Below are 55,404 nucleotides of genomic sequence, written 5' to 3' on the forward strand. Positions count from 1 at the left end.
CAGGCGCGGGCCAAGGCCGAAGCCGAGATCGAACGTCGACGCGCGGCGCGCCTCGCGGCCGGCCACGCGGAACAGCGCGGCGATGCCCGGGCACATCCGCCCCGCACGCATGCGCTTGAGACCCTGCGCGACCAGCAGACGATTGTTGGCGTCGAGTTTGACCACGTCGGCCACGGTGCCGAGTGCCACCAGATCGAGCAGCGCATCGAGGCGCGGCTGATCCTGCGGCGTGAACACGCCGCGCTTGCGCAGCTCCGCCCGCAGCGCCAGCAGCACGTAGAACATCACGCCCACGCCCGCCAGATTCTTGCTCGGGAAGCCGCAACCCGGCTGGTTCGGGTTGACGATCACGCGCGCCTCGGGCAATTGCGCGCCGGGCATGTGGTGGTCTGTCACGACAACGTCGATGCCCAGCGCGTTGGCGGCCGCCACGCCCGCCACGTCGGCGATGCCGTTGTCGACGGTGACCAGCACGTCGGGCTTCTCGCGCGCAGCGAGCGCCACGATTTCGGGCGACAGGCCGTAGCCGTACTCGAAGCGGTTTGGGACGATATAGCTGACCTGCGCGCCCAGCATGCGCAAGCCACGCACGCCCACGGCGCAGGCGGTGGCGCCGTCGCAGTCGTAGTCGGCAATGATCAGCAGGCGCTTGTTGGCGGCGATGGCGTCGGCGAGGTAGTGGGCTGCGTCGTCAATGCCCTTGAGTTGCGCGGGGGGCAGGAGGTCGGTCAGCTCGGTCGATAGTTCGTCGGGCCGGGCGACGCCCCGAGCGGCCAGGATGCGTGCGAGGACGGGATGGATGCCGTGGCCGGCCAGCGTTGTGGCGGCGTCTGCGGAATGCGAACGGACAGCGATGCGGGTCATGCAGGATCAGGCTCAAGCGGCCATGGAAAGCGGGGAGAGCGCATCACGCAAGGTGCGTGGACGACTGAAGCGGCGCAGCCAGCCGAACGGGCCGTTGGCGAGTTCGCGGCGGGTGACGCGGTAGTGGGCGTAGTGCGAGTCGCCGGTCAGCACGAGCGAGACGGCGTCGATTCGGCCGTCCGCCAGCGCATCGGCGGCGGGGGTAAACCAGTCGCGGTCGTAAGCGCGGAGGGTTTCGATCCAGTCGTACCAGTCGGCGGAAAGATATGGCTTGCCGGCGTCGCCCAGCAGCACGGCGGCGCTTGTGTCGTCGAACGGCACGGCGGCCAGCGTTTCCGCGCAGAGTTCGGTGGCGTTGCCGGCGTGACACAGTCCGGCGAAGAATGGATCAGCGCCGATCATGCGCTCCGCAATGGGGCGGGCATCGACCAGCGCGCCCTGGCCGAACAGCCAGACCGAGTTGACCGGCAGCAGGCCGCGCGCCTCGCGTGCCTGATTGACGGGGTGGTCGTACCACGTCATCTGGATCTCGTTCTGGAACTTGCGCCAGGCGCGCTCCTGCTCGCCCTTGTGCATCCAGATGTCGATGTTGTGGCCGGTGGCCCGCTGCGGCGCGGCGGCAATCAGGTCGCCAAATGGCGAATCGGCGACGTACCAGCGCGCGGCGTGCGTGGCATCGAGCGTGATGCCCATTTCGGCAACCAGCGGGGCGATGGCGGCGCGCAGGGCGTCGGCGTCGGCGGCTTCCAGGCGGAGCTGGGCCGGGTCGAGCATCACCAGATGGTCGCGGGCGGCGTGGATGTGGACCGGCTGCAGGCAGGCCCAGGTGCGCGTGTCGGCGGTGCCCCCGTCCGCCAGGCGCATGTACGGCGCCGACGGCAGCGGAGAAATGGGCAGCCCGGCGTGCTTGGCCAGCCAGCGCTCGTGCGGCAGCGTGGGCAGGTAGGCGTCGTCGTGGCGCTCGCGTTCTGCTTCGCGCGCACGAGCAAGCAACCTTTCCAGGCCCGGCAAGGTCAATTGACGATAAGCGTCGTCCGCCACCTCGGCAGCGGGCGCGCAAAACGGGACAATCAGGGTGAGTTCAGGAATCATGGCTCCGAGATTGTAAACTTCCGGCTCGTCGGCCAGTGAGCCGGACAAATCACACCCACGGGGAATCCCCTTTGAAACTTCCATACGAATGGCAGATCGGCTGGCGGTATACACGCGCAAGCAAGCGCGCCAGCCGCAACAGCTTCATCTCTTTCATTTCGCTCATCTCCATGCTCGGCATTGCGCTCGGGGTGGCGGCGCTGATCATCGTGCTCTCGGTCATGAACGGCTTCCAGAAGGAGGTGCGGGACCGCATGCTGTCGGTGCTGGCGCATATCGAAGTGATGGCGCCGAACAGTCTGCCGGACTGGCAGCGTACCGCCAATGAGGCGATGCAGAACAAGGAAGTCATCGGCGCGGCGCCGTACGTGGGCGCGCAGGCCATGATCACGCGTGACGAGGCGGTGCGCGGTGTGCTGCTGCGCGGCGTGTCGCCCGCCGACGAGCCGAAGGTGTCGGACATCGCCAAGGACTTCAAGACAGGCACGATCGACGACCTGAAACCGGGCGAATTCGGCATCGCCCTGGGCAGCCAACTCGCCAACGGCCTGGGCGTGCACCAGGGGGACAAGGTCACGCTGGTGGCGCCGCAGGGCACCATCACCCCGGCGGGCGTGTTGCCGCGCCTGAAGCAGTTCACCGTGACGGGGATCTTCGAATCGGGCCACTACGAGTTCGACAGCTCGCTGGCGCTGGTCAATATGGAAGACGCCGAGCGCCTGTTCCGCCTGGATGGCCCGACCGGCGTGCGCCTGAAGCTGGTCGACATGGACCGCGCCCCGCAGGTGGCCGAAGCCCTGTCGCGCACGCTGACCGGCGAGCTGTACATCCGCGACTGGTCGCGCCAGAACCGCAACTGGTTTGCCGCCGTGAAGACCGAGAAAAAGATGATGTTCATCATCCTCACGCTGATCATCGCCGTGGCGGCGTTCAACCTGGTTTCCACGCTGGTGATGACGGTGACGGACAAGCAGGCTGACATTGCCATCCTGCGCACCATGGGCGCACAACCGGCATCAATCATGAAGATCTTCATCGTGCAGGGCGTGGCGATCGGTTTTATCGGCACATTGCTGGGCGTCGGCTTCGGCACGCTCATCGCGTACAACATCGACGTGATCGTGCCGTTCATCGAGCGTCTCTTCCACGTGCAATTCCTGCCGCGTGACATCTATTTCATTAGCGAACTGCCCTCGGACCCCCGCGTGAACGACATTGCGACCATTGGCATCATTTCCTTCATCCTCGCCTCGGTGGCGACGCTGTATCCGAGCTGGCACGCCTCGCGCGTGAATCCGGCGGAGGCACTGCGCTATGAGTGAGGCCGTCATGACTTCCATGGAAGCGCCGGCCGCGGCGCCGCAGGGCGTGGTGGTGCAGGCCGAAGGGCTGTCCAAGTCGTTCCGCCAGGGCGGCCTGAACGTCGACGTGCTCAAGGGCGTGGACATCCGCATCGGCGTGGGTGAGAAGGTCGCCATCGTCGGCGCCTCGGGCTCGGGCAAGAGCACGTTGCTGCATGTGCTGGGCGGGCTGGATGAGCCGACGTCGGGCCGCGTCTCGCTGCTCGGCAAGCCTTTCACCGCAATGAAAGAGCGCGAACGCAATACGCTGCGCAACCGGGCGCTGGGCTTCGTCTATCAGTTCCACCATCTGCTGCCGGAATTCACGGCGCTGGATAACGTCGCGATGCCGCTGCGCATTCGCGGCGTGGAAGAGGCGCAAGCGCGCCACACCGCACAGGCGATGCTCGAACGCGTGGGTCTGGGCCCGCGCACGGCACACCGTCCGGGCGAGCTGTCCGGCGGCGAACGCCAACGGGTGGCGATTGCGCGTGCGCTGGTCGGGTCTCCGGCTTGCGTGCTGGCTGACGAGCCCACCGGCAACCTGGACGACCACACGGCCGGTGAAGTGTTCGACCTGATGCTGGAACTCACGCGCACGCTTGGCACCAGCTTTGTCATCGTCACGCACGATATCGAGTTGGCAGGCCGTTGCGATCGCATTTTCCGCCTGCGGGAAGGCCATTTGCACCAGGAGCGCTGAGCTGGGCGGCACGATCGGAAAAGGCGGATTCCACAACGCTGCGCTTTCCGGTAGGTTGCCGCCTTTTCCAACGCATAACGGACTATGTGGATCGATACCCATTGCCACCTCGACGCCAGCGACTTTGATACCGACCGTGATGCGATCGTTGCGCAGGCGCATGCGGCGGGGGTCAACCACATTGTCGTGCCGGCGGTGGCACGCTGGAATTTCGACACGGTGCGGGCGCTGGCCCATCGGCATGCCGGGTGCAGTTATGCGCTGGGCATCCATCCAATCTACGCCGCGCAGGCCAGCGACGACGATCTGCTCGAGCTGCGCCGCCAGATCGCCGCGTCAATGGACGACCCGCGTTTCGTGGCCGTCGGCGAGATCGGCCTCGATTTCTTCATTCCCGACCACGACGTCGAACGGCAGACCGCCGTGTTCCGCGCGCAACTGCGCATCGCACGCGAATTCGATCTGCCTGTGCTGATGCACGTGCGCAAGTCGCAGGATCAGGTGTGCAGCGCCGCCGCCAAGGCGGGCGTGCGTGGTATTGCGCATGCGTTCAACGGCAGCCCGGAACAGGCGCGTCGCTTTGTCGATTCGGGCTTCAAGCTCGGGTTTGGCGGCGTCTTTACCTTCTCGCGTGCCAACCGGGTGCGTCGGCTGGCGCAGGACATGCCGATCGAGTCGATCGTGCTGGAAACCGACGCGCCCGACCTGGCCCCCGCCTGGCTTGCCGACGACCAGTTCGGCGAGCAGGGCGCTGCGCGCAATGCACCCGCCGAAGTCGCTCGTATCGCCGAGGCGATGGCGCAACTGCGCGGCATCTCTATCGACGCGCTGGCCGCCCAGGCACGCCGCAACAGTTTCGAAGCCATTCCTCGCTTGGCTGCGCTCCTGCACGCTTGACGCTCGCACATGCGTCTTGGGTTGATCGGCTTCGTTGCCGGCTGCGTGGCATTGCAGATGCAGGCGGCGCTGCCGCCGGTTTGGCAGCCGCTTTGCGTGCTCGTGCTCTGTCTGTCGCTGGCGGCCGTCATGCGGCGTCGACCAGCGCTGTTTCCCGTGTTGCTCGTCGCCAGCACCGTTGCGGCTGGTTTCGGCTGGAGCGACTGGCGCGCGCAGCAGCGCATGGCCGTGGCGCTCAGCCCTGCGTGGGAAGGCAAGGACGTCATCGCGACCGGCGTGGTGGCCGAGCTGCCGCAGACGGGCGATGAGGCCACGCGTTTTCTCTTCCACATCGAATCCAGCAATGCGGGTGATGCCGTGCCGCCACGCGTGCGCCTGTCCTGGTATGGCACGCGGAACTGGGGCAACGTGGCCGAAGAGGGCGCAAAGCCCGACCGACGTGCCGGCATCCCCGATCTGCAACCCGGCCAGCGCTGGCAACTGACGCTGCGCGCCAAGCGCCCGCACAGCCTGACCAACCCCGGCGGCTTCGATGGCGAATACGCGATGCTGGCCGACAACATCCGGGCCGTCGGCTATGTGCGTACAGGCAAACGCGCGCAGAACATCGCACTGGATGAAACAGGCACCGGCTTCGGAATTGGCGTGGAGCGCTGGCGTGCCAGCGTGCGGCGCCACATCTTGGCCGCGTTGCCCGATGCACGCTTCGCGGCAGTCATGGTGGCGCTCGTGGTGGGCGACCAAAGCGGCATCGCCCGCGACGACTGGGGCCTGTTCCGCCGCACAGGCATCAGCCACCTTGTCAGCATTTCAGGGTTGCACATCACGATGATCGCCGGGCTGTTTGCCGCGTTGTGGATGGCGTTGTGGCGCCGGTCGTTCGGGTTGGCGCGCTGGCTGCGCACGCCGTTGCCGCTGCGTATGCCTACCCCGCGCGCAGGTGGCGTCGCGGCCATGTTGGGGGCGTTCGGCTACTGCTTGCTTGCCGGCATGGGCGTGCCAGCGCAGCGCACGCTGCTGATGCTGTCCACCGTAGCCATCGCCCGGCTGACCGATCGCAATGTGTCGGCCAGCCTGTCGCTGTGCTGGGCGGCGGCAGTGGTGGCGATGGTGGACCCGTGGGCAGTCATGTCGGCGGGGTTCTGGTTGTCGTTCGGCGCGGTGGCGATCATCTTCTTCGCCGCCCGAATGGCCGTCGATGGCACGCGCAATGGCGAAGTCGACGGCAAAATTGAAGGCATCCGCCGTACGGTGGTTGGTGCTACGCGGATTCAGTTTGCGGTCACGTTCGGCTTGTTGCCGTTGACCTTGCTTCTGTTCCAGCAGACGTCGGTCGTCTCTGCGGCGGCCAACGGGCTGGCGATCCCCATGGTCAGTTTCGTGACGACACCGTTGGCGCTGATCGGCGCAGCGCTCCCTGATCCGCTGGCGCAGCCCGTGCTGATGTTGGCCGAGGCGAGTTTCCGCTGGCTGGCCATTTGGCTTGAATGGCTGGCACAACCGCGCTGGTCGGTGTGGGTTGCGCCGGCCGCGCCCAAGTGGGCGTTGCTGCTGTCGTTGCTTGGTGTAGCGCTATTGCTGGTGCCCGGTGGCGTGCGTGCATGGGCGTGGCGCGCTCAGGGCGCCTTGCTCCTCTTGCCACTGGTGCTGGCGCGCGTGCCAATGCCATTACCCGGCGAATTCCGGCTTGTCGCGTTCGACATCGGGCAAGGTGCCGCAGCATTGGTCGAAACCGCCAACCATCGTCTGCTGTTCGACACCGGCCCGCGCTACGGCGATCACGCGGATGCTGCCGCCCGCGTCATCGCTCCTTACCTTCGCAGCCACGGCGTCGAATCGCTCGACACGCTTGTCGTCAGCCACGAAGACAGCGACCACGCCGGTGGCACCGAAACGGTGATCGGCGCGGTGCCGGTGCGCACCATGTTGGCGTCTTTGCCTCAGGGACACGCCTTGCGCGGCGTGGCCGATGAAAGCGGCATCCGCTTTACCGATTGTTTGGCTGGGCAAACATGGACGTGGGACGGCGTTGTCTTTGAGGTGCTGCACCCCCTGCGCCTGCCCGCTGAAAGCGAGCGCGTGTCCAGCAATGCTCGCAGTTGTGTGCTGCGTATCGCCAATGGCCGCCATGCTGCGCTGCTGACGGGCGATATCGAAGCCGCCCAGGAAAGCGCCCTGATCGCCGCTGAAACGCCTGAGCGACTGATGGCAGACATCTTGCTTGTGCCGCATCACGGCAGCAAGACAAGCTCCAGCGGCGCGTTCTTGGACGCGGTTTCTCCGCAGGTGGCGGTTTTCCAGGTCGGCTACCGCAATCGGTACGGACATCCGCATCCGCAGGTCTGGCAGCGCTATGTGGCGCGCGACATCGACGGTTTGCGCACGGACAAGACCGGTGCCGTCGTCATCGAGACCGGCGGCGATGTGCTGAACGTCCAGACCGCGCGCACCATGCGGCCGCGGTACTGGTCTTCCGCGCAGGAAGTCGAACCCCTGGCAACGGCCGCCGGCGCCGTCGACGCCCAGCCGTGAAACTTGGTGGCATAACGGGTTGGCCCCATTGTGGGGGTCAAAACCGCTGTGCTATAAAAACCACGTGCCGCGTACATCGCGCGGCGCCGTCAGGGGAGAAAAGCATGGCAGTCCGGTTCTACGATGAAATGCTCAACTGGCATGACGGGGGCCGCAACCCCCATGCCGCCGAACCGGCCCCGGCAGCACTCGTCCAGCAGGGCGAGGTACGCGGCCACTACGGACGTTTCGCCGAATGGCTGGGCGCGCAATCGGCCACGACGCTGCAGAACAAGCGCGCCGAGGCAGACCTGATCTTCCGCCGCGTCGGTATCACCTTTGCTGTGTACGGCGACAAGGACGAATCGAACAGCGGCACCGAGCGCACGATTCCGTTCGACATCATTCCGCGCATCTTCCCGGCCAGCGAGTGGGCCACGCTCGAGCGCGGCCTTCGGCAACGCGTCGATGCGCTCAACCGCTTCCTGCACGACATCTATCACGAGCAGAACATCCTGCGCGCCGGTGTCATTCCGCCCGATCAGATCTACAACAACGCCCAATACCGCCCCGACATGCTCGGCGTGGACGTGCCGCGCGACATCTACGCGCACGTGGCCGGCATCGACATCGTGCGTGCCGGCGAGGGCGAGTTCTACGTGCTGGAAGACAACCTGCGCGTGCCATCGGGTGTGTCGTACATGCTGGAAAACCGCAAGATGATGATGCGGCTGTTTCCGGAGTTGTTCGCGCGCAATCGTGTGGCGCCCGTCGCGCATTACCCCGACATGCTGCTCGACATGCTGCGCAGCGTGTCGCCGCAGAACATCGCCGACCCGACGGTAGTGGTGCTTACGCCCGGCATGTACAACTCGGCGTATTTCGAGCATGCGTTCCTTGCGCAGCAGATGGGCGTGGAGCTGGTGGAGGGGCACGATCTTTTCGTGCAGGACGATCACCTTTATATGCGCACGACGCAGGGCCCGCAGCGCATCGACGTCATCTACCGCCGGGTGGACGACGACTTCCTCGATCCGCTGGTGTTCCGCCCGGATTCTTCGCTGGGCGCGGCTGGGCTGCTGTCGGTCTATCGCGCGGGCAACGTCACCATCTGCAATGCCATCGGCACCGGCGTGGCAGACGACAAGTCGATCTATCCGTACGTGCCGGACATGATCCGCTTCTACCTCGGCGAGGAGCCGATCCTCAATAACGTGCCGACGTACATGTGCCGTCGCCCCGACGACCTGCAATACGTGCTCGACCACATGGGCGAACTGGTGGTCAAGGAAACGCACGGTGCAGGCGGCTACGGCATGCTCGTCGGTCCGGCGGCCACGCAGGAGGAGATTGCCGCTTTCCGTGAGGTGGTGAAGGCTCGCCCCGATCAGTACATCGCCCAGCCAACCCTGGCACTGTCGACTTGCCCGACGTATGTGGAAGCCGGTATCGCGCCGCGCCACATCGACCTGCGGCCGTTCGTGCTATCCGGTAAGGATGTGCGCATGGTGCCCGGTGGCCTGACGCGTGTGGCGTTGCGCGCCGGCTCGCTGGTGGTCAATTCGTCGCAGGGCGGCGGGACGAAGGATACGTGGGTGCTGGAGCGCTGAACGCTCGCGCAGTGTCGCAACAGGCAATCGATCAATCGCCTATCGAATACGTAGAAGGGAACGCCATGCTCAGCCGCACCGCAGACCACCTTTTCTGGATGGCGCGCTACACCGAACGCGCCGAGAACACCGCCCGCATGCTCGACGTGAACTACCAGACCTCGCTGCTGCCGCAATCCGCGGAAGTGGCCGAGCAGGGCTGGTGGGCAATGCTCGACATCTCCGAACTGACGCAGGTCTTTGACGAGCGCTATGGCCTGCTCTCGCGCGACGATGTGATCGATTTCATGGTGCGCGACATGACCAACCCGTCGTCGATCATGAGCTGTCTGCGCGGGGCGCGCGAGAACGCCCGGGCGGTACGCGGCTCCATCACGACCGAGGTTTGGGAGACCATCAACACCACGTGGCTGGATGTGCAGCGCCTGATTGCCGAAGGCATGCTGCGCGATGATCCGTCTCAGTTCTTTGAGTGGGTGAAGTTCCGCTCGCATCTGTCGCGCGGCGTGCAGGTCGGCACCATGCTGACGGACGACGCGTTCCATTTCATGCGCCTGGGCACGTTTCTGGAGCGCGCCGACAACACTGCGCGGCTGCTGGACGTGAAATTCCAATCAACGCCTACGCGCGATGAAACGGCGGCGGAGCAGGGCGACTTCTACCATTGGGCTGCCACGCTGCGCTCGGTGTCGGGCTTCGAGGTCTACCGCAAGATCTATCGCAACGTCATCACGCCGACGCGCGTGGCGGAGCTGCTGATTCTGCGCAGCGACATGCCGCGGTCGCTGCTGGCCAGCATGGACGAGGTGGTCGAGATTCTTTCGACAGTGCGCAACAGTCAATCGGCAGAGACTGAACGTCGCGCTGGTAAACTGCACGCCGACCTGCGGTACGCCCGCATCGAAGATATTTTTGCTGTTGGCCTGCATGCCTGGCTGACCAACTTCCTGGAGCGGATAGGCGACCTAGGCAACGGCATCAGCCAGGATTTCCTGGTGCCGCTCGAGGTGGCGTGACGTGCAAGACAACGTGCATACATCGGGGCGCCGCTTTCGGGTGGCGCCCGTGTCATCGTGAAATACCAAATTCGACATACGACGGTCTACCGTTATGCCGAGCCGCTGCGCCACAGCGTGCACGAGCTGCGGCTGACACCTCGCAGCGGCGAGCTGCAGCAGGTGGACACCTGGCAGATCCATGCGCCCGGTAACCTCACGCGCGCCACCGACGGTTTCGGCAACGTCGTTCATCACTTCACCCTCGGCAACCGTACGGAAGACGTCATCATCGACGCGCGCGGCGTTGTCGAGGCGTTTCCTGCGGGCTCGCCGGGCAGTCAACGGTTTGTCGATGCGCCTGGGCAAGGGCGCTATCGCGTATCGCCGCTGTACTTTTTGAGTGCCACGCCGCTGACTTCCGCGCCGCCCGAAATGATCAACTTCGCGCGCGAGCACGCGCTGGTGCTCGGAGACGCGGAATCTGCCGTGCGGCTTGCGCAAGCTATCGCCAAGCGCGTGAGCTATAAGCCGAATACCACTCACGTCGGCACTACCGCAGCGGAGGCGTTTGGCCTGGGCACGGGCGTATGCCAGGATCAGGCGCAGGTGATGGTCGCGTGCTGCCGGGCGTTGGGCGTACCGGCGCGCTATGTCAGCGGCTATTTCCACGCCGTGGGCGAAGAAGACCTCGCCAGCCACGCGTGGGCCGACGTCTGCCTCGATGCCGAATCGCACACCTGGTGCAGCATCGACGTCACCCACCAGTGCTTTACCGATGCCCGCCACATCCGGTTGGCGGTCGGGCGCGATTACCAGTCGGCAGCACCGGTACGCGGCGTGCGGCAGGGCGGGGGTGCCGAGACGCTGGATGTCAGCATTTCCATTGAGCCGTTGCCCGTCGAGGCGGCTCGAGTGAATTGAGCACCTCTTCCAAGCGCGCGGATGGGTTCCGATCGGCGCGCTAGAATGCCTTCAACCTACCGATTCCGTTTGTTGCTTCGCCCATGACTTATTGCGTCGCCATGCGCCTGGACGCAGGCCTTGTGTTCCTGTCCGATTCCCGCACGAATGCGGGCGTGGACGCCATTTCCACGTTTCGCAAGATGACCGTCTTCGAGCGCGAAGGCGATCGCGTCATGGTGCTGCTGACGGCCGGTAATCTCGCCATCAGCCAGGCGGTGCGTCAGGTGCTGACCGAAGCGCGCGGCAAGCCTCGCTCGCTGTGGACGGCACGGGACATGTTCGAGGCAGCCACAATCGTTGGCGAGGCCGTGCGCGATGTCTACGACCGCGATGCCGCGGCGCTGGCCAAGGCCAAGATCGACTTCAACGTCAGCATCATCTTTGGCGGGCAGATTGGCGCAGAGCGCCCGCGCCTGTTCAACGTCTACGCAGCAGGCAACTTCATTGAAGCCACGCCCGAGAACTGCTACTTCCAGATCGGCGAGGCCAAGTACGGCAAGCCGATCATCGATCGCGTGGTCAGCCCGGGGCTGCCGCTGGACGAAGCCGCAAAGTGCGCGCTGATCTCGATGGATTCGACGCTGAAGTCGAATATTTCCGTGGGTTTGCCGCTGGATTTGCTGGTCTATGAGGCCGACTCCCTGCGTGTGACGCGCTTTGTCGCCATCGACGAAGAGAACCCATATTTCACGATGATTCGCGGCACATGGGGCAAGCGCCTGCGCCAGGTGTTTGCCGAGATCGACGATCCGGACTGGGAAACCGGCACTTCGCCTTCGCACCCGTTGCGCCGTGAGGGCCATTCTTCCGCAGAGGTCGAGCCCGTGCGCGTTGCACCGCCCGCCGCCGACGTTCCAGCCACGCCGGATCGTGCGCCCGGCCCAGCGTTGGAGCAGGTGTCCACGATCCAGCGCGTGGCTGGCGGATCGCAAAAGTCGCACTGAACGGCACAGGATCTGCGATGCGCGATGTGATGCTTTTTTCGCATGCCAACGGCTTTCCCGTGGGGACGTATCGCAAGATGCTGGGCGTGCTGGGTGACGAATTCGACATCCGCGCCGTGGAGCGTTTTGGGCACGACCCGCGTTTTCCAGTGACCCGTTCCTGGCCTGGTCTGGTGAGGGAGCTGCTCGCCGAAATCGACGCGCAGGTGGAGCCGGTCTGGCTGGTGGGCCATTCGCTGGGTGGCTTCTTGAGCTTGATGGCGGCGCTGCGCCGGCCCGAGCGCGTGCGCGGCGTCGTGATGCTCGATTCGCCGATCATTGCCGGGTGGCGCGCCAAGCTGCTGCGCGTGGCGCAATGGCTGGACATCGATGAGAGCCAATCGCCTGCTGCAGCGACGAAGAACCGGCGCCATCTGTGGCCCGATCGCGACGCCGTCTGGAGCCACTTCAAGGCCAAGCGCAAGTTCGATCGTTGGGACGAAGACGTGCTGCGCGATTATGTCGAACATGGCACCGAGCCCACGGGCCGTGACCACGAGCGCACACTGCGTTTCTCACGCGAAATCGAATACCAGATCTACCGGACGTTGCCGACCAACATGGGGCGCAAAGTCGCGGGCGGCACGGCGTTCCCCGTCAGCTTTGTGGCGGGCACCCGTTCGCGCGAGATTCGCAAGGTCGGGCTGGGTGCAACCCGGCGCATCGTCGGCGGCAGGCTGCGCTGGATCGAAGGTAGCCATCTTTATCCAATGGAAAAGCCGCTCGAAACGGCTGAGTTGATCCGCGAATTGATCAACGAAATGCGCGCCAACACAGGCGCCATGCGGCACGCCGCATAGGCGAGGCTGGTCGGGGGCAAATTCCACCGTTCTGTCACGGATCGGTGAGGGGACCTTTGCTATAATCCGGCTTTCCCCGGCAAGCTAGGTCATGACCAAGTTCGTATTCGTTACCGGTGGCGTAGTGTCCTCACTCGGCAAGGGCATCGCCGCCGCCTCGCTCGCGGCCATTCTTGAGTCGCGCGGCCTCAAAGTCACCCTCCTCAAACTCGATCCTTACATCAACGTCGACCCGGGCACGATGAGCCCGTTCCAGCACGGCGAAGTGTTTGTGACCGAGGACGGCGCAGAAACCGACCTCGATCTTGGCCATTACGAGCGTTTTGTCTCGGCCAAGATGCGCAAGGCGAACAACTTCACCACCGGCCAGATTTACGAATCCGTGATCCGCAAGGAGCGTCGCGGCGAGTATCTCGGCAAGACGGTGCAGGTCATTCCGCATATCACCAACGAAATCCAGGCGTTCATTGAGCGCGGTGCCGCTGCGTCGCACGACGGCAAGGCCGATGTGGCGATCGTGGAAATCGGCGGTACGGTGGGCGATATCGAATCGCTGCCGTTCTTGGAAGCCGCACGCCAAATGAGCCTGCGCCTGGGTCGCAACCAGGTGGCGTTCGCGCACCTGACGCTGGTGCCGTTCATTGCCAGCGCCGGCGAGCTGAAGACCAAGCCGACCCAGCACTCGGTGCAGAAGCTGCGCGAAATCGGCGTGCAGCCGACCGCGCTGCTGTGCCGCGCCGACCGCCCGATCCCTGACGATGAACGCGCGAAGATTTCCCTCTTCGCCAACATGCCGCAGGACGCGGTCATCTCGGTGTGGGACGTCGACACCATCTACAAGATCCCGCAGATGCTCAACGAGCAGGGGCTGGATCGCATCATCTGCGAAGAGCTGCGCATCGAAGCGCCGCCGGCGGACCTGTCGGTGTGGGCGCACATGGTGCACACACTGGAAAATCCGCAGCACGAAATCACCATCGGCATGGTCGGCAAGTACGTTGACCTGACCGAGTCGTACAAGTCGCTGATCGAGGCGCTGCGCCACGCCGGCCTGCATACCTCGACGCGCGTCAATATCGAGTACATCGATTCCGAGGAGTTGGAATCGGGCCATACCCAGGTGCTGGACACACTGGATGCCATTCTGGTGCCGGGCGGCTTCGGCAAGCGTGGTACGGAAGGCAAGATCCGCGCAATTCAGTACGCCCGCGAAAAAGGCGTGCCGTACCTGGGCATCTGCCTGGGGATGCAGTTGGCCGTGATCGAATTCGCTCGCCATCTGGCCGGCATGAAGGACGCCAATAGCACGGAGTTCAACGACGAGACCGAACATCCGGTGGTCGCGCTCATCACCGAATGGCTGGACCGCGATGGCCGCGTCGAAAAACGCTCGGCCGACTCCGATCTGGGCGGCACCATGCGCCTGGGCTCGCAGCGCGTGCCGGTGCAATCCGGCACCAAGGCAGCGGCAATCTACGGCGCGGAGGTCAACGAGCGCCATCGTCACCGCTACGAGGTGAACAACCACTACGTGCCGCAGCTGGAAAAGGCCGGGATGATCATCTCGGCGCGCACGCCGTCGGAAAACCTGCCGGAAATGATGGAACTGCCGGCGTCGATGCACCCGTGGTTCGTCGGCGTGCAGTTCCACCCGGAATTCACCTCGACGCCGCGCGACGGCCACCCGCTGTTCAAAGCCTACGTTGAAGCCGCGCTGGCGCATCACCAGCAGAACACGCAACGCGCTGTCGCCTAAGCGCTGGCACACGGGAACATCATGAAACTCTGCGATTTCGAAGTCGGCCTCGACAAACCGTTCTTCCTGATTGCCGGCACCTGCGTGATCGAATCGGAGCAGATGGCGATCGACACCGCCGGCACGCTCAAGGAAATCACGGGCGCACTGGGCATTCCGTTCATCTACAAGTCGTCGTTTGACAAGGCGAATCGGTCGTCGGACGCCTCGTTCCGCGGTCTGGGCATGGACGAGGGGCTGCGCATTCTGGCGGAAGTGCGTCGTCAGGTTGGCGTGCCGGTGCTGACCGACATCCACGACATCGACGAGATCAAGCCGGTGGCCGAAGTCGTGGACGTGCTCCAGACGCCGGCGTTCCTGTGTCGTCAGACCGATTTCATCCGTGCGTGTGCGCAGAGCGGCAAGCCCGTCAACATCAAGAAGGGTCAGTTCCTCGCGCCGCACGACATGAAGAACGTCATCGACAAGGCGCGTCACGCCGCCCGCGATGCCGGCCTGCCGGAAGACAACTTCATGGCCTGCGAGCGCGGCGCCTCGTTCGGGTACAACAACCTGGTGTCGGACATGCGCTCGCTGGCGATCATGCGCGAGACGGGGGCGCCGGTGGTGTTCGACGCCACGCATTCGGTGCAGTTGCCGGGCGGCCAGGGCACCAGCTCGGGCGGCCAGCGCGAGTTCGTGCCGGTGCTGGCCCGTGCCGCTATCGCCGTAGGGGTTTCGGGTGTCTTCATGGAGACGCACCCGGATCCCGCATGCGCAAAATCAGATGGCCCGAATGCCGTGCCGCTGCGCCGCATGAAAGACTTGCTGTCAGTACTGAAAGAACTGGATGCGCTCACCAAGCGCAGCGGTTTCCTGGAAAATCAGTTCGACTGATTCTTCCCGATGACCGGCGGCTCCACTAGCCGCCGCAGTCGTTTTCGGTTCAGCCCAGTTCAGTTTTTGTTTCGGCATCCGGAGAGAGACACATGGCCGCTGGCTACATCCTCGCGTACGTGGACGTGACAGACCCCGTGCAGTACGAGCAATACAAGACGCTGTCGACCAAAGCCATGCAAACGCATGGCGCCGAGCCGCTGGTGCGCGGCGGCAAGACGGAGCAGTTGGAAGGCGAGTGGAACCCTACCCGCATCGTTGTGCTCAAGTTTCCGAGCTACGACGCTGCCAAGTCGTTCTACGACAGCGAGGAGTATCTCGCTGCGCGCAACGCGCGCGCCAAGGCTGCCAACATGAACATGATCGTGGTCGAAGGCGTTTGAGCTGCCTGTCGACCTCGTAGCGTTACCTGCTTTAAGACACCAAGAGGGATTTTCATGAGTGCCATCGTAGATATCATCGGTCGCGAAGTGCTGGACTCGCGCGGCAACCCCACCGTCGAATGCGACGTGCTGCTGGAATCGGGCGTGATGGGCCGTGCAGCGGTGCCGTCGGGCGCATCCACCGGCTCGCGTGAAGCCATCGAACTGCGTGACGGCGACAAGTCGCGCTACCTGGGCAAGGGCGTGCTCAAGGCCGTCGAGCACATCAACACCGAAATCTCCGAGGCCATCATGGGCCTGGACGCGTCGGAACAGGCGTTCCTGGACCGCACCCTGATCGATCTGGACGGCACCGAGAACAAGAGCCGCCTGGGCGCCAACGCCATGCTGGCGGTGTCGATGGCGGTGGCCAAGGCCGCGGCCGAAGAAGCCGGCCTGCCGCTGTATCGCTACTTCGGCGGTTCGGGCGCCATGCAGATGCCGGTGCCGATGATGAACATCGTCAACGGCGGCGCACACGCCAACAACAGCCTGGACATCCAGGAATTCATGGTGATGCCGGTCGGCCAGTCGAGCTTCCGTGAAGCCCTGCGCTGCGGCGCGGAGATCTTCCACGCGCTGAAGAAGATCCTGGCTGACAAGGGCATGAGCACGGCCGTGGGCGACGAAGGCGGCTTCGCACCGAACTTCGCCAGCAACGAAGAGTGCCTGAACACGATCCTGTCGGCCATCGAGCAGGCTGGCTACAAGGCAGGTGAAGACGTGCTGCTGGCGCTCGATTGCGCCGCGTCCGAGTTCTACAAGGACGGCAAATACCACCTCGAAGGCGAAGGCCTCCAGCTGTCGTCGGAAGATTTCGCCAACTACCTGGCAAATCTGGCTGACAAGTTCCCGATCGTGTCGATCGAAGACGGCATGCACGAGAGCGACTGGGCCGGTTGGAAGGCCCTGACCGAAAAGCTCGGCAAGAAGGTGCAGCTGGTGGGCGACGATCTGTTCGTCACCAACACCAAGATCCTGAAGGAAGGCATCGAGAAGGGCATTGCCAACTCGATCCTCATCAAGATCAACCAGATCGGTACGCTGACCGAGACGTTCGCTGCCATCGAGATGGCCAAGCGCGCCGGCTACACCGCCGTGATCTCGCACCGCTCGGGCGAGACCGAAGACAGCACGATCGCCGACATCGCCGTTGGCACGAACGCCGGCCAGATCAAGACCGGCTCGCTGTCGCGCTCGGATCGCATGGCCAAGTACAACCAGCTGCTGCGCATCGAAGAAGACCTCGGTGATATCGCCAGCTACCCGGGCAAGTCGGCGTTCTATAACCTGCGATAATCCCTCGCAGTTTCGCTCCGCATGACTGTGCGACCGCCGCTCTGGCGGTCGCATGGTATTTGGGGCCCGAGTACTGCCAACGCTTGTCTCTATGCGCCTGATTACGCTGTTCCTGCTGCTGTTGCTGCTTGCTATCCAGTACCCGCTTTGGCTGGGCAAGGGCGGCTGGCTGCGCGTGTGGGATATGCAGAAGCAGGTGACGGCGCAGAATCAGCGCAACGCTGAACTGAAGCAGCGCAACACCAAGCTTGAAGGCGAGGTGAAGGATTTGAAGGAAGGCACGGGCGCCATTGAAGAGCGCGCGCGCTATGAACTGGGGATGGTGAAAGACGACGAAGGCTTCGTGCAGTTCGTCGCGCCGGCCCCGAAAACCAGCGAAACTCCGCTGCCGCCGCCCCCTCCGGCGGGCCAGCAGGCGCATCACTGAGTCTGCTATGCGACGCGTCCTGCAGACGCGATCGCCTTCAGGGCAACTTCCGGGATTTACCAGTAGTACGGATAGCCCCACACGGGCGCCCCGTAGCTGACGCCCCAGCCGCCACGGTGGCGCCATCCGCTGCCGTAATACACCGAATACCCCCCGTAGTACGGATACGGCGCGTAGTACGGCGTGGCTGCATAGGCGCGCGCTTCCGCATCGCGTCGGATGGCTTGATCCGATTCGCGCAGCGCCTTGGCATTCAGCGCATCCAGCTTCTTGCGGTCTTCAGCCGACAGCGGCGCCGGTGCCGCGGCCTGCGTATCGTCCGACAGCCGGGCGGTGTAGGGCATGCCGCCCGGGCCACGCGGCACGGCAACGCAGGCCGACGCCAGCAGCGCCGCCGCAATCGGCAACGCCAGCGCGCCAGCGCGAGAGAAATTCAACGATCGCAAGGGCGAGGAAATGAGCTTGAACATGGTGCGCTCCGCAGCAAGCGGCAGATGAAGAATCTGGCGATTTAGAGCGTGGCCGGCACCGATAAGTGCCGCGCGCCACGCGCACTTCATACTATGTCGCTTGTATTCAGTGACGCTGCTCGGACGCGCCCTGGATGCCTTGCGCGACGGTCTCTTGTGCGAAGAGTTGCGCACAATCCACAGCGTCGAAGCTGTAATGCTGGCCGCAGAATTCACAGTCGATTTCTACCTTGCCGCGCTCTTCCAGAATGCTGTCGACCTCGGGTTGACCCAGCGTGCGCAGCATGGAGCCCACGCGCAGTCGAGAGCACGAGCACCGGAAACGCGGGCTCTGCGGCTCGAACATGCGGATGCCGGCGGCTTCCATTTCTTCCCAGTACAGGCGCTTGATGAGCGTGTCGATCGGCTGCTCGAGCAGTTCGTCGCGGCGCAGCGTCTTGCCCAACTGGCAAACGCGTTCCCACGTGTCGAGGTCTTGCTCCTGCACGTCCTGGTGCAGCGGCTGGCCCGTCTCACCAACCTGCGCGGGTACATGGCCCGTGCGGCCTTCCATGGCTCCCCCATATGAAGGCAAGCGTTGCAGCAACATGCCCGACGCGACCTTGTTGTCAGCCGCCAGCCACAGGCGCGTGTCGAGCTGCTCGGAGCTTTGCATGTAGTGCTCAAGCACTTCGGTGATGGTGGCGAGCGGCCCGTTCTCGTCCGACAGCGGCACGATGCCCTGATACGGCTGCTGGCCGGGCAGCTTGTCCTGCGGATCGAGCGTGATGGCGAAGCGTCCGTTGCCGTGCACGTTGACCATGGCGGCCAGCGTGGCGTCGTCGGCAATCTCTGCGCCTTCGGCAATCTTGGCGGTGGCGCGCATCGACAGGTCGGAGTTGCACTCGACGACCAGCATGTGTACCGGGCCGTCGCCGTGCAGTTGCATGACGAGCGCGCCGTTGAACTTCAGATTGGCAGACAGCAGTGCGGCCGCGGCCATCATCTCGCCCAGCAGCGTGCTGACCGGGGCGGGGTAGCGGCGGCGGCTCAGCACCTCTTGCCACGTCCCTTCCAGGCGCACCAGTTCACCGCGCACGGGCGCGGCGTCGAATACAAATTTCTTCAGCTCGTCAGTCATCCATCGATCCGTTTCAGTTGCTGCTTGTACATCGCCTGTCGCACCGCATACGTTTCGGTGTTCAGGTGCATCTTGGCGATGTCGTCTTCCGTCAGTTTGCGTACGGCCTTCGCAGGCGCGCCCAGAATGAGTGTGCCGTCTTCGAAGACCTTGCCTTCGGTGACGATCGCCCCCGCGCCCACCAGGCAGTTCTTGCCGATCACCGCGCGATTGAGTACCACCGCCTGGATGCCGATCAGCGAGCCTTCGCCGATCGTGCAGCCATGCAGCATGGCTTGGTGGCCGATCGTTACGCGGTCGCCGATGTTCAGCGGGCAGCCCGGGTCGGTGTGCAGCACCGAGCCCTCCTGCACGTTGCTGGCCTCGCCCACGGTAATCGGCTCGTTGTCGCCGCGGATGACGGCACCGGGCCACACGCTCGCGCGTGCTTTCAGCTCCACGCGGCCGATGACGGTCGCTTCGGGGGCCACATAGGCGTTGGCGTCAATGGTCGGTGCAACATCGCCGAGTTGGTAGAGGGCCATGCGATCGGTCTCCAGAATCTGCGTAAATGGGGGAAAAGGGCGCGTCTTCAAGCTTGCCGGGCAAGGCAAGCCGACGCATCGAATTAAAATGGCGGAAAGTCCAAATTGTACGCTGATGACCGCTCCGCAGCCTTGCCCCAAAACGCCTTCCGACACGCTGCGCCATGCTGCCTTGGCGGCCCTGTGCCTCACAGATCCAGCCAGCAAGGTGGACGCCACGCTGCATCTGGGCGAGCGCGCCAAGTGCGCCGACGACGCGAGCTGGGGTATTGACGAAGCCATTGCAGCACCCGAAAGCGGAGTCCCGGGCCGCCCAGACGCGCCGGTGCTCGTGCCGCCTTCCGAGGTTCCGCGCCGTCGTGCGATCGATACGCCACGGGGCCGGGGCGCGTTACTGCACGCGCTCGCGCACATCGAATTCAATGCCATCAACCTTGCGCTCGATGCTGTATGGCGTTTTGCGGCGATGCCCGTGGCGTTCTACCAGGACTGGGCGCGCGTGGCGGCGGAAGAGGCGACGCACTTTTCGTTGCTTGCCGCCCATCTGGCAACGCTCGATTGCCACTACGGCGATCACCCCGCCCACGACGGCCTGTGGCAGATGACGGAGAAAACCGCCGCCGATCCGCTCGCGCGCATGGCGCTGGTGCCGCGCACGCTGGAGGCGCGCGGGCTCGACGCCTCGCCGCCGATTCGCGCCAAGCTCGCCCAGGCGGGCGATATGGCCGCTGCGGGCATCCTCGACATCATCCTGCGGGACGAGATTGGCCACGTGGCGGTCGGCAACCGCTGGTACCGCTGGCTCTGCGCGCGCGCGGGGCTGGACCCCGTGCCGACGTATCGCAAGCTGGCCGCGCAATACGGTGCGCCGCGTTTGCGCGGGCCATTCAACCTGGAGGCGCGCCGCCAAGCCGGTTTCGACGACGACGAAATTGCCGCGCTGGAAGCCTCGTTCTAAGCGCCACGGCGTTGCCCATCCGCCGCTATAATCCCTAGAAAAAGAACGATCGTTCGATTTCTATTCGGTGACGGAAACCATGGACTCCACCACGCAGCCTCCCGCACGTAAGGCCTCAAGTTCGACATATTTGCCCGTGCGCGGTCTGCGCTACCACATCCGCGAATGGGGCGAGCCGGGGGCGCCCATCCTCTTCTTGTTTCATGGGTGGATGGATGTGTCGGCATCGTTCCAGTTTCTGGTCGATGCGCTGCGCGAGCGCTGGCATATCGTGGCACCGGATTGGCGCGGCTACGGCCAGTCTGCCCGGCCCACCGACGCCCCGGGTGTAGAGAGCTACTGGTTTGCCGATTACGTGGCAGACCTCGAAGCCATCATTGATCACTATCAGCCGGAGGGGCAGGTGACACTGGTCGGGCACAGCCTGGGCGCCAACGTGGTTTGCCTGTACGCGGGTATCCGGCCCGAGCGCGTGCGGCGCGTGGTGGATCTGGAGGGCTTCGGCATGTCGGCGTCGAAGGCATCGCAGGCGCCGCGCCGTTATGCGCGTTGGCTCGACGAGCTGAAGGACAAGCCGCGCCTGAACACCTACGCTACCGTTGAAGACGTCGCCGCGCGCCTGCAGAAGACCAACCCGCGCCTGCCGGCCGACAAGGCGGCATTTCTGGCGCAGCACTGGTCGAGCCAAAACGCCGAAGGGCGCTGGGAGATCCTTGGTGACCCTGCGCACAAGATCATCAATCCCCAGCTTTATCGGCTGGATGAGGTGATGGAAATCTGGCGCCGTGTTGCCGCGCCCGTGCTGCACGTCGAGGCCGTCGATTCGCCCACGCTGAAGGCGATCGCGGGCGACGTGCCGCTGGCCGAGTTCAAGACGCGCTTTGCGGCGTTTCCTGATTTCCGTGAGGTGCTGATTGCAGACGCGGGGCACATGCTCCATCACGATCAGCCGGAGCAGGTGGCCGCGCTGATTGAAGCGTTCTGCTTGCAGCGCTGAGCGGCAGGCTCAATGAAGAAACCGCTGTGCTGCGCCGGGCGTCGGCAGCATGCGCGGGTCGCGCGGCGCTTTCATGCCACGCTCGGCCGTCTCGCGCGAAGAGCACGGTAGATGGCACGGTAGACAACGATCATTCGTGCTCCAACGTCGCCAGGTCGAGATAGCCTCGATACGCCGCGACCACGCCCAGTAACGGCACGCTGGCGCGTATGTTGAAGTGGAAGCGGTCACCGTCGCCGGATTCCTCGGCCAATACGGCCGGCCGCAGCCATGCTGGGCAGGGGATACCGAGGAAGCGCAAGCCTTGCAGGCGCATTTGCAACACACCGTGCTCTGCTTCGAGCGCAAAGAACAGACGCACCGCGCCGAGCCGCTCCGTGAGGCGCCCCTGCCGCAGCGACAAGGTTGAGCGCATCGTGTGTCGGGGAAAATCGCGCGTCCAGGTTTCTTCCATGGCGGCGGTTTGGAGCGTGACCCGGATCGGGCCACGCGTCGGTGTCCGTGGCGTGCGAATGCACCATGCAAGCACCCGTGCGAGGCGCGAGGCGGGCGGTTCTGTTTCGACCTCGCCGTGCAGGGTCACCACGCCGGTCATTCGGTGGAATGTCTGCACGGCCGGCGCCAGTTCCGCATATCGCGCGCCAAGCACAGTTTCGTAGAGCGACGGCGCGCGCATGCGAGACCTTATTCCGCCGTTACATGCAGCTTCGTCTGCAGCCCCGCATCGTTGCTCGAATGCGTATGCACGAGCGTCTTATCCGGATTCGCGTAGCGGTATGCCCGGCGCAGCGCCATCGCCACCTCATGGAAGCCCGACAGAATCAGCTTCTGCTTGTTCGGATACAGTGCGATATCGCCTGCGGCGAACACCCCGGGGCGCGACGTCTCATACGCCGTCGTTTCGACCGTGATGCGGCCCGCGCGCATCTCAACGCCCCAGTTGGCAATGGGCCCAGGCTCGGAAACCAGCCCATACAGCGCGATCAGTTCGTCGCAGGGCAGTACGGTTTCGCCGTCGCGCCCGCGGATGGCCGCGCCGGTGAGCGTGCCGTCGGGCGTGCTGTCCAGGCGCGAAAGCATGCCGAGCACAAAATCCATTTCGCCGGCGGCGACGGCGGCGCGCATTTCAGCGACGCTCGCATCGGCGGCGCGAAAGCCCTCTCGCCGATGGACCAGCGTCACGCGTGCGGCCACCTTACGCAACGCGAGCGCCCAGTCGAGTGCGGAATCGCCGCCGCCTGCGATCACCACGCGCTTGCCCGCAAAGCGCGCGGTGTCGCGCACGGCATAGTGCAGATGGCGACCCTCCAGCGCGGTCGCTTCAGGCAAGGCCACGCGTTGTGGGGTGAACGCGCCGTTGCCCGCCGTGATGAGTACGGCGGCGCAGTCGAACACGTCCCCGGCGCTGGTGGTGACGCGAAAGCGCTGGCCGTGCCCGCTTTCCAGCGTTTCGACGGTTTCGGCGCGGCGGCCGCAGAGGATGGGGTAGTGGAACGGCGCACATTGCGCCATCAACCGGTCAACGAGTTCCTGAGCTGTGCACGAGACCAGCGCCGGGATGTCGTAGATCGGTTTTTCCGGGTACAGCTCCGTGCATTGGCCGCCCGGGCGGTCCAATGCGTCCACCAGCACACACGACATGCCCAGCACGCCGGCCTGGAAGGCTGCAAATAGGCCCACCGGCCCCGCGCCCACGACGAGCACGTCGATGCGTTGCTCCAAGGGCTGAGGGAGATCGGCGGGGGCTGTGGCGGCGGAAGTCATGGCAAAGCGTCGAGGACGAAACAATGCGACCACTATAGCCCGCAGCAAGCGCCTCGCCGTGAACACCGCCACGGGCAGTCGGGTCTTCCGAATGCCGATCTTTAGTGGGGTGAGGCCCCCCGGTTGCGCGACGCAGCAGTAAAATGGCGGAATGCCAAACCTCTCCGCCGCCTCCGCCCGAAATGCCGATCTGCACTGCCATTCCACGGTATCGGACGGCATGCTTGCTCCGCACGAAGTGGCCGCCCGTGCTGCTGCGCACGGTGTGACGCTCTGGGCATTGACCGACCACGACGAAGTGGGCGGGCAGGCCGCCGCGCGCGAGGCCGCAGCGGCGCTGGGCATGGATTACCTGTCGGGCGTAGAGATTTCCGTGACCTGGGCGGGACGCACGCTGCACATCGTCGGCCTGGGTATCGACCCGGAGAACGCCGATCTGGTGCAGGGGCTGGAGCGAACACGCTCCGGTCGCTGCGCGCGTGCTGAAGACATCAGCGCCGCGCTGGCCAAGCTCGGCATCGAAGGCGCCTACGAAGGTGCATTGCGCTACGCCGGCAATCCCGACATGGTCTCGCGCACCCATTTCGCCCGCTTCCTGGTCGAGCATGGACACTGCCGCGACATCCACGAAGTGTTTGACCGCTACCTGGGCGACGGCAAGCCGGGCTACGTGCCGCATCGCTGGGCGCGTCTGGCCGATGCGATCAACTGGATCAAGGGCGCGGGCGGGGTCGCGGTGATGGCGCATCCAGGACGCTACACGCTGTCGCTGGTCGAGCACGGCGCGCTGTTTGATGAATTCAAGGCGCTAGGCGGGGAGGGCGTCGAAGTCATCACCGGCAGCCATACGCCCGACCAGTACGCGCTGTACGCCGACGTGGCCCGCCGTTACGGCCTGATGGCGTCGCGTGGTTCAGACTTCCATGGCCCGGGCGAGGGCCGTGTCGAACTCGGCACGCTGCCGCCGCTGCCTGACAACCTGACGCCGGTGTGGAACCGGTGGATGTCCTGAGCGCGCGGCTGCCATGTCCCAGTTCTTCCAGATTCATCCGACTACGCCGCAAGGGCGCTTGGTTCGCCAGGCCGTGGAGATTATCCGTGCCGGTGGCCTTGTCGCGCTGCCCACAGATTCCTGCTACGCACTCGCCTGCCATCTTGACGACAAATCGGCCGTCGAGCGCCTGCGCCGCGTGCGGGGCATCGACGAAAAGCATCACCTCACGCTGATGTGCCGTGACCTTTCCGAGCTGGCCACGTTTGCGCGCGTCGACAACAAGCAGTACCGCGTGCTGAAGGCGGCCACGCCGGGGCCGTTCGTCTTCTTGCTGGAGGCGACCAAGGAGGTGCCGCGCCGGCTTTCGCATCCGTCGCGCAAGACCATCGGCCTGCGCGTACCGGAACACGCGATCCCGCTGGCGCTGATGGCAGAACTGGGTGAGCCGTTGCTCTCCGCCACGCTGCAACTGCCCGGCGATGACGAGCCGCTCAATGAGGCCGAGACCATTCGGGATCGGCTTGAAAAGCAGCTTGAACTCGTCATCGACGGCGGCCCGGCCCCGGCCGAACCCACCACCGTCATCGACCTGACGAGCGGCGAGCCCGAACTCGTAAGGCGTGGCCGAGGCGATCCGGCCCGCGTTGGCTTGTAGGCGACGCCTTGGCGCGTGCTTCGGTGGCGCCGTGGTGCGGCGCGCGCTTGCTACAATAGCCCGCCTATGGACCCCACACTGATCCAAAACATCGCGGTTTACGCGATTCCCGTCCTGTTTGCCATCACGCTGCATGAGGCGGCGCATGGCTATGTCGCCAAGCATTTCGGCGACGATACGGCCTATGTCATGGGCCGCATCAGCATCAATCCGCTGCGGCACATCGATCCGATCGGCACGATTGCGATGCCGCTGCTGCTGTATTTCGCCACCAAGGGCGCGTTTGTGTTCGGCTATGCCAAGCCGGTGCCCGTGCGCTTCGGTCGTCTGCGTGATCCGCGCTGGCATGGCATGTGGGTGGCGCTGGCCGGGCCCGCCACCAACTTTGTCCAGGCGATCTTCTGGGGTGTGCTGGCGGTTGTGTTCGCGGTAGGCGGCGTGAACGACCCGTTCCTGATCGGCATGGCGCGCGCTGGCATTCTGGTCAATATGGTAATGGCGGCGTTCAACATGTTTCCGCTGCCGCCGCTTGATGGCGGGCGCGTGCTGGCGGCACTCCTGCCGCCTCGGCTGGCGCTTGGCCTCTCGCGCATCGAACCGTTCGGCTTTTTCATCGTGATGGCACTGATCATTTCCAACGTCATCACCAATGTCTGGATGCGCCCAATCATGGCGCTGCTGTTTCAACTGCTGCAGTGGATCCTGAGTCCGCTGCAGATGCTGTTTTCCTGAGTCTTCAACTCCATTTCCCACATGTTTCCTGACCGCGTTCTCTCCGGCATGCGTCCGACCGGTGCTCTGCACCTGGGGCATTACCACGGCGTCCTGAAAAACTGGGTCCGGCTGCAAGCCGAGTACCCATGCTTCTTCTTCGTCGCCGACTGGCATGCGCTGACCACGCATTACGAGTCGCCCGAGGTGATCGCGGAATCGGTGTGGGAAATGTTGATTGACTGGCTGGCTGCCGGCGTCGATCCCACCCAGGCCACGCTGTTCATCCAGAGCCGTGTGCCCGAGCACGCAGAGCTGTTCCTGCTGCTCTCGATGGGCACACCGCTGGGCTGGCTTGAACGCGTGCCGACGTACAAGGATCAGATCGAGAAGCTCAAGGAGAAAGACCTCTCCACCTATGGCTTCCTCGGCTACCCGTTGCTGCAGGCCGCGGACATCCTGATTTACCGCGCCGGCTTCGTCCCCGTGGGTGAAGACCAGGTGCCGCACGTCGAGATGACGCGCGAAGTTGCCCGCCGCTTCAACTACCTCTATGGTCGTGAACCGGGCTTCGAAGAGAAGGCGCTGGAAGCGGCCAAGAAGCTCGGCGGCAAGCGCGCCAAGCTGTATCTGGAACTGCGCACGGCCTACCAGGAGCGCGGCGAAGACGAAGCCCTGGAGCAGGCCCGCGCGCTGCTGGCCGAGTCGCAGAGCCTCTCGATGGGCGACCGCGAACGCCTGTTTGGTTACCTGGAAGGCGCCCGCAAGATCATCCTGCCCGAGCCGCAGGTGCTGCTGACCGAGGCGTCGCGCATGCCGGGTCTTGATGGCCAGAAGATGTCCAAGTCGTACGGCAACACGATCCGCATGCGCGAGGACAAGGAAACTGTCGAGAAAAAGGTTCGCACCATGCCGACCGATCCGGCCCGTGTGCGCCGCACCGATCCGGGCGACCCGGACAAGTGCCCGGTCTGGCAACTGCACCAGGTCTACTCCGACGCCGACACGAAAGAGTGGGTGCAGAAGGGCTGCCGCAGCGCCGGCATCGGCTGCCTGGAGTGCAAGCAGCCTGTGATCGAGGGCATTCTGCGCGAACAACAGCCGATGCTCGAACGCGCCCAGAAATACATGGACGATCCGTCGCTGCTGCGCGCCATCATCGCCGATGGCTGTGATAACGCGCGCAAGGTCACGCAAGAGACCATGCGCGAGGTGCGCGAGGCGATGGGTCTGACGTATAGCTGATGGGCCGTTGATGTCTGCTGTCGCATTGGATCCGCACACGCTTGCTGCGCCGTCACCGTGGGTGGCACGGTGGGCGGCTGAACTACCGGCCGGCGCCTCCGTGCTGGATGTGGCTTGCGGCAGCGGCCGCCACGCACGTTGGCTTGCTGGACGCGGCCTGCAAGTGACGGGCATCGATCGTGACGCGGCAGCGCTTTCGGGCCTCGCGGGCATCGCCCAAACCATCGTCGCCGACATCGAAGGAAACCCGTGGCCGTTGCCCGCGGGGGCCACTTTCGATGCCGTTGTGGTCACGAATTACTTGCATCGACCGCTCTGGCCGCGCTTGCTTGCGTCCGTCGCGCCGGGCGGCCGCCTGATCTACGAAACCTTCGCCATCGGAAACGAAACCGTCGGGAAGCCGTCCAATCCGGCATTCCTGCTGGCGCCGGGCGAATTGCTCGATGCCGTGCGCGGCCAACTGCGGGTGATCGGCTATGAGGACGGCTTCCTCGTAGCGCCCCGAGAAGCTTACGTGCAGCGGGTTTACGCGGTTCGCGAGCCGGCCGGGTCGGTTGCGCCGCGCTACGCACTTTGAAGTTGCTGAGGACGGCGGCTTACCCGTCTCTTGGCGGGTCCCAGATGTGGCGAATCCGTTCTGACGATCCGGTACAATCCGACTGTTTACGTTCACGTTTTTGTCTGCTTTCGAAACCATGATCCAGATTTCCGGCAGTCTCGTCGCCATCGTCACGCCCATGCACGAGGACGGCAGCCTTGATTTTCCGTCCCTGCGCAAGCTCATCGACTGGCACATCGCCGAAGGCACCGACGGCATCGTGATCGTCGGCACCAGCGGCGAATCGCCGACCGTGTCGGTGGAAGAGCACCGTGAGCTGATCCGCGTGGCGGTCGAGCAGGCCAACAAGCGCATCCCCATCATTGCGGGTACCGGCGGCAACTCCACGACCGAGGCCGTCGAGCTGACGGCCTATGCTAAGCAAGTGGGCGCCGATGCGTCCCTCCAGGTCGTGCCGTACTACAACAAGCCGACGCAGGAAGGGATGTACCTGCACTTCCGCAAGGTGGCCGAGTCGGTGGATCTGCCGGTCATTCTGTACAACGTGCCGGGTCGCACGGTGGCCGATATGACGGTCGAAACCATGCTGCGTCTGGCTGAAGTGCCGGGCGTCATCGGCGTGAAGGAAGCCACCGGCAACATCGACCGTGCGGCGCACCTCATCAAGGGCGCGCCGGCCTCGTTCAAGATTTATAGCGGGGATGACCCGACGGCCATCGCGCTGATGCTGCTGGGCGGCCACGGCAACATTTCCGTGACAGCCAACGTGGCGCCGCGTGCCATGCACGAACTGTGCGCGGCTGCCATGCGTGGTGACGTGGAAACGGCTCGCCGCATTCACATGCAATTGCTGTCGGTGCACAAGAACCTGTTCGTCGAGTCGAATCCGATTCCCGTCAAGTGGGCTCTCCAGGCCATGGGCAAGATGGAAGGTGGCATCCGCCTGCCGTTGACGCCGCTGGCACCCCAGTATCACGAGGTTGTGCGCGCATCCCTGAAGGATGCCGGGCTGCTCTCCTGATTGTTTCAAGGCCCCTTCCAGACGCTTCTGGGCCCTTAAGCCATCGTTCTCATCTGAAGGATCGCAAGTCAATGAAACTGCACCAAACCCGTCGCGGGGCTGTGGCGACGTCCGCTCAACTGTTGCTGGCCGCGCTGTCGGTTGCCCTGATTTCCGGTTGCGATACCGTCAATGAGGCGATGCAGCCGGACCGCATCGATTACAAATCGCAGGCCAAGAAGGGCCCGACGCTTGAAATCCCGCCCGACCTGACCGGCATCCAGGCTGATCGCCGCTATGCCGCGCCGGACACGGGCACGACCACGCTGTCGGCCTACACGTCGACGGCGCCCAAGGTAACGACGCCTGGCTCGGGCACCGACAACGTGCTGCCGGCCGTGTCCGACATGCGCATCGAGCGCGATGGCAATCAGCGCTGGCTGGTCGTGAAGACCACGCCGGATGCTCTGTGGCCGCAATTGCGCACCTTCTGGCAAGAGCTGGGTTTCCTGCTGGTGATCGATTCGCCCGAGACCGGCATCATGGAAACCGACTGGGCCGAGAACCGCGCGAAGATTCCGCAGGACATCATCCGCCGCACTGTCGGCAAGGTGTTCGATGGTCTGTACTCGACGTCGGAACGCGACAAGTTCCGCACTCGCATCGAGAAGGGCCCGAATGGCACGGTCGAGGTCTACATCTCGCACCGCGGTGCGCAGGAACAACTGGTCGGTTCGTCCAAGGACCAGACTGTGTGGACACCGCGTCCGGCCGATCCCGAACTCGAAGCCGAATTCCTCTCGCGCCTGATGCAGCGTCTGGGTGCCAGCAAGGAAGCCGCACAGCAGAAGCTTGCACAAACGCAGGCTGCGCATCCGGTGCAAGACGGCACGAAGGCTGAACCGGCCCCGCGTACCGGCCCGTCGCTGCTGACGCAATCGAATGGCCAGCCGGTTCTCCAGGTGCCGGAGCCTTTTGATCGCGCCTGGCGTACCGTGGGTCTGGCGCTGGACCGCGTGAACTTCACCGTGGATGATCGCGACCGCTCGCAAGGCGTGTACTTCGTCCGCTACGCCGATACGCGCGCCGAAGCCAACGCACCTGGCTTCTTCTCGCGCCTGTTCTCGGGCACGAAGATCGAAGACCTCAAGCGCGCCAAGCGTTACCGTGTGGTGGTGAAGGACGCAGGCACGTCGTCGACGGTGCTGGTGCAGAACGACGATGGCTCCGCGCAGACCGGCGACATCGGCAAGCGCATCCTGTCGCTGCTCGACGAGCAACTGCGGTAATCGGCATCATGCAGTACGGCTGCCTGGGTGGGCGATGACACTGAGATTCGCCAGCCTTGGCAGCGGCAGTGAAGGGAATGCGCTGCTCGTCGAATCCGCGGGCGGTGCGACGTGCACGCGCATTCTGCTGGATTGCGGATTCGGTATCCGCGAGACTGTGAGGCGGCTCGAACGCCTGGGCTGTACGCCCGAATCCCTCAACGCCATCCTCGTCACGCACGAGCATAGCGATCACGTTGGCAGCGCCTATGCGTTTGCCGCCAAATTCAATATTCCCGTCTGGACCAGCCACGGCACGTATCGCGCCACGGAAAACCTGCGCGGCGCTGACCGTGCGGCCGTGCGTTTCTGCCGCGCCGACGATATGTTCTGTGTTGGCGATCTGCAAATCTTGCCGTACACCGTGCCGCACGACGCGCGCGAACCACTGCAGTTTGTTTTCGATGACGGTGCGCGGCGCCTGGGGGTGCTTACCGATGCCGGCATGTTGACGGAATACCTCTGCACCCACCTGACGGGCATGCACGCCCTCGTGCTGGAATGCAATCACGACCGGGAGATGCTGGCCAACTCAGCCTATCCCTGGTCATTGAAGCGTCGTATCGGTGGGGATTTTGGCCACCTGGCCAATGACATCGCCGCCGCGATCCTCACTCGCGTGCGCCATGACGCCTTGCATACTGTCGTGGCAGCGCATCTGTCCAAGCAGAACAACACACCGCTATTGGCGGCTGAGGCGATCGCAGTGCCGCTGGGTGCCAGCGTTGGAGACGTGCCGATCGCGGATCAGGAAGAAGGGTTGCCCTGGCGCACCGTTTGAGTGCGGCAGGACCGATCGGAGCGCTTTGTAAGATTCAGAAACAACTTTGAATAACAGAGGGCCAGCGCGACTGCTGCCCGCATGCTCGAGCGCCAGTTTGCGCCCAAAAAAAAAGCCGACCCGAAGGTCGGCTTTTTTGTCTCGCGAGAAACGCGATTATTGCTTGGCAGCCGGAGCCGAAGCAGCAGCGTCCGAAGCAGCCGGAGCAGCAGCGGCGTCCGAAGCGGCCGGGGCAGCCGGAGCAGCAGCAGCGTCCGAAGCAGCCGGAGCAGCAGCGGCCGGAGCCGAGGCTTCCGGAGCAGCAGCCGGAGCAGCAGCTTCTTCCTTCTTACCGCAAGCAGCCAGAGCCACAGCAGCCATCAGCGAGGCGATCAGGAGAGACTTTTTCATTTTTTCGATCCTTAAACTGAATATGGAAAGCGGACAACAAAAAGGGCGATGAATAATTACCGGTAATTATCGCTCAGGTACTACACCTTCTTCTCTGCTGGCAGCCAAGCCGCACGAGGGCTGCTCGGCCTGCAAGCTAGCGTCGGATTATAGCGACCTTTACCTACCCTGTGTAGCCGAGTCGGGGCTGACGCACGTGCGATTCAGACGCTTTTGTAACGATCTGTTTCAATGCGGAATCATCGCTGTGCGGGGCCACCCAGCCTCAGCCAGCCTTCTTCGTACCATGCATGCAGCGTATCCATCAGATCCGGCAACCCGGCCGCCGCATCGACGGACGCCGCGCTCGCACGACGTGCATCCGCCAACGCGGAAAGCCACGCAAGCAACGTTCCCGAAGGCTCGAACGTATCGCCGTTGATCCAGAATCGGTGCGCGTCATACAGCGCCTGCGTGCGCGCATCGAGCACGATGCCTTCCTTGCGTGCCCGGGCTGTGAAACGGGCGAGCGGCAAACGGGGTTGCGTGACGAAGTCGACGTGATCCTTGGGCTCGGAAAGGTACGCGCCTAGGAACTCGCCGACGAGTTCAGGCGTCCAGCGCAACGCATTGAGTTTCTGGACGAGGGCCTTGACCATGGCAGCCGGCAGTTCGCCGGGGTGCGCGGTAGGTTTTTGCTCGGGATCGGCGTACCGGCCTTCGAAGTTGGGATCGTCTTCCAGCGTTTGCGACAGGAAGCCCAAAAAGTGGCCGGCCAGTTCACGGTACGAGGGCGAGCGGAATCCGATGGAGTACGTCATGCAGTCTCCCTCTGCCACGCCATCGTGTGCGTAGTGCGGGGGCAGATACAGCATGTCGCCTGGCTCAAGCACAAATTCCTCTTCAGGTTGGAAGTTGGCCAGGATTTTGAGCGGCAGATCGGGGACGAGCGTGAGATCGTCCTGGGCGGAAATGCGCCAGCGGCGTTTGCCGTGGGCCTGCAACAGGAACACATCGTACGAATCGAAGTGCGGGCCGACTCCGCCGCCGTCGGTGGCGAAGCTGATCATCACGTCATCGAGCCGCGCGTCCGGAATGAACCGGAAGCGCTGCATGAGCGCTTCAACCGCCGGCTCGACGAGGTTTGCGCCTTGCACAAGCACCGACCAGTTGCGCGTCTTGCGTGAAGGCAGCGGGCGTTCGTCGAAGGGGCCGTGGTTGAACGACCAGCGGCCGCGCGATTGCGCGATCAGGCGGGACTCGACGTCAGGGCGCTCCGCCAGGGCAAGGACACGTTCGGGAGATAGCGGAAAGTGCAGTGCACGCATCTCTTCCGGGGAAAGTGCCTGCCGGATCAGCAGAGGCTTTTTCTGCCAGTGCGTGCGCATGAAATCGCGCGGCGACAGCCCGCCGAGGAGTTGCGCCGGGCGCTCGAGCGGAAGAGCGGGTTGGACGCCGCCATCGGCAGCGTATAATGAGACTTCGTTCATGGAGTGCGCAATTGAAAATCGCGAAGAATACGGTGGTGTCGGTGGCTTACAAACTGTCCGACGCGCAGGGCAACGTCATCGAGGAATCCGATGAGCCGATGGTGTATTTGCACGGCGGCTATGATGGCACGTTCCCCAAAATCGAGGAAGCGCTGGACGGCCAGGAGCAAGGCTTTGAGACCAAACTGCAGCTCGAGCCGGACGACGCCTTCGGTGACTACGATCAAGAGCTGATCAAGATCGAGCCGCGTGATCGCTTTCCGGAACCGCTTGAAGTCGGCATGCAGTTCGAGGGCGTGCCCGAAGATGGCGACGAGGAAGACGCCATCGTCTACACCGTCACCGACGTGGCGGAAGACAAGGTTGTTCTGGACGGCAATCACCCGCTGGCCGGCATGGCGCTGCGCTTCGAACTGAAGGTTACGGAAGTTCGTGAAGCCACGGCTGAAGAAATCGAGCACGGCCATGTGCACGGTGAAAACGGCCTTGAAGTGGTGGACGAGGACGAAGACGACGACAAGCCGCACACGCTGCACTGATCGGCAAGTCCATCGAGATGCAAGAACGGGAGCTTCGGCTCCCGTTTTTTATTGCACCGGCGCTGGCGTGATTTCCGGCGCCGGGGCAGGGGTGTTGTCTAGGCGGCGGCTGCGGAGATGAAACAGCGGCGAGTGGCCTGGTGTGACGGACACTTCCAGCCAGCGATCCAGCACTGGCGAACCATAGGTCCGGGCGCGCATGACGTGCGAGTCCGGGCGGCCGTTTTCGTCCTTGAGCGGACGGTCGAGCATGAAAGTCTGGCTGGCGCCGTGGATCAGGAGGACGGCGCCGTCGTAATCGCGCGTGAGCGTTCGCAACTGGCGCTTCAGTGCGAGGTAGCCGTCATGCGAGCGCCGCCGAAGCAAGCCGTCGAACAGGTTAGGCGCACGACGCCGTTCCCATCCGTCTTCAAAGAGCGGGTCGGCCTGCATCATGATCACCACGCCGGCCATCTTGCGTTGGCGCGCGACGGCAAAGGCGCGTGCTAACCATTGGCGATTGGCTTCGAGGCGATCTTCGTATTCGCCGTTGCGTCCGCCTGCGATCTTGTAGTTGTTGTTGTCGCCGGGCACGTTGAGGGTGACGAACAGCACGTCATTCATCGTCCAGCGTGTGTTTTCGCGGTAGCTGCGGAACTTGGCCTGATCGGACTGGCGCATGACGGTCATGGCGCGCTGGCCGAGCGTGTTGTCGTCCGGGTAGAACAGCTCGCGCAGGCGCAACAGGCGCTCCACCGGGTCGAAGCCGCCGGCGGCGGGGCGTTGGCAGTCGCTCCAGTCGTGGTCGCCCGGGATGTAGATGACCGGGGCGATCAGGCTGTCGAGCAGGTCATGACGTGCTTCGAGCAGCGTGTCGGAGCACGATTCATCCCGGCCCTTGAGGTTGCCCAGATGGACAACAAAGGCCGGATGTTCGGCGTCGATGGCGTCCAGTAATGCATGCGCAGGGGCGACATCTTCAGCGCGCTCGGGCACATTGCCGATCACCGTGAAGGTGAAGGCGGCCGGCGCGTCAGTTGCAGGCTTCGTGCTCTTTGACGCGGCGGGCGCAGCCATCGGCAGCAGCATCGCCAACGTTATGGCGATGCATTGGAGCGTGCGGAAAGCTGCGCCGGGCCGGGTCATCGGAATCAGGCGGATGGGCTTGCCAGCGCCTTGAGACGGTACAACGCGTCGAGCGCCTCGCGCGGCGTCATGTCGTCAGGGTTGATTCCGGCGAGCGCATCCGTCAGCGCGCTGTCGGGGGCTTCATCGCTGGCATCGTCTTCGTCGTCGATGGGCGTTTCGGCGGCGAGTGCGAACAGGTCGAGCTGGGGCGTGGCGCCGGTGTCGGCGGAATGCTGCTCCAGCCAGGCGAGCCGTTTGCGTGCGGCACGAATGACCGGCTGCGGCACCCCGGCCAACTGCGCGACCTGCAACCCGTAGCTTTGGCTGGCCGGACCTTCCTGCACGGCATGCAGAAAAACGATGCCGTCACCGTGTTCGACGGCGGAGAGGTGCACGTTGGCGGCCTGTGCAAACTCCTGCGGCAGTTGCGTCAGCTCGAAATAGTGCGTGGCGAATAGCGTGTGGCTGCGGTTGTGCGACAGCAGGTGGCGCGCAATTGCCCAGGCGAGCGCCAGACCATCAAACGTGCTCGTGCCGCGGCCGATTTCGTCCATCAGCACCAGGCTGTTGGGCGTGGCGCGGTGCAGGATGGCAGCGGCTTCGGTCATCTCGACCATGAAGGTCGAGCGCCCGCCCGCCAGATCGTCGGCCGCGCCGATGCGCGTGAAGATGCGGTCGATCGGTCCGATGACGGCTGCTTCCGCCGGCACAAACGCGCCCACGTAGGCGAGCAGCACGACCAGCGCGGTTTGCCGCATGAAGGTCGATTTACCACCCATGTTCGGGCCCGTGATCAGCAGCAGCTTGCGCGCCTCCTGCAGCACGCAGTCGTTGGCGACGAACTGTTCGACTTGTTGTTCGACCACCGGATGGCGGGCGCGGGTCAGTTCAATGCCGGGTGCATCCGTCAGCATGGGACGCGACCACGACAGCGCATGCGCACGCTCGGCCAGCGTCGCGAGCACATCGGCCTGCGCCAGCGCGGCGGCAATGCGCTTGAACTCGGCCAGATGCGGCAGCAGCTTCTGCAGCAGTTCCTCATAGAGCAGCTTTTCGCGCGACAGCGCGCGGTCTTGCGCCGACAAGGCCTTGTCTTCAAACGCCTTCAACTCGGGCGTGATGTAGCGCTCGGCGTTCTTCAGCGTCTGGCGACGCCGGTAATCGTCGGGCACCTTGGCGGCCTGGCCATTGGTGACTTCGATGTAGAAGCCGTGCACGCGGTTGTACTCGACCCGCAGATTGGCGATGCCGGTGCGCTCGCGCTCGCGGGCTTCCAGATCGACGAGAAACTGGCCACAGTTTTCAGAGATATCGCGCAGCTCATCAAGATCTGCGTCGTAGCCTCGGGCGATGACGCCGCCGTCACGCACCATGGCTGCGGGCTCAGCCATCACGGCGCTCTGGAGCAGGGCGTGGGCATCTTCGGGCAGGGTGAGCGCGGCGTACAGCTCGGCGAGCAGCGGCGCGGCATCGCTTTGAGGCAGCTCTTCGCGAATCTCAGGCAGGCGTGCGAGCGTGTCACGCAACGATGACAGATCGCGCGGGCGCGCCGACAGCAGTGCCAGTCGCCCGGTAATGCGCTCCACATCCGAGAGCGTGCGCAGCGTCGCACGCAACGTTTGCCAATCGCTGCCGAGCAGCACTTCGATCGCCTGCTGCCGTGCTTGCGGCACCGCGCGATCCCGCAGCGGATGATGCAGCCAGTGGCGCAGCAGGCGGCTGCCCATGCTGGTCGCGCAGGTGTCCAGCAGCGAGAACAGCGTCGGCGATTCCTGCCCACGCAGCGTCTCGGTCAACTCCAGGTTGCGGCGCGTGGCGGTGTCCAGGCCGATGAATTCGCTCTCATGCTCGACGGTCAAGCCGATCACGTGGCGCAGAGACTGGCCTTGCGTGGCCGCAGCGTAATTGAGCAGCGCGCCGGCAGCCGCCAGTGCGGCCGTCAACGTTTCCGCACCGAAAGCAACGAGGCTCGCCACACCGAGTTGTTCGCGCAGGCGGCGGGTGCCGGCTTCCACGTCGAAATGCCAATCGGGCAGGCGCGTGCGGGCAACATCCACCTGGATGGTGTTCAGCGTTGCATCGTCGGCCAGCACTTCAGCGGGGCGGATGCGCTCGAGTTCGCGGTCGAGCTGGTCGGGGCTGCACTCCATCACGCGCAGTTCGCCGCCGACCAGGTTGAGCCACGCCAGACCGATCAGCGGTGCCGAGCCACGCTTGCCCGGCAAGTGCGCGATGGCCAGTAGGTGATTGTTGACCTTGTCGGAGAGCAGCGCGGCGTCTGTCAACGTGCCGGGTGTGACGACGCGCACGACCTTGCGCTCGACCGGCCCCTTGGTCGTGGCCGGATCCCCGATCTGCTCGCAGATCGCAACGGATTCGCCCAGCTTGACGAGCTTGGCGAGGTATTGCTCCGCAGCGTGGAACGGGATGCCCGCCATGCGGATCGGATGCCCGTTGGAGCTGCCGCGTGCGGTGAGCGTGATATCGAGCAGGCGCGAGGCTTTTTCGGCGTCTTCAAAGAAGAGCTCGTAGAAGTCGCCCATGCGATAGAAGACAAGCGTGTCTGGATGCCCAGCCTTCAAGCGAAGGTACTGTTGCATCATTGGAGTGTGCTTGTCGAAGGGGCCGTATTTCGGGTCGATCTCCAGAACCGGAGCGGAGTGTTCAGCCATGAGTACCAATGCGCAGCGCGCGGCCCGATGTCATGCGATTAGGCCGCGCGCGGAAGGTGTTGAATCGTGCAATTGTTGCATACCCGCGAGGGCGCATCACCGCACATCGTCGGTGAGCCTGGCTTCCAAAAAGTCGAGAAAGCACGCAATCCGCGAAGCCAGTTGCGTGTTGCGGTAGTACACCGCGTGAATCGGCTGCAGCACCTCGACCGTGGCATCCGGCAGCACCTGCACAAGATCGCCGGCGCGGCGGTCTTCAGCGGTCATGAAGTCGGCCAGACAGACGATGCCCGCGCCTTGCAGGGCGAGCTGGCGCAGGGTTTCACCGCTTGATGCTTTGAGCGTGGGTTCGATGCGCAGGCGGTCGCCGTGCGGGCCGCGCAGGGGCCAGAAATTGAGCGATTCCGGCTGCGCGAAGCCGAGCAGGGCGTGCTTCTGCAGGTCTTCCAGGTTGCGTGGCCGCCCGTGCGCTTTCAGATAGGCGGGGCTTGCCAGAACACGCAGCCGCCGCGTGCCGAGCAGACGCGCACGCAGGGTGGAATCGCGCAGCGTGCCGATGCGGATCGCCACGTCGGTGTCTTCCTCCAGCAGGTCGATGATCAGGTCGTTGGTGTTCAGTTCCAGCTCGATCTGCGGATACTGTGCGCGGAAGTCCGGCACCAGCGGCGCCACCACATGCAGCATGAAAGGCATGGCGGCGTTGACGCGCAGGCGGCCGGCTGGCTGCTGGCGGCGCAGGGCGATCTGCTCCTCGGCCTCATCGACGGCGGCGAGGATCCTGCGCGCCTGCGCCAGAAATGTCGCGCCCTCGTCAGTAAGTGACAGCCGCCGCGTGGTGCGCGAGAGCAGGGTGGTGTCCAGCTTCTCTTCCAGGCGGCGCAGCGCCCGGCTCACACCCGACACAGTCTGGCCGAGTTGCTCCGCAGCGGCCGTGACGGAGCCCGTATCGACCACCGTGCGGAAGGCGAGCAGTTCTTCGAGCGTGGTTTTCATCGTCGATTGTCAATTCCAAATCAAAAGAATTCTGACCAATGTAGCGTGATTTGCAAAGATCAATCGCCGCCCCCGTCGTCGTGGGAAGGCCGAAATGCCGCGCAGCCGCTCGGCGCGCGGGTACGCGCCCTCAAGATTGGGGCCCTGCCTGCCGATAGACCATCCGGACCCCTAAAACCATAGTGGAATCGCATTTGCGCAAACGGCGCCTCGCGGTTCCGCATCCGGAGACTCTGGAATGAGCAAGCTCAGCTTTCGCCAAAAGCTTTGGCTGCCGTTGGTCATCAGCCTTGTCGCGCTGACCTTGATCTCGGTATTCAACGCGTATCAGGCGCGCGAGATCCGCGTGGAGGAGCGCAAGAACAACCTCGTCAGCGTGACGACCATGGCGATGAACCTGGTCAAGCAGTACGACGACCTGACGAAGAACGGTACGTTGACCAAAGACGCCGCGCAGAAGGAGGCGATCGACCGCTTCAAGGCGCTGCGCTACGACAAGGACGGCTACTTCACCATCACCAGCTCCAACAATGTGGTGGTGATGCACCCGATCAAGCCGGAGTTCGTCGGCAAGGACCAATCCGGCTTCAAGGATGCGCAGGGCAATGCGGTCTACATGGGCCTGACCAATGCGGCCAAAGATCCCAAGGGCGGATTCACCAGCTATGTCTGGCCGAAGGTCGGCGGCACGGAGCCGGTGCCCAAGACGGCGTTTGCGATGCGCTATGAGCCGTGGGACTGGGTCTTCTCGACCGGCGTCTACATGGACGACATCAATGCCGCGTTCATGACTTCGCTGTACCAGACGGGCGGCCTGCTGGTGCTGGTGGCCGGTTTGCTGGTATTGCTGGGCGGTATCGCGAACCGCGGGCTGCAGCGCACGCTCGGCGGGGACCCTGCCTACGCGGCGGATGTGGCCAATCGCATCGCCGGCGGTGACCTGACGGTCGAAATTGCCACCCGTGCCGATGACAACCACAGCCTGCTCTACGCCATGAGCCGCATGCGCGGCGCGCTGGTGCAGACCATCGGCCGCATCAAGGGCGCCTCGGAAACCATTGGCACCGCCACGCGCGAGATCGCCAGCGGCAACCTCGATCTGTCGTCGCGCACCGAACAGCAGGCCAGCTCGCTCGAAGAAACGGCTTCTGCCATGGAACAGCTGATGTCGACGGTGCAGCAGAACGCCGACAACGCCCAGCAGGCCAACCAACTGGCGGCGTCCGCCTCGGATGTGGCCGTGCGCGGCGGCGATGTGGTGACGCGCGTGGTGGAGACGATGGGCTCGATCAACGCGTCGTCGCGCAAGATCGTCGACATCATCGGCGTGATTGATGGCATTGCCTTCCAAACCAACATCCTCGCGCTCAATGCTGCTGTGGAAGCGGCCCGTGCCGGTGAGCAGGGCCGGGGCTTTGCCGTGGTGGCTGGTGAAGTGCGCAGCCTCGCGCAGCGCAGCGCCGCTGCCGCCAAGGAGATCAAGGCGCTCATCGACGATTCCGTTGTCAACGTGGATGCAGGTAGCGCGCTGGTGGAAGAGGCCGGCACGACTATGCGCGAAATCGTTGCGAGCGTGAAGCGCGTGACCGACATCGTTGGCGAGATTTCGTCGGCCAGCCAGGAACAGCGCTCGGGGATCGAAGAAGTGAGCCACGCCGTCACGCAGCTTGACGACGCCACGCAGCAGAACGCCGCGTTAGTGGAACAAGCCGCCGCAGCCGCGCAATCGCTCGAAGAGCAGGCGGTGAGTCTGACGCAGGTGGTGGCGCAATTCCGCCTCGACGCGCATGCGCTGCGTGCTCCCGCCATGGTGGCCAAGGTTGAGCCAGTTGTTGCGCCGGTCAAATCAATCGCAGTAGCAGCGCCGGGAGCGCCCAAGGATGAAGCGCCGCGCCGCGGGGCCGCCAAACCGAGCACCGATGCGGCCAAGCCCAGGCTGACGTCGCGCAAGCCGCCTGTGCTGCGCAAGGCGGCGGCCAAGCCGGTCGACCGAGCCGAGACGAGTGCGCCCGCACCGGCGGTGATACCGGCAAGCCTGACCAAAGCGAAGCCGCTGGTGGCCGCAGGAGACGATTCGGACTGGGAAACGTTCTGACCTGCGACCGACTTTCACCTCGTTGACTTCACGCACGCAATCGCGTGCTTGCCTGCCCGGATTCCGGAGACAAGATGGACCGCATTTTGAAGAACACCAGCGTGCGCGCTGGCCTGCTGGCGATTCTGATCACCTTTGCACTGATGATCGTGGTCGGGGCGGCGGTGGGTGTGCTGGCCCTGCGCACCACCAACACTGCCACTGAACGCGTGCATGAGATTTCTGACCGCAGCATGCTGTTGAACGACGCGTACAAGGACATGCAACGTGCCCGCACCGGCATGTCGCGCCTGTATAGCGTCCTGCGCGAGAACATGGATGACGCCGCCAAGGCAGCAGCGCTTGCCAGTTCGGAGAAAGGGCTGAAGAAATCCATCGCGCAGGTGGAGGCATTCAAGAATGCGCCGCCCATCGAAGGTGTCGACGAATCGCAGCACCAGGCGATCGTCCAGGCCGCACAGACGCACATCGAAGCCGTGCAGCGCGCCCTCGCCGCCTTGCGTGCCGGTGATGCCGCAGCCTATGCCCCGATCAACTACAAGGACGTGACCGATACCGGTGCAGCGTGGTCGGTGCAGATCGAGAATTTCCAGCAACTCGTCAAGAAGCTGGCCAAGGACGAGGCTGACAATGGCCGCGCGCGTTATGAAACGATTCTGAAGTTCGTGGCACTCGGTATTGCGATGGCACTGGCGTTGATCGTGGCGGTGTTCTACGGGCTCAGGGCCTTTGTGATTACGCCGCTCAACGAAGCCGTGACCGTGCTGAGCCGCGTGGCTGAAGGCGATCTGGCCGTTCACGTCAAAACGGGTGGCCGCAATGAACTCGGCCGTCTGCTGGCCGCTGTGGGCCGCATGCGCGAAAGCCTGGTGAACACCGTGCGCCAGGTGCGCAACAGCTCGGATTCGGTCAACACCGGCGCGCACGAAATCGCCAGCGGCAACCTTGATCTGTCCACGCGCACCGAGCAGCAGTCGGCCTCGCTGGAGAAGACCGCCGCGAGCATGGAGCAGATGACCTCCACGGTGACCAACAATTCCGAGAATGCCCGTCAGGCCAGCGCGCTGGCTTCGAATGCGGCAGACCTGGCTTCGCGCGGCGGCGACGTGGTGCGCGGCGTGGTGGCCACCATGGATGACATCAGCGCAGGCTCGCGCAAGATGGCCGACATCATCGGCGTGATTGACGGCATTGCCTTCCAGACCAACATCCTGGCGCTCAACGCTGCCGTGGAAGCCGCTCGCGCTGGCGAGCAAGGCCGCGGCTTTGCCGTGGTGGCTGGCGAAGTGCGCGCGCTGGCTCAGCGCAGTGCGGCCGCTGCCAAGGAGATCAAGACGCTGATCGACGATTCAGTGTCGCGCGTGCAAGCGGGCCACACGCAGGTCGCGCAGGCCGGCGAGACCATCACCGAAACGGTGGAGGCCGTACGCCGCGTCGCCAATATTGTTGAAGACATTGCTTCCGCATCGGCCGAGCAGACGCAGGGCATCCTGCAGATCGGCCAGGCCGTGACGGAAATGGAGCAGGTGACGCAGCAGAATGCCGCGCTGGTCGAGCAGGCCGCTGCCGCGGCACAGTCGCTTGAAGAACAGGCGCAGAACCTCACGCAGGTGGTGTCGCAGTTCCGGTTGGACGGGGCAGAGACCGCCGCGATGGCTGTGGCGAAACCTGACAAGACTATCAAGCCTGCGGCCAAGGCCGCAGCAAAGCCGGTCAGCGCGGCCAAGCCCCCGCGCGCGGCTCTGCGCAAGCGTGAACCGAAGATCGCTGCTCAGCCGGCGGCGTCTGCGCCGGTCGCACCTGCCGCAGCTGCTCCCGCCCGCAAGCAACCTCTGGCCGTGGCCGGTGGCGGTTCCGACGCCGATTGGGAAACGTTCTGATCGGTTGAGAACTCAGGCATCGAGCGCTGGGCCATCAATGCGTTTGGCCCAGCTTTCCACCTCGCCGCGTGCGAGGCGGCCCTCCACCAGCTTGCGCCATGACGGCGTAAGCGGCAGCGTCAGCATCTCGGCCAGCGCCGCACGATCGAGCATGTTGCGGTAAAGCACGTCGAGCACACGCGCCAGCGGCCATTGCGGCCATGGGCGCTCAAGCCATTCGAGCGCATCACCGGCGCGCATTGTGCCGCCTTCCAACACCCGGTAGTACCAACCGGTGCGCCCTGTGTGTTGCACGCGGCGCGCCATGTCACGCGCGTTGAAGCGGTCGTTGAGCTTCCAGCATGGCTGACGCAGTTGCGACACCTCCAGCACCACGCTGCCCGCACGCAGGCGATCACCCACGCAGATGTCGGCTTCGGTGATGCCCGTCGTGCTCAGGTTTTCGCCGAAAGCGCCGGGCTGTGCGAGCAGGGGCTGCGCGCCGATGTCCGTTTGCCAAGCCGCGTAGTGGTCGAACGGGTAGTGGTGGATCGCCTTGTCGGGGCCGCCGTGCACCCGCAAATCGCCTTGCTCATCACCGACGATGCCGTTGATGTCTACCTTCACCGCGTCGCTCACGGTGCGCTTATCGATGGCGCTACGTGAGCCCGGACGCGTGTAATCGACAGCACGGCCGGTGAGGAGGGTATCGATGCGAATAGGGCCAGGCAGCGTCATGCCGCCTCCGCGCCATCCAGCCAGGCGATGAAGACTTCGCGCGCGCGTTGCGCCAGGCGTTCCGCAATTGCCGGTGCCTGAGCACGCAGCGCGCGCGGGTCGATGCCTGCGGCACTGAGCTCCGCCGCATGCCCGATCAACCAGGCTTCCAGCTCCTTCAGATTTGCCTCCAGATGGAATTGCAGCCCCAATGCGTGGTTGCCAATGGCGAAGGCCTGCTCTGCGCAGACTGCCGTGAATGCCAGCCGTCGCGCGCCCGGCGGCAAGTCGTATCGATCGCCATGCCAGTGCAGCACCGGCGTGCCGTCGGCCAGCGGCGCGAGCGGCGAATCTGCGCCTTCGGCCGTGAGGGTGATGGGCGCAAAGCCGATCTCCTTCGTGCCCATCGGCTTGACCGCCGCACCCAGCGCCCGTGCCATCAACTGCGCCCCCAGGCAGATGCCAAGCAGCGGCTTGCGTGCGGCCAGTCGCTGCGCAATGGCGGCGGCTTCCTCGCGCACGAACGGATACGTTGCATCGTCGTATGCACCGATTGGCCCGCCCAGGACGATCAGCAAATCGGCCACCGCCATGTCGTCGGCAGGCACAGGCTGCACGCCCACGTCCACGGTGCGCACGGTGTAGCCGCGCGCTTGCAGCAGCGGCTGCAGGATGCCGAGATGCTCGAACGGAACGTGGCGCAGAGCGAGGGCGGTTTTCATGGCGGGCAATGACAGTTGTAGGCGAATCGCATTGTGATTGAGGGGCACCCGTTGCAAAACCCGTGCGGGTGGCGAGGGTTTGTTTTGCGGCATTGGCGCGGTGCGGCACAGGCTTGACGATGCCGCGGCCGTTTGCCGCGCACGCTCCTCTGCACGCAATGCGAAAGGCCTCGGCGGTACGGCTTGGACATGCGCACTAAGTGTTGCTTATATCGGTTGTTAGCAACGTGCATTGCAACCCCCGCGAAAAACCCGTTTCGAGGGGATGCCAGTCTCGCGCCACCTCATTAACATCGCTTCCCACAGAGTGCCGCCTCGGTACCGATAAGAAAATTCTGGAGGGAGTTGTGCGAAAGCCAATGCTGCATTGGGCCGTGGCCTGCATTGCCGTGGCTTGCCTGGGCGCCTGCGCGCCGATGGTACATACGGCGCCAGCCACGCTGGCCACTGACGACGCGACGGGACCATCGCGAATTCAACTGAAATCGGCAACGGAAATCCGCTTGGAGACGGGTTATACGCGCACGCTTGCGGCCGGCTCCAGCTGGCAGCGCGTGGGTACGCTGCCGCAAGGCGCTGTCTATCGCCCGGTCGGCACGATCTTCACGATTGAAGGCCGCCAGGTCCACGAAGCCTATCTCGTGATCGCCGGTCAACGGCTGGTCGGGTTTTACCTGCCCGGCGAGCAGGCGTACTCCCCGCTTTCCACAGCTGTATCCATCACAACAGGAGAATCACAATGAAGGGAGTTTTGCGCGCATTGGCTTCGGCCATCGGTATCACCGTTCTGATGGCGGGCTGCGCATCGGGCGTGAAGTATTCCGAAATGGCTTCGTCGATTCCGACGCTCAAGCAGGATCAGGGGCGCGTGTACTTCTTCCGCTCGTCGTCGCTGATCGGTGCGGCCCTGCAACCGGACATCAAGCTGAACAACGAAGTGGTCGGTCAATCCAAACCGGGTGGCTTCTTCTTTGTTGACCGGCCGGCAGGCAAGTATGTCGTGTCAACGGCTACCGAGACCGAGAAGACGCTGAGCTTCGCCCTGGACGCCGGCGAGACAAAGTATGTGCGCACGTCGCCATCGCTGGGTCTGATTGTCGGTCGCGTGGTGCCGGAGCTTGAAACGCCGGAAAAGGCGCAGGCCGAACTGCCGTCGTTGAGCTTTGCGCCAAACCAGCCTCCGGTCACAAAGAAGTAAGCCGGACGGTGAAAAAAAGCCCGCATGAAGCGGGCTTTTTCTATCGGCGCCTACTGGCAAGCAGCGCACCGATCAAACCTCAGCTTTCGACCGCGAGAACGGCGAGGTGATCTTGATCATCTGCACGAAGGCCTTCGGGTTGCCGGCCAGGATTTCACCCTGGTCGAGGTAGCCCGATTCGCCGGTGTAGTTGCCCACCAGACCACCCGATTCCGTCACGAGCAGCGAGCCGGCGGCCATGTCCCATTTGCTCAGGCCCTGCTCGAAGAAACCGTCGAGGCGGCCGCAGGCAACGTAGGCGAGGTCTAGCGCAGCAGCGCCGGGGCGACGCAGGCCGGCGCAGTTTTCCGTCATGGTCGCAAACAGGCGGGTGTAGTCGTACAGGCCTTCCATGTCGCGGTAGGGGAAACCTGTGCCGATCAGGCAGTCGGCCAGCTTATCGCGGCGCGTGACGCGGATGCGGCGGTTGTTCAGGAACGCGCCGGCGCCCTTGGAGGCGGTGAAGAGTTCGTCGCGCGTCGGGTCGTACACCACGGCCTGCGTGACGACGCCACGCTGCATCAGCGCGATGGAAACGCCGTACTGCGGGAAGCCGTGGATGAAGTTCGTGGTGCCGTCGAGCGGGTCGATCACCCAGACGTTTTCGCTGATCGTTTCGCCGTCGGCCCAGGATTGGCCGGACTCTTCCGCTAGAATCGCGTGATCGGGGTAGGCAGTCTTGATGACTTCGATGATCGCCGCTTCAGCTGCGCGGTCGACTTCGGTAACGAAATCGTTGTGTTGTTTGCGCTCGGTGCGCAGGCTATCGACGTCGAAGGACGCGCGGTTGATGACGGTGCCGGCCTTGCGAGCAGCCCGGACGGCGATATTGAGCATCGGATGCATGTGGGATCTCCGCGCCTGGCGCGCCGATTTTTCGGAAGCGGCCGCAGGCGAAACAACACAACGAATTGTAGAAGAACGAGCGGCGGGCCAATCTCGCGATCCTGCCCGCCGTCAAAAGAGTGGCCGTATTGTATATGAACCCCGCCTCCGGCGCCCCGCGAATTGCGCCAATGAGCACCCCAAACACCACCCCCGCCGACCCGGAAACGCTGCACCAGCGCGCCGCACGGTGCCGTTTCGTGCTGGTCGAGACCAGTCATCCCGGCAATGTCGGCTCCACCGCACGTGCGCTCAAGACGATGGGCTTTGGCGAGCCTGGCAGCTTCGTGCTCGTGCGCCCGCGCGAGGCCGACGCCCAACGCCACGCCGATGCCGTTGCCATGGCAAGCGGTGCCGATGACGTGCTGGCCGCCGCCCGTGTGGTAGACGACATTGGCGAAGCGCTGGCCGGCGCCTCGCTCACCATCGCATTGACTGCCCGCCCGCGTGAATTCGGCCCGCGCCGCATCGGCCCGCGTGCCGCGGCAGAAGAAGTGGCCGCATTGCTGGCCGCGCCGGACACCACCGTCGCGTTCGTCTTCGGCAATGAACGATTCGGTTTGCCCAACGAGGTGGTGGAGCGCTGCCACGTCGTCACGCACATTCCAGCCAACCCGGCGTATGCCTCGCTGAACCTGTCGCAGGCGGTGCAGTTGATTGCGTACGAGGTCCGGATGGCGCTGCTGGCCGGCACGGGCACGGGCGACACCCGCATGGAAGGCGTCGGCTTTGTCGGCGAGCCGGCCACGGCCGAGCAGATCGACGGGATGTTCGAACATCTGGAGCAGGGCTTGGTCGAGATCGGTTTTCTGGACCCCGCCCAGCCGAAAAAGCTGATGTCGCGCCTGCGGCGGCTGTTTGCCCGCACGCAGTTGGAGACCGAAGAGGTCAACATCCTGCGGGGGATTGCCAAGCGCATGCTGGGCCGCCGCGCCACAGCCACCACGCCGCCCACCGGCGCAGCCGACGACTGTCGCTGACCGCCCTGAGAGCCGCCCGTTGTTGATCGACCTGGGCGGCATCCCCTGCATGTCTGGTTAAAACCCTTGCCGCAGCGCGGAAAGGCAATGCCTTACACTGCCCTCAGCGCATCGCGCATATAGAAATAACGATTCACACACCTCAAGATGCTCACACGCATTCGCGAAGATATCGGCGCCATCATGGAGCGAGACCCGGCCGCGCGCAGCCGCTGGGAAGTGCTGACCTGCTACCCAGGTTTGCACGCCATCATCGTCCATCGGATCGCGCATGCGTGTTGGCATGGCGGCTTCCGTTTGCTTGGGCGGTGGTTCTCGCACCTCGGGCGCTTTCTCACCGGCATCGAGATCCACCCCGGCGCGACAGTCGGCCGGCGCGTGTTCATCGACCACGGCATGGGCGTCGTTATTGGCGAGACGGCCGAGATCGGTGACGACTGCACGATCTACCAGGGCGTCACGCTGGGCGGAACATCGCTCTACAAAGGCGCCAAGCGGCACCCGACGCTTGGCAAGGGCGTGGTGGTCAGTGCGGGCGCCAAGGTGCTCGGCGGCTTTGTCATCGGGGATGGGGCGCGTGTTGGGTCCAACGCGGTCGTGCTTAAGCCGGTGCCGCCGGGTGCAACGGCGGTTGGCATTCCGGCGCGCATCATCGAGCGCGATGTCGCTACCGAGGCCCGGTCCGCGCTCAAGCAGGAGTTTTCCGCGTATGGCATCACGCCGGATGCGGACGATCCGGTATCGCTGGCGCTCAAACGGCTGATCGACCACAGCGAGCTTCAGCAGGAGCGCATCGAGTCCATTCTTTCTGCGCTGGATCGCCTGGGTGCGCACCTGGAGAACTCCCCGAACGACCCGTTCGATGCGAGCGAGCTGAAGCGGATGCTCAAGTAAGCAAGGTCAGGTGGGCAGGTGGCGGCGGCTTATGTCGTCACTTGCTCGACCGTCAGTGCGCCGTCCTGCAGTTTGAGGAAACTGCCGCGCGGTTGCCCTTGCTCGAAATCCCAGTCGGAAAGTACCCAGCGGCTGCCGCTCGGCTCGTGATGCAATTGCGGGCGGTGCGTGTGGCCGTGGATGAGCGTGGATGTGTTTGATGCCTTGAGCAGTGCGTCCACCGCCTCTGGAGCGACGTCACCCATCATCGCGGCGGCGCGGGGCTCGCCGGCGACATTGGCGGACATGGCACGGCCGGCTTCGCTCTCTGCGCGCATCTTCTGCGCGACCTTCAAGCGCCAGCGCAGCGGCATCGCCAGGAATATCCCTTGAACCCAGCGCTTGCGCGTCCAGTGGCGAAAGCGCATGTAGGCCGTGTCGCGCGTGCAAAGGGCGTCGCCGTGGGCAAGCACGATGCGCGGGCCATCGTCCGCTTGGAGCACGGTGGGGTCGGGCAACAGCGTAGCGTGCGCGGCCGTCAGAAAACGCTTGCCGAGCAGGAAATCTCGATTGCCGTGCATGAACAGCACACGCGTGCCGGCCGCGGCCAGTTCGGCGAGCAGGTTGGCGATGTGCCGGTGGAACGGATCAGCCAATTCTTCATCGCCGACCCAGTATTCAAAGAAGTCACCCAGGATGACGAGCGTGCGTGCCTCGCGGGCGCGTGCGCGCAGGAAGCGCTCGAACGCGGCGGCGGTGGCCGGCATGCTGGCCGTCAGGTGCAGATCCGAAATAAAAAACACCGGCCCGGAAACCCGGACCGGTGTCTTCAGCGCGGAGGCCTGTGCGGCGTGCGCTGCGTCGATCATTCGATCACTTCAGCGCTTTCGATGATCACGTCTTCCATCGGTACGTCCTGATGGAAGCCGCGGTTGCCGGTGCGCACGGAGCGGATCTTGTCGACCACATCCATGCCTTCGGTCACCTTGCCAAACACGGCGTAGCCCCAGCCTTGCGGCGTCGGCGACGTGTGGTTCAGGAAGTCGTTGTCAACCGTGTTGATGAAGAACTGGGCCGTGGCCGAGTGCGGATCGTTGGTGCGTGCCATGGCAATGGCGCCGCGCTCGTTCTTCAGGCCGTTGTTGGCTTCGTTGTCGATCGGAGCCTTGGTGGGCTTCTGGTTCATCTTCTCGCCCGGCTCAAAGCCGCCGCCCTGGATCATGAAGCCCTTGATGACGCGGTGGAACACCGTGCCGTTGTAGTGGCCATCCTTCACATAGGCGACAAAGTTGGCAACCGACTTCGGTGCCTTCTCAGCGTCCAGGGCCAGGGTGATGTCGCCGTGGTTGGTGTGCAGCTTGACTTGGGTCATGGTGAATTCCTTGGGTGGGGCAAAAATGCGTTACTTGGAGACGACGGTGGCCGATTCAATCACGATCGGCTTCACGGGCACATTCTGGTGCGGGAACTTGGTGGTGGTTTCCACCGCCTTGATCTTGTCGATGGTGTCGGTGCCATCGACCACCTTGCCGAAGACGGTATAGCCGTAACCGTCCTGACCAGGGTAGTTGAGCATGTTGTTGTCAACCACGTTCACGTAGAACTGCGCGGTGGCGGAGTTCGGGTCCATGGTGCGTGCCATGGCGATCGTGTACTTGTCGTTCTTCAGACCGTTCTTCGATTCGATTTCGACCGGTGGGCGGGTGTCCTTCTGCTTCATGTCGGCCGTGAAGCCGCCGCCCTGGATCATGAAGCCGTCCATCACGCGGTGGAAGATCGTGCCCTTGTAGAAGCCGTCCTTCACGTACTGCAGGAAGTTGGCGACCGTCTTGGGTGCCTTATCCGGATATACCTCAACGGTGAAGTTACCCATCGACGTCTTGAACTGGACGCGCGGCGCGGACGCGGTGGCTGCGGTGGCTGCGGTGGCGGTTACGGCCAGTGCACACACGAGCCCGGCAAAGAGGGAGCGAATACGGAGCATGGTCAGGAAGAGAGAGCTTGTGGGTGGGAAAAGCAGGATCGGGGCCGCGTCTTCTGATTAACGCTTCGCTGGCTTGGCGCTCACGCCGCTGGCTGCGGGCAGCGTGGGCGTGGCGGGTTTGGACGAGGGATGCACGCCCGGCAGATCAGGCAGGGCATCCAGACGCGCGCGCGCGGTGGCGTTCTTCGGATTCAGTTTGATCGCGCTCTGGTAGGACTGTGCGGCCAGGCGGACGTAGACGTCGCCAAGGTTGGATTGCGCTAGCGCATTCTCCGGCGCCACGCGGTTCGCCATGATCAGGTTGTCGCGAGCGCGGAGTAGCTCGCCGCGCTCGGCATACAGTGCGGCCAGGTTGATGTACGGCTCGGGCAGTTCCGGGAAATCCTGTGTCATCTGACTGAAGGCGACGATGGCATCGTCGGCGCGGCCCAGGCCGGCAAGTGCCACGCCTCGCTGGAAGCGAGCCTGCGCGTTGCGCGGCTGGGAGGCGACGTCCTTGTCCAGTTCGGCCAGTGCCTCGGCGTATTGCTTCTTGGCCAACGCGTCGTCGATGCGCTTCTGGCGCGCGACCTGCGGCGCTTGCTGCGTGCTGGGCATCAAATCGGCCGGCAAGGCAAAGCCGGCGGTCTGGGCGAAGGCCGGTGCCGCCGACATGGCAAGCAGGCAAGCCAGGGTGGCAGCAGTCTGACGCAGCGGTCTGTTCATGAGAATCGGTTCCGTTATACTCCGCCGCATTCTAACAAACCGTCTTTGTGCGCAGCAGCGGCCGTGCGCGCCAGGAAAGGTTCTTGACGGGGAGCATGCCAGACGCACTGGCAGGCCGCCCCGTCAGCGCAGTTCCGGTAAGATATGCCGCTAGTTTTGCAGGCGCCGCGCCGGCGCCGATTGCCTCCAATTTGGTCCGCCCGCAACGTTGTACATCGCATGCGCGGCGCGCTGAGTCTCCCGACACCGCTTCATGGAATCACTCAAGATCTACAACACGCTCGCGCGTGAGAAACAGACGTTCGTCCCCATCGAGCCCGGCCGCGTGCGCATGTACGTGTGCGGGATGACGGTGTACGACTACTGTCACGTGGGGCATGCGCGGGTCATGGTGGTGTTCGACATGGTGCAGCGTTGGCTGCGTGCGGCAGGTTACGAGGTGACCTACGTGCGCAACATCACCGACATCGACGACAAGATCATCAAGCGTGCGGTCGAGAACGGCGAGACGATGAGTGCGCTCACCGGCCGCTTCATCGCCGCCATGCACGAAGACGCCGATGCGCTTGGCGTGCAGCGCCCCGACCACGAGCCTCGCGCCACCGAATACGTGCCGCAGATGCTGAACATGATCGGCAGGCTGCAGACGAACGGTCTCGCCTATCAGGCCACCGACGGCGATGTGAACTACGCCGTGCGCAAGTTCCCCGGTTACGGAAAGCTCTCGGGCAAGTCGCTCGAAGACCTGCGTGCCGGCGAGCGCGTGGCAGCCAACGATGCCAAGCAGGATCCGCTCGACTTCGTGCTGTGGAAGTCGGCCAAGGCCGATGAGCCGGCCGAGTCGCGCTGGGCCTCGCCATGGGGCGAGGGGCGCCCTGGCTGGCATATCGAGTGCTCGGCGATGAGCTGCGAACTGCTGGGCGAGCATTTCGACCTGCACGGCGGTGGCGCCGATCTGCAGTTTCCGCACCATGAAAACGAGATCGCCCAGTCCGAGGGCGCGACCGGCAAGACGTTCGTCAACACGTGGATGCACAACGGTTTCGTGCGCGTGAATGACGAAAAGATGTCGAAATCGCTCGGCAATTTTTTCACTATCCGTGACGTGCTGAAGGTGTACGACGCGGAGGTCGTGCGTTTCTTCATCCTGCGCTCGCACTATCGCAGCGACCTGAACTACAGCGATGCGCACCTTGACGATGCGCGTCATGCCCTCACACGTCTGTACACCGCGCTAAAGGATGTGCCGGCGGCCGCGGGTGCGAAGCCCGACTGGAGCGAGTCGCATGGCAAGCGCTTCCTCGAAGCCATGAACGACGACTTCAATACGCCGGTCGCCGTGTCGGTGTTGTTCGAGCTGGCGAGCGAAGTCAACAAGACGCGCTCGCCCGAGCTGGCCAACCAGCTCGCTGCGCTGGCAGGTGTGCTGGGCCTGCTGGGTCGCGATCCGCATGCGTTCCTGCAGGGCGGTGTGTCGGCCGATGGCCTGGACGCCGCAGAAGTGGAAGCGCGCATCGAAGAGCGCCGCGCGGCCAAGGCTGCCCGCGACTTCGCCCGTGCGGACGGCATCCGTGCTGAGTTGCTCGCCGCTGGCATTGTTCTGGAAGACAAGCCGGGTGGCGTGACCGAATGGAGACGCGCATGAACGCGGTGGCCAAGAAAGCCAACGTAGTGCGCAGCACCGCCGCCAAGAAAACGCCGGCGGCGAAGGTGCCGTCTGCCAAGAAGGTGGCTGTCAAGAAAGTCGATGGTGTGGCGAGCAAGTCGGTCGCCGGCAAGAGCGCACCGATCAAGGCCGCCAAGGCGTCTGCCAAACGCGCACCTGCGAGCAAGGTGCCGCTGCCTGAAACGCTCGCCGCTAGCGAGGCGCTGCCTGTACCGGCGGAAGTGGTGCTTTCTGGCCCACCCGAGTATTGGCAAGAAGCTTGCGCAGACCTGATGAAGCGAGACCGCATCTTGCGCAAGATCATCCCCACGTATGGCCCTGCGCACTTGGCGTCGCGCGGCGACCCGTTCGTCACGCTGGCGCGATCGGTCGTTGGTCAGCAGATTTCAGTCAAGGCTGCGCAGTCGGTGTGGGAACGGGTGGTGGCTGTGTGCCCCAAGCTCGTGCCTTCCCAGTTTTTGCGTGCCGGCCAAGAGAAGCTGGCGGGTTGCGGGCTGTCCAAGCGGAAGGCTGAGTACATCCTTGACCTCGCCGATCACTTTCGCAACGGCACGGTGCACGTCGCCAAGTGGGCCGAAATGGACGATGAGGATGTGATCGCCGAACTGACGCAGATTCGCGGCATCGGCAGATGGACGGCGGAGATGTTCCTGATGTTCAACCTGATGCGGCCGAACGTGCTGCCGCTGGACGATATCGGGCTCATCAACGCGATTTCACAGAATTATTTCAGTGGCGAACCCGTCACTCGCAGCGAAGCGCGTGAAGTGGCTGCCAACTGGGAACCGTGGCGCACTGTGGCCACTTGGTATATGTGGCGCAGCCTCGACACGGCGACCACCTATTGATCTGTTCATTTCGATGAAACGGAGCGCGTCGCCGGGCGGTCAAAATCCGGTAGAATGCGCGCCTTCAAGAGCCTTTCAGAAGATCCATGAAAACAACCTTCCTGGAGTTCGAGCAGCCGATCGCAGAACTTGAGGCGAAGATCGAAGAACTTCGCTTCGTACAAGACGATTCCGCTGTCGACATTTCTGAAGAAATTTCCCGCCTGGCTTCCAAGAGCCAGCAGCTCACCAAAGATCTGTACGCCAACCTGACGCCATGGCAGGTCGCACAGATCGCCCGGCACCCGCAGCGTCCGTACACGCTCGATTACGTCCGCGAGATCTTCACCGACTTCCACGAACTGCACGGCGACCGTACTTTCGCCGATGACTTGTCGATCGTGGGCGGTCTGGCACGCTTCAACGGCCAGGCTTGCATGGTGATCGGTCACCAGAAGGGCCGCGACACGAAGGAGCGCGCGCTGCGCAACTTCGGCATGTCCAAGCCTGAGGGTTACCGCAAGGCCAAGCGCCTGATGGAACTGGCGGACAAGTTCGGCCTGCCGATCTTCACGTTCGTCGATACGCCGGGCGCATTCCCCGGCATTGACGCAGAAGAGCGCGGTCAATCCGAAGCCATCGGTCACAACCTGTTTGTGATGGCCGGTTTGAAGGTGCCCCTGATCGCCACCATCATCGGTGAAGGCGGTTCGGGCGGTGCACTGGCCATCGCCATGGGCGACTCGGTGATCATGCTGCAGTTCGCCACCTACGCCGTGATCTCGCCGGAAGGCTGCGCGTCGATCCTGTGGAAGACCGCAGAGAAGGCGCCGGAAGCCGCTGAGGCTCTGGGCCTGACCGCGCATCGCCTGAAGGCGCTCGGCCTGATCGACAAGATCGTCAATGAGCCGCTGGGCGGCGCGCACCGTGATCCGAAGGGCATGGCGACGATGCTCAAGCGCGCGCTGGCAGAATCGCTGCGCCAGTTCCAAGGCATGAAGACGTCGGAACTCCAGGCGCGCCGTCACGAGCGCCTGATGGCTTATGGCAAGTTCAAGGAAACCGAAGGTCGCTGATTCGTCGGCTGATCTCGTCAACAAGGTCGCACAACGCGTTGCCGCGTGTGCGGCCTTTGTTGCTTCTGGCGGGGCCGAAGCACCGACCGTGGCGATTGCCCTGTCGGGCGGGCGCGATTCTGCCGCCCTGCTGCACGCGTGTGCGGCGTGGCGTGATGCGGGTGCCCACGTGCAGCTCGTTGCGCTGCATATTCACCACGGCTTGCATGCCGAGGCCGATGTTTGGGAATGCGCCAGCCAACGCATGGCAGAAGCAGCCGGCGTCGCGTTTCATGCGCGTCGTGTCCATGTGGCGGTCGATGCGGGGCAGGGGGTAGAGCAGGCAGCGCGCGAAGCCAGATACGTCGCGCTCGAAGCGCTTTGCGCCCAGGCAGGCGCCTCCATTTTGCTGACGGCGCATCATCAGGATGACCAAGCTGAAACGGTGCTGCTGCAATTGATGCGCGGCGCTGGCCTCGACGGCCTCGCAGCCATGCCGATGGCTCGGGCGGGCGCTGTCACATTGCTGCGTCCGTGGATCGATGCGCCGCGCAGCGAGATCGAGTTGTACGCACATACGCACGCGCTCAGCTGGGTCGAGGATCCGTCCAACGCCGACGCACGTTACGCACGGAATGCGCTGCGTCCTCTGCTTGTGGGCATGGCGGATCATTTCCCGGCGTATCGCGAAGCGCTGTCGCGCAGCGCTGGACACTTGGCGGATGCAGCTGCGCTGATCGACGAGATCGCACGGGCCGATTTGACGCTGATCGCCTCAGCGGACGGGTTGGATGTGGGGGCGTTGAGCGCACTATCCGTGCCGCGTCAGCGCGCGGTGCTGCGTGCCTGGTTGGCCGATGCGGGGGTGCGCGCGCTCTCCACGCGTCGCCTTGAGGATCTGCGTACGCAACTGGTCGACGCGCGCGACGATGGGGCGCTGTGCATTGAACTGCCTGCGGGACAAGTTAGGCGCTATCGCGGCGTTGCGCGAGTCGACGCTGGCGCCGGCGACGCATCGGATCTGGTCGCGTTGGCCGTTGAGACGACGCAATTTGAACCGACGCATCCGGCTGAGCAACGCGTGAATGTGGCCGCATGGGGCGGGGTGCTGTCGTTTGCACCCGTGGCACGCGATGGCATCGCTGTGCAAACCTTGCAAGCGCCGCTGTTGCTGACGCCGCGCCGCGGTGGCGAACGCATCGTGCTGCGCCCGGGAGGACCGTCCCGCGCGCTCAAGCAGGCGTACCAGGAGGCTGGCATTCCTGCCTGGGGGCGCCAGCGCTTGCCGCTGCTATATGCGGGCGACTTCCTGGTGTTTGCGGCCGGGTTGGGAATGAACCGAGCGGCCCTCCACAGCGGCGCAGGCTGGCAGGTCACATGGTCTGCCGCTACCGAGGGTGCGCCCTGATACACATCGGCAGCAGTGAATTGCTTGCCGATCGATGCAAATTGCTGTATTTTCAAAAGCTTTTGCACCGCTTCGCCTCCTCCTGATCTTTCCAAGATGGCTCTCATCGTTCACAAATACGGTGGCACCTCGATGGGTTCGGTTGAACGCATCAAGAATGTCGCCAAGCGCGTTGCCAAGTGGCACCGTGCCGGTCACCAGATCGTGGTCGTTCCGTCGGCCATGTCTGGCGAAACCAACCGCCTGCTGGGCATGGCCAAAGAGATTTCGGCCCAGCCCGACCCGCGTGAACTCGACATGATTGCCTCGACGGGCGAGCAGGTGAGTGTGGGTCTGCTGGCCATTGCACTGCATGCCGAAGGCATCGATGCCCGCAGCTACACGGGCTGGCAAGTGCCGGTGAAGACCGATTCGGCCTACACCAAGGCGCGCATCCAGTCGATCGACGATGAACGCGTACGCGCTGATTTGGACGCTGGTCGCGTGGTCGTCATCACCGGCTTCCAGGGCATCGACAGCGAAGGCCATATCACCACGCTGGGCCGTGGCGGTTCGGACACCTCGGCCGTGGCGG

The 55,404-nt window shown here is 64.2% G+C and carries 55 protein-coding genes (2 of these 55 cut by a window edge); 36 read left to right on the plus strand and 19 right to left on the minus strand.

Annotated features, from left to right (window positions below):
- Both recJ and ACU8YE_RS02175 read right to left on the minus strand, forming a co-directional pair.
- Positions 1 to 864, minus strand: partial view of a single-stranded-DNA-specific exonuclease RecJ gene (recJ, locus tag ACU8YE_RS02170; protein WP_260802709.1) — the 5' portion only. Its footprint begins 831 nt before the window's first position; only the first 864 of its 1,695 coding nucleotides appear in the window; its start codon is at positions 862 to 864; the stop codon falls past the left edge of the window.
- Positions 865 to 876: 12 nt separating this feature from the next.
- Positions 877 to 1,956: a hypothetical protein gene (locus ACU8YE_RS02175; protein WP_316877868.1), complete on the minus strand. Its 1,080-nt coding sequence runs from the start codon at positions 1,954 to 1,956 to the stop codon at positions 877 to 879.
- 71 nt (positions 1,957 to 2,027) lie between these two features.
- Here ACU8YE_RS02175 and ACU8YE_RS02180 point away from each other — a divergent pair, with 71 nt between their 5' ends.
- From ACU8YE_RS02180 to ftsB, 14 genes are all read left to right on the plus strand, one after another.
- Positions 2,028 to 3,278: a lipoprotein-releasing ABC transporter permease subunit gene (locus ACU8YE_RS02180; RefSeq protein WP_446928011.1), complete on the plus strand. Its 1,251-nt coding sequence runs from the start codon at positions 2,028 to 2,030 to the stop codon at positions 3,276 to 3,278.
- Positions 3,271 to 3,999, plus strand: a complete 729-nt coding sequence (gene lolD, locus ACU8YE_RS02185; RefSeq protein ID WP_232042434.1) for a lipoprotein-releasing ABC transporter ATP-binding protein LolD — start codon at positions 3,271 to 3,273, stop codon at positions 3,997 to 3,999. The genes ACU8YE_RS02180 and lolD overlap by 8 nt, the downstream gene beginning before the upstream one ends.
- Before the next feature lie 84 nt (positions 4,000 to 4,083).
- The gene (locus tag ACU8YE_RS02190) at positions 4,084 to 4,896 is read left to right on the plus strand and encodes a TatD family hydrolase (protein ID WP_446928012.1); all 813 of its coding nucleotides are present in this window, start codon (positions 4,084 to 4,086) and stop codon (positions 4,894 to 4,896) included.
- A 9-nt stretch (positions 4,897 to 4,905) separates the two neighbouring features.
- The gene (locus ACU8YE_RS02195; protein WP_446928013.1) at positions 4,906 to 7,428 is read left to right on the plus strand and encodes a DNA internalization-related competence protein ComEC/Rec2; all 2,523 of its coding nucleotides are present in this window, start codon (positions 4,906 to 4,908) and stop codon (positions 7,426 to 7,428) included.
- 104 nt (positions 7,429 to 7,532) lie between these two features.
- Positions 7,533 to 9,017: a circularly permuted type 2 ATP-grasp protein gene (locus ACU8YE_RS02200; RefSeq protein WP_260802704.1), complete on the plus strand. Its 1,485-nt coding sequence runs from the start codon at positions 7,533 to 7,535 to the stop codon at positions 9,015 to 9,017.
- A gap of 65 nt (positions 9,018 to 9,082) precedes the next feature.
- On the plus strand, positions 9,083 to 10,033 hold the full coding sequence (locus ACU8YE_RS02205; RefSeq protein WP_232042438.1) for an alpha-E domain-containing protein: 951 nt from the start codon (positions 9,083 to 9,085) through the stop codon (positions 10,031 to 10,033).
- 57 nt (positions 10,034 to 10,090) lie between these two features.
- Positions 10,091 to 10,936 (plus strand): transglutaminase family protein, encoded by an 846-nt coding sequence (locus tag ACU8YE_RS02210; protein ID WP_232042439.1) that lies wholly within the window; start codon positions 10,091 to 10,093, stop codon positions 10,934 to 10,936.
- 83 nt (positions 10,937 to 11,019) lie between these two features.
- Positions 11,020 to 11,922 (plus strand): peptidase, encoded by a 903-nt coding sequence (locus ACU8YE_RS02215; protein ID WP_232042440.1) that lies wholly within the window; start codon positions 11,020 to 11,022, stop codon positions 11,920 to 11,922.
- A 17-nt stretch (positions 11,923 to 11,939) separates the two neighbouring features.
- A complete protein-coding gene (locus ACU8YE_RS02220) occupies positions 11,940 to 12,761 on the plus strand; it encodes an alpha/beta fold hydrolase (RefSeq protein WP_446928014.1) in 822 nt (273 codons plus the stop codon).
- 91 nt (positions 12,762 to 12,852) lie between these two features.
- Positions 12,853 to 14,517, plus strand: coding sequence for a CTP synthase (locus tag ACU8YE_RS02225; RefSeq protein WP_232042442.1), 1,665 nt, complete (start codon positions 12,853 to 12,855; stop codon positions 14,515 to 14,517).
- Positions 14,518 to 14,538: 21 nt separating this feature from the next.
- Complete coding sequence (gene kdsA, locus ACU8YE_RS02230) at positions 14,539 to 15,393, plus strand: 3-deoxy-8-phosphooctulonate synthase (RefSeq protein WP_316877855.1); 855 nt, start codon at positions 14,539 to 14,541, stop codon at positions 15,391 to 15,393.
- 92 nt (positions 15,394 to 15,485) lie between these two features.
- Positions 15,486 to 15,776 (plus strand): DUF1330 domain-containing protein, encoded by a 291-nt coding sequence (locus ACU8YE_RS02235; RefSeq protein ID WP_316868764.1) that lies wholly within the window; start codon positions 15,486 to 15,488, stop codon positions 15,774 to 15,776.
- Positions 15,777 to 15,830: 54 nt separating this feature from the next.
- The gene (gene eno / locus ACU8YE_RS02240; protein WP_009238483.1) at positions 15,831 to 17,114 is read left to right on the plus strand and encodes a phosphopyruvate hydratase; all 1,284 of its coding nucleotides are present in this window, start codon (positions 15,831 to 15,833) and stop codon (positions 17,112 to 17,114) included.
- Positions 17,115 to 17,205: 91 nt separating this feature from the next.
- Positions 17,206 to 17,541: a cell division protein FtsB gene (gene ftsB / locus ACU8YE_RS02245; RefSeq protein WP_012435260.1), complete on the plus strand. Its 336-nt coding sequence runs from the start codon at positions 17,206 to 17,208 to the stop codon at positions 17,539 to 17,541.
- A 56-nt stretch (positions 17,542 to 17,597) separates the two neighbouring features.
- Here the strand turns inward: ftsB and ACU8YE_RS02250 are convergent, their stop codons facing one another.
- From ACU8YE_RS02250 to ACU8YE_RS02260, 3 genes are all read right to left on the minus strand, one after another.
- Complete coding sequence (locus ACU8YE_RS02250; RefSeq protein WP_446928015.1) at positions 17,598 to 18,011, minus strand: hypothetical protein; 414 nt, start codon at positions 18,009 to 18,011, stop codon at positions 17,598 to 17,600.
- Positions 18,012 to 18,117: 106 nt separating this feature from the next.
- Positions 18,118 to 19,131 carry an Hsp33 family molecular chaperone HslO gene (hslO, locus tag ACU8YE_RS02255; protein WP_260802698.1) on the minus strand — a complete coding sequence of 338 codons (1,014 nt, stop codon included), beginning with the start codon at positions 19,129 to 19,131 and terminating at the stop codon, positions 18,118 to 18,120.
- Positions 19,128 to 19,655 (minus strand): gamma carbonic anhydrase family protein, encoded by a 528-nt coding sequence (locus ACU8YE_RS02260; RefSeq protein WP_004626140.1) that lies wholly within the window; start codon positions 19,653 to 19,655, stop codon positions 19,128 to 19,130. The genes hslO and ACU8YE_RS02260 overlap by 4 nt, the downstream gene beginning before the upstream one ends.
- Before the next feature lie 115 nt (positions 19,656 to 19,770).
- Between ACU8YE_RS02260 and ACU8YE_RS02265 the strand changes: the two genes are divergently transcribed.
- Complete coding sequence (locus tag ACU8YE_RS02265) at positions 19,771 to 20,613, plus strand: ferritin-like domain-containing protein (protein ID WP_446928016.1); 843 nt, start codon at positions 19,771 to 19,773, stop codon at positions 20,611 to 20,613.
- Positions 20,614 to 20,692: 79 nt separating this feature from the next.
- The gene (locus ACU8YE_RS02270; RefSeq protein ID WP_343619075.1) at positions 20,693 to 21,610 is read left to right on the plus strand and encodes an alpha/beta fold hydrolase; all 918 of its coding nucleotides are present in this window, start codon (positions 20,693 to 20,695) and stop codon (positions 21,608 to 21,610) included.
- Between the two features lie 130 nt (positions 21,611 to 21,740).
- Here ACU8YE_RS02270 and ACU8YE_RS02275 read toward each other — a convergent pair whose 3' ends face one another.
- Positions 21,741 to 22,286 (minus strand): DUF4166 domain-containing protein, encoded by a 546-nt coding sequence (locus tag ACU8YE_RS02275; RefSeq protein WP_232042449.1) that lies wholly within the window; start codon positions 22,284 to 22,286, stop codon positions 21,741 to 21,743.
- A gap of 8 nt (positions 22,287 to 22,294) precedes the next feature.
- A complete protein-coding gene (locus ACU8YE_RS02280; RefSeq protein WP_446928017.1) occupies positions 22,295 to 23,374 on the minus strand; it encodes an NAD(P)/FAD-dependent oxidoreductase in 1,080 nt (359 codons plus the stop codon).
- Between the two features lie 151 nt (positions 23,375 to 23,525).
- On the opposite strand from ACU8YE_RS02280, the gene ACU8YE_RS02285 reads away from it, so the two are divergent.
- From ACU8YE_RS02285 to ACU8YE_RS02320, 8 genes are all read left to right on the plus strand, one after another.
- A complete protein-coding gene (locus tag ACU8YE_RS02285) occupies positions 23,526 to 24,386 on the plus strand; it encodes a 3',5'-nucleoside bisphosphate phosphatase (RefSeq protein ID WP_446928018.1) in 861 nt (286 codons plus the stop codon).
- A gap of 13 nt (positions 24,387 to 24,399) precedes the next feature.
- Complete coding sequence (locus tag ACU8YE_RS02290; protein WP_232042452.1) at positions 24,400 to 25,023, plus strand: L-threonylcarbamoyladenylate synthase; 624 nt, start codon at positions 24,400 to 24,402, stop codon at positions 25,021 to 25,023.
- A 66-nt stretch (positions 25,024 to 25,089) separates the two neighbouring features.
- Positions 25,090 to 25,755: a site-2 protease family protein gene (locus ACU8YE_RS02295; protein WP_232042453.1), complete on the plus strand. Its 666-nt coding sequence runs from the start codon at positions 25,090 to 25,092 to the stop codon at positions 25,753 to 25,755.
- A 21-nt stretch (positions 25,756 to 25,776) separates the two neighbouring features.
- Positions 25,777 to 26,979, plus strand: a complete 1,203-nt coding sequence (locus ACU8YE_RS02300) for a tryptophan--tRNA ligase (RefSeq protein ID WP_232042454.1) — start codon at positions 25,777 to 25,779, stop codon at positions 26,977 to 26,979.
- Between the two features lie 10 nt (positions 26,980 to 26,989).
- On the plus strand, positions 26,990 to 27,556 hold the full coding sequence (locus ACU8YE_RS02305) for a class I SAM-dependent methyltransferase (RefSeq protein ID WP_446928019.1): 567 nt from the start codon (positions 26,990 to 26,992) through the stop codon (positions 27,554 to 27,556).
- 118 nt (positions 27,557 to 27,674) lie between these two features.
- Complete coding sequence (gene dapA / locus ACU8YE_RS02310) at positions 27,675 to 28,559, plus strand: 4-hydroxy-tetrahydrodipicolinate synthase (RefSeq protein ID WP_024976031.1); 885 nt, start codon at positions 27,675 to 27,677, stop codon at positions 28,557 to 28,559.
- A 71-nt stretch (positions 28,560 to 28,630) separates the two neighbouring features.
- Positions 28,631 to 29,827, plus strand: a complete 1,197-nt coding sequence (bamC, locus tag ACU8YE_RS02315; protein WP_232042456.1) for an outer membrane protein assembly factor BamC — start codon at positions 28,631 to 28,633, stop codon at positions 29,825 to 29,827.
- Positions 29,828 to 29,861: 34 nt separating this feature from the next.
- The gene (locus ACU8YE_RS02320; protein ID WP_446928020.1) at positions 29,862 to 30,647 is read left to right on the plus strand and encodes an MBL fold metallo-hydrolase; all 786 of its coding nucleotides are present in this window, start codon (positions 29,862 to 29,864) and stop codon (positions 30,645 to 30,647) included.
- Between the two features lie 156 nt (positions 30,648 to 30,803).
- On the opposite strand, the gene ACU8YE_RS02325 is transcribed toward ACU8YE_RS02320, so the two are convergent.
- Positions 30,804 to 31,037: a hypothetical protein gene (locus ACU8YE_RS02325; RefSeq protein WP_446928021.1), complete on the minus strand. Its 234-nt coding sequence runs from the start codon at positions 31,035 to 31,037 to the stop codon at positions 30,804 to 30,806.
- Between the two features lie 239 nt (positions 31,038 to 31,276).
- Positions 31,277 to 32,506, minus strand: a complete 1,230-nt coding sequence (locus ACU8YE_RS02330) for a ribosomal protein uL16 3-hydroxylase (RefSeq protein WP_446928022.1) — start codon at positions 32,504 to 32,506, stop codon at positions 31,277 to 31,279.
- A gap of 11 nt (positions 32,507 to 32,517) precedes the next feature.
- Here ACU8YE_RS02330 and ACU8YE_RS02335 point away from each other — a divergent pair, with 11 nt between their 5' ends.
- Complete coding sequence (locus ACU8YE_RS02335) at positions 32,518 to 33,045, plus strand: FKBP-type peptidyl-prolyl cis-trans isomerase (RefSeq protein ID WP_147213627.1); 528 nt, start codon at positions 32,518 to 32,520, stop codon at positions 33,043 to 33,045.
- A 48-nt stretch (positions 33,046 to 33,093) separates the two neighbouring features.
- Here the strand turns inward: ACU8YE_RS02335 and ACU8YE_RS02340 are convergent, their stop codons facing one another.
- The 3 genes from ACU8YE_RS02340 to ACU8YE_RS02350 all read right to left on the minus strand — a co-directional run bounded on the left by ACU8YE_RS02340 (position 33,094) and on the right by ACU8YE_RS02350 (position 37,817).
- Positions 33,094 to 34,170 carry a metallophosphoesterase gene (locus ACU8YE_RS02340; RefSeq protein WP_260802687.1) on the minus strand — a complete coding sequence of 359 codons (1,077 nt, stop codon included), beginning with the start codon at positions 34,168 to 34,170 and terminating at the stop codon, positions 33,094 to 33,096.
- A 5-nt stretch (positions 34,171 to 34,175) separates the two neighbouring features.
- A complete protein-coding gene (mutS, locus tag ACU8YE_RS02345; RefSeq protein ID WP_446928023.1) occupies positions 34,176 to 36,824 on the minus strand; it encodes a DNA mismatch repair protein MutS in 2,649 nt (882 codons plus the stop codon).
- Between the two features lie 96 nt (positions 36,825 to 36,920).
- Entirely contained in the window at positions 36,921 to 37,817 is an 897-nt protein-coding gene (locus tag ACU8YE_RS02350; RefSeq protein WP_440818241.1) for a LysR substrate-binding domain-containing protein, read from the minus strand.
- 238 nt (positions 37,818 to 38,055) lie between these two features.
- On the opposite strand from ACU8YE_RS02350, the gene ACU8YE_RS02355 reads away from it, so the two are divergent.
- Both ACU8YE_RS02355 and ACU8YE_RS02360 read left to right on the plus strand, forming a co-directional pair.
- On the plus strand, positions 38,056 to 39,912 hold the full coding sequence (locus ACU8YE_RS02355) for a methyl-accepting chemotaxis protein (protein ID WP_232042463.1): 1,857 nt from the start codon (positions 38,056 to 38,058) through the stop codon (positions 39,910 to 39,912).
- A 74-nt stretch (positions 39,913 to 39,986) separates the two neighbouring features.
- Positions 39,987 to 41,792 (plus strand): methyl-accepting chemotaxis protein, encoded by a 1,806-nt coding sequence (locus tag ACU8YE_RS02360; protein ID WP_446928024.1) that lies wholly within the window; start codon positions 39,987 to 39,989, stop codon positions 41,790 to 41,792.
- 12 nt (positions 41,793 to 41,804) lie between these two features.
- Here ACU8YE_RS02360 and ACU8YE_RS02365 read toward each other — a convergent pair whose 3' ends face one another.
- Together ACU8YE_RS02365 and ACU8YE_RS02370 are read right to left on the minus strand one after the other, a co-directional pair.
- The gene (locus ACU8YE_RS02365) at positions 41,805 to 42,509 is read right to left on the minus strand and encodes an MOSC domain-containing protein (protein ID WP_446928025.1); all 705 of its coding nucleotides are present in this window, start codon (positions 42,507 to 42,509) and stop codon (positions 41,805 to 41,807) included.
- Positions 42,506 to 43,210 (minus strand): glutamine amidotransferase, encoded by a 705-nt coding sequence (locus tag ACU8YE_RS02370; protein ID WP_440818243.1) that lies wholly within the window; start codon positions 43,208 to 43,210, stop codon positions 42,506 to 42,508. Before ACU8YE_RS02370 ends, ACU8YE_RS02365 begins: the two co-directional genes overlap by 4 nt.
- Before the next feature lie 347 nt (positions 43,211 to 43,557).
- Between ACU8YE_RS02370 and ACU8YE_RS02375 the strand changes: the two genes are divergently transcribed.
- Both ACU8YE_RS02375 and ACU8YE_RS02380 read left to right on the plus strand, forming a co-directional pair.
- Positions 43,558 to 43,953 (plus strand): hypothetical protein, encoded by a 396-nt coding sequence (locus ACU8YE_RS02375; protein WP_260802680.1) that lies wholly within the window; start codon positions 43,558 to 43,560, stop codon positions 43,951 to 43,953.
- On the plus strand, positions 43,950 to 44,408 hold the full coding sequence (locus ACU8YE_RS02380) for a DUF2846 domain-containing protein (protein WP_232042468.1): 459 nt from the start codon (positions 43,950 to 43,952) through the stop codon (positions 44,406 to 44,408). Before ACU8YE_RS02375 ends, ACU8YE_RS02380 begins: the two co-directional genes overlap by 4 nt.
- A gap of 72 nt (positions 44,409 to 44,480) precedes the next feature.
- Here ACU8YE_RS02380 and ACU8YE_RS02385 read toward each other — a convergent pair whose 3' ends face one another.
- A complete protein-coding gene (locus ACU8YE_RS02385; RefSeq protein ID WP_232042469.1) occupies positions 44,481 to 45,293 on the minus strand; it encodes an inositol monophosphatase family protein in 813 nt (270 codons plus the stop codon).
- A gap of 134 nt (positions 45,294 to 45,427) precedes the next feature.
- Here ACU8YE_RS02385 and ACU8YE_RS02390 point away from each other — a divergent pair, with 134 nt between their 5' ends.
- Together ACU8YE_RS02390 and cysE are read left to right on the plus strand one after the other, a co-directional pair.
- Positions 45,428 to 46,312 carry an RNA methyltransferase gene (locus tag ACU8YE_RS02390; RefSeq protein WP_446928026.1) on the plus strand — a complete coding sequence of 295 codons (885 nt, stop codon included), beginning with the start codon at positions 45,428 to 45,430 and terminating at the stop codon, positions 46,310 to 46,312.
- A gap of 147 nt (positions 46,313 to 46,459) precedes the next feature.
- A complete protein-coding gene (cysE, locus tag ACU8YE_RS02395) occupies positions 46,460 to 47,206 on the plus strand; it encodes a serine O-acetyltransferase (RefSeq protein ID WP_446928027.1) in 747 nt (248 codons plus the stop codon).
- Between the two features lie 29 nt (positions 47,207 to 47,235).
- On the opposite strand, the gene ACU8YE_RS02400 is transcribed toward cysE, so the two are convergent.
- From ACU8YE_RS02400 to ACU8YE_RS02415, 4 genes are read right to left on the minus strand one after another with little or no spacing between them, the layout of a single operon-like run.
- Positions 47,236 to 48,054 (minus strand): UDP-2,3-diacylglucosamine diphosphatase, encoded by an 819-nt coding sequence (locus ACU8YE_RS02400; protein ID WP_446928028.1) that lies wholly within the window; start codon positions 48,052 to 48,054, stop codon positions 47,236 to 47,238.
- A complete protein-coding gene (locus ACU8YE_RS02405) occupies positions 48,051 to 48,557 on the minus strand; it encodes a peptidylprolyl isomerase (protein ID WP_024976009.1) in 507 nt (168 codons plus the stop codon). The genes ACU8YE_RS02400 and ACU8YE_RS02405 overlap by 4 nt, the downstream gene beginning before the upstream one ends.
- A 30-nt stretch (positions 48,558 to 48,587) precedes the next feature.
- The gene (locus ACU8YE_RS02410) at positions 48,588 to 49,169 is read right to left on the minus strand and encodes a peptidylprolyl isomerase (RefSeq protein ID WP_024976008.1); all 582 of its coding nucleotides are present in this window, start codon (positions 49,167 to 49,169) and stop codon (positions 48,588 to 48,590) included.
- A 57-nt stretch (positions 49,170 to 49,226) separates the two neighbouring features.
- A complete protein-coding gene (locus ACU8YE_RS02415; RefSeq protein WP_446928029.1) occupies positions 49,227 to 49,874 on the minus strand; it encodes a tetratricopeptide repeat protein in 648 nt (215 codons plus the stop codon).
- A gap of 253 nt (positions 49,875 to 50,127) precedes the next feature.
- On the opposite strand from ACU8YE_RS02415, the gene cysS reads away from it, so the two are divergent.
- The 5 genes from cysS to ACU8YE_RS02440 form a co-directional block, all read left to right on the plus strand.
- Positions 50,128 to 51,519 (plus strand): cysteine--tRNA ligase, encoded by a 1,392-nt coding sequence (gene cysS, locus ACU8YE_RS02420; RefSeq protein ID WP_446928030.1) that lies wholly within the window; start codon positions 50,128 to 50,130, stop codon positions 51,517 to 51,519.
- Positions 51,504 to 52,388: a DNA-3-methyladenine glycosylase family protein gene (locus ACU8YE_RS02425; RefSeq protein WP_232042475.1), complete on the plus strand. Its 885-nt coding sequence runs from the start codon at positions 51,504 to 51,506 to the stop codon at positions 52,386 to 52,388. The genes cysS and ACU8YE_RS02425 overlap by 16 nt, the downstream gene beginning before the upstream one ends.
- A gap of 86 nt (positions 52,389 to 52,474) precedes the next feature.
- Positions 52,475 to 53,443, plus strand: a complete 969-nt coding sequence (locus tag ACU8YE_RS02430) for an acetyl-CoA carboxylase carboxyltransferase subunit alpha (RefSeq protein ID WP_009238448.1) — start codon at positions 52,475 to 52,477, stop codon at positions 53,441 to 53,443.
- Positions 53,412 to 54,830 carry a tRNA lysidine(34) synthetase TilS gene (gene tilS, locus ACU8YE_RS02435; RefSeq protein WP_446928031.1) on the plus strand — a complete coding sequence of 473 codons (1,419 nt, stop codon included), beginning with the start codon at positions 53,412 to 53,414 and terminating at the stop codon, positions 54,828 to 54,830. Before ACU8YE_RS02430 ends, tilS begins: the two co-directional genes overlap by 32 nt.
- Before the next feature lie 96 nt (positions 54,831 to 54,926).
- Positions 54,927 to 55,404: the 5' end (the start) of an aspartate kinase gene (locus ACU8YE_RS02440; RefSeq protein ID WP_045204290.1), read on the plus strand. The gene runs 773 nt beyond the window's last position; the window shows 478 of its 1,251 coding nt (coding positions 1-478); the start codon lies at positions 54,927 to 54,929; its stop codon lies beyond the right edge, outside the window.

The sequence above is a fragment of the Ralstonia sp. VS2407 genome (assembly GCF_052950655.1).

Coding starts and splice junctions, on each gene's coding strand:
- ACU8YE_RS02175 (WP_316877868.1), bottom strand. CDS start 1,956: ATGATTCCTGAACTCACCCTGATTGTCCCGTTTTGCGCGCCCGCTGCC.
- lolD (WP_232042434.1), top strand. CDS start 3,271: ATGAGTGAGGCCGTCATGACTTCCATGGAAGCGCCGGCCGCGGCGCCG.
- ACU8YE_RS02190 (WP_446928012.1), top strand. CDS start 4,084: ATGTGGATCGATACCCATTGCCACCTCGACGCCAGCGACTTTGATACC.
- ACU8YE_RS02195 (WP_446928013.1), top strand. CDS start 4,906: ATGCGTCTTGGGTTGATCGGCTTCGTTGCCGGCTGCGTGGCATTGCAG.
- ACU8YE_RS02200 (WP_260802704.1), top strand. CDS start 7,533: ATGGCAGTCCGGTTCTACGATGAAATGCTCAACTGGCATGACGGGGGC.
- ACU8YE_RS02205 (WP_232042438.1), top strand. CDS start 9,083: ATGCTCAGCCGCACCGCAGACCACCTTTTCTGGATGGCGCGCTACACC.
- ACU8YE_RS02215 (WP_232042440.1), top strand. CDS start 11,020: ATGACTTATTGCGTCGCCATGCGCCTGGACGCAGGCCTTGTGTTCCTG.
- ACU8YE_RS02220 (WP_446928014.1), top strand. CDS start 11,940: ATGCGCGATGTGATGCTTTTTTCGCATGCCAACGGCTTTCCCGTGGGG.
- ACU8YE_RS02225 (WP_232042442.1), top strand. CDS start 12,853: ATGACCAAGTTCGTATTCGTTACCGGTGGCGTAGTGTCCTCACTCGGC.
- kdsA (WP_316877855.1), top strand. CDS start 14,539: ATGAAACTCTGCGATTTCGAAGTCGGCCTCGACAAACCGTTCTTCCTG.
- ACU8YE_RS02235 (WP_316868764.1), top strand. CDS start 15,486: ATGGCCGCTGGCTACATCCTCGCGTACGTGGACGTGACAGACCCCGTG.
- eno (WP_009238483.1), top strand. CDS start 15,831: ATGAGTGCCATCGTAGATATCATCGGTCGCGAAGTGCTGGACTCGCGC.
- ftsB (WP_012435260.1), top strand. CDS start 17,206: ATGCGCCTGATTACGCTGTTCCTGCTGCTGTTGCTGCTTGCTATCCAG.
- ACU8YE_RS02250 (WP_446928015.1), bottom strand. CDS start 18,011: ATGTTCAAGCTCATTTCCTCGCCCTTGCGATCGTTGAATTTCTCTCGC.
- hslO (WP_260802698.1), bottom strand. CDS start 19,131: ATGACTGACGAGCTGAAGAAATTTGTATTCGACGCCGCGCCCGTGCGC.
- ACU8YE_RS02260 (WP_004626140.1), bottom strand. CDS start 19,655: ATGGCCCTCTACCAACTCGGCGATGTTGCACCGACCATTGACGCCAAC.
- ACU8YE_RS02265 (WP_446928016.1), top strand. CDS start 19,771: ATGACCGCTCCGCAGCCTTGCCCCAAAACGCCTTCCGACACGCTGCGC.
- ACU8YE_RS02270 (WP_343619075.1), top strand. CDS start 20,693: ATGGACTCCACCACGCAGCCTCCCGCACGTAAGGCCTCAAGTTCGACA.
- ACU8YE_RS02275 (WP_232042449.1), bottom strand. CDS start 22,286: ATGCGCGCGCCGTCGCTCTACGAAACTGTGCTTGGCGCGCGATATGCG.
- ACU8YE_RS02280 (WP_446928017.1), bottom strand. CDS start 23,374: ATGACTTCCGCCGCCACAGCCCCCGCCGATCTCCCTCAGCCCTTGGAG.
- ACU8YE_RS02285 (WP_446928018.1), top strand. CDS start 23,526: ATGCCAAACCTCTCCGCCGCCTCCGCCCGAAATGCCGATCTGCACTGC.
- ACU8YE_RS02290 (WP_232042452.1), top strand. CDS start 24,400: ATGTCCCAGTTCTTCCAGATTCATCCGACTACGCCGCAAGGGCGCTTG.
- ACU8YE_RS02295 (WP_232042453.1), top strand. CDS start 25,090: ATGGACCCCACACTGATCCAAAACATCGCGGTTTACGCGATTCCCGTC.
- ACU8YE_RS02300 (WP_232042454.1), top strand. CDS start 25,777: ATGTTTCCTGACCGCGTTCTCTCCGGCATGCGTCCGACCGGTGCTCTG.
- ACU8YE_RS02305 (WP_446928019.1), top strand. CDS start 26,990: ATGTCTGCTGTCGCATTGGATCCGCACACGCTTGCTGCGCCGTCACCG.
- dapA (WP_024976031.1), top strand. CDS start 27,675: ATGATCCAGATTTCCGGCAGTCTCGTCGCCATCGTCACGCCCATGCAC.
- bamC (WP_232042456.1), top strand. CDS start 28,631: ATGAAACTGCACCAAACCCGTCGCGGGGCTGTGGCGACGTCCGCTCAA.
- ACU8YE_RS02320 (WP_446928020.1), top strand. CDS start 29,862: ATGACACTGAGATTCGCCAGCCTTGGCAGCGGCAGTGAAGGGAATGCG.
- ACU8YE_RS02325 (WP_446928021.1), bottom strand. CDS start 31,037: ATGAAAAAGTCTCTCCTGATCGCCTCGCTGATGGCTGCTGTGGCTCTG.
- ACU8YE_RS02330 (WP_446928022.1), bottom strand. CDS start 32,506: ATGAACGAAGTCTCATTATACGCTGCCGATGGCGGCGTCCAACCCGCT.
- ACU8YE_RS02340 (WP_260802687.1), bottom strand. CDS start 34,170: ATGACCCGGCCCGGCGCAGCTTTCCGCACGCTCCAATGCATCGCCATA.
- mutS (WP_446928023.1), bottom strand. CDS start 36,824: ATGGCTGAACACTCCGCTCCGGTTCTGGAGATCGACCCGAAATACGGC.
- ACU8YE_RS02350 (WP_440818241.1), bottom strand. CDS start 37,817: ATGAAAACCACGCTCGAAGAACTGCTCGCCTTCCGCACGGTGGTCGAT.
- ACU8YE_RS02355 (WP_232042463.1), top strand. CDS start 38,056: ATGAGCAAGCTCAGCTTTCGCCAAAAGCTTTGGCTGCCGTTGGTCATC.
- ACU8YE_RS02360 (WP_446928024.1), top strand. CDS start 39,987: ATGGACCGCATTTTGAAGAACACCAGCGTGCGCGCTGGCCTGCTGGCG.
- ACU8YE_RS02365 (WP_446928025.1), bottom strand. CDS start 42,509: ATGACGCTGCCTGGCCCTATTCGCATCGATACCCTCCTCACCGGCCGT.
- ACU8YE_RS02370 (WP_440818243.1), bottom strand. CDS start 43,210: ATGAAAACCGCCCTCGCTCTGCGCCACGTTCCGTTCGAGCATCTCGGC.
- ACU8YE_RS02380 (WP_232042468.1), top strand. CDS start 43,950: ATGAAGGGAGTTTTGCGCGCATTGGCTTCGGCCATCGGTATCACCGTT.
- ACU8YE_RS02385 (WP_232042469.1), bottom strand. CDS start 45,293: ATGCATCCGATGCTCAATATCGCCGTCCGGGCTGCTCGCAAGGCCGGC.
- ACU8YE_RS02390 (WP_446928026.1), top strand. CDS start 45,428: ATGAACCCCGCCTCCGGCGCCCCGCGAATTGCGCCAATGAGCACCCCA.
- cysE (WP_446928027.1), top strand. CDS start 46,460: ATGCTCACACGCATTCGCGAAGATATCGGCGCCATCATGGAGCGAGAC.
- ACU8YE_RS02400 (WP_446928028.1), bottom strand. CDS start 48,054: ATGATCGACGCAGCGCACGCCGCACAGGCCTCCGCGCTGAAGACACCG.
- ACU8YE_RS02405 (WP_024976009.1), bottom strand. CDS start 48,557: ATGACCCAAGTCAAGCTGCACACCAACCACGGCGACATCACCCTGGCC.
- ACU8YE_RS02410 (WP_024976008.1), bottom strand. CDS start 49,169: ATGCTCCGTATTCGCTCCCTCTTTGCCGGGCTCGTGTGTGCACTGGCC.
- ACU8YE_RS02415 (WP_446928029.1), bottom strand. CDS start 49,874: ATGAACAGACCGCTGCGTCAGACTGCTGCCACCCTGGCTTGCCTGCTT.
- cysS (WP_446928030.1), top strand. CDS start 50,128: ATGGAATCACTCAAGATCTACAACACGCTCGCGCGTGAGAAACAGACG.
- ACU8YE_RS02425 (WP_232042475.1), top strand. CDS start 51,504: ATGGAGACGCGCATGAACGCGGTGGCCAAGAAAGCCAACGTAGTGCGC.
- ACU8YE_RS02430 (WP_009238448.1), top strand. CDS start 52,475: ATGAAAACAACCTTCCTGGAGTTCGAGCAGCCGATCGCAGAACTTGAG.
- tilS (WP_446928031.1), top strand. CDS start 53,412: ATGGCAAGTTCAAGGAAACCGAAGGTCGCTGATTCGTCGGCTGATCTC.